The organism is Streptomyces sp. NPDC057253 (genome assembly GCF_042669125.1).
In the GTDB taxonomy this organism is placed as follows: Bacteria; Actinomycetota; Actinomycetes; order Streptomycetales; family Streptomycetaceae; genus Streptomyces.
On sequence record NZ_JBHUXV010000079.1, the window covers coordinates 1 to 46,504 of the forward strand.

General features: G+C 69.9%; 38 protein-coding genes. 22 read left to right on the top strand and 16 right to left on the bottom strand.

Annotated elements, in window-relative coordinates; all coding sequences use genetic code 11:
• Positions 1-33 precede the first annotated feature (33 nt).
• A complete protein-coding gene (locus ACFULQ_RS33095) occupies positions 34-489 on the bottom strand; it encodes an ATP-binding protein (RefSeq protein ID WP_383551091.1) in 456 nt (151 codons plus the stop codon).
• A 274-nt stretch (positions 490-763) separates the two neighbouring features.
• Positions 764-1,765 carry a heavy metal transporter gene (locus ACFULQ_RS33100; protein WP_383551093.1) on the bottom strand — a complete coding sequence of 334 codons (1,002 nt, stop codon included), beginning with the start codon at positions 1,763-1,765 and terminating at the stop codon, positions 764-766.
• Between the two features lie 84 nt (positions 1,766-1,849).
• On the opposite strand from ACFULQ_RS33100, the gene dapE reads away from it, so the two are divergent.
• Together dapE and ACFULQ_RS33110 are read left to right on the top strand one after the other, a co-directional pair.
• Positions 1,850-2,929, top strand: a complete 1,080-nt coding sequence (gene dapE / locus ACFULQ_RS33105; protein WP_383551095.1) for a succinyl-diaminopimelate desuccinylase — start codon at positions 1,850-1,852, stop codon at positions 2,927-2,929.
• Positions 2,930-3,038: 109 nt separating this feature from the next.
• Positions 3,039-3,797 carry a TIGR00730 family Rossman fold protein gene (locus tag ACFULQ_RS33110; protein ID WP_383551097.1) on the top strand — a complete coding sequence of 253 codons (759 nt, stop codon included), beginning with the start codon at positions 3,039-3,041 and terminating at the stop codon, positions 3,795-3,797.
• A 155-nt stretch (positions 3,798-3,952) separates the two neighbouring features.
• On the opposite strand, the gene folP is transcribed toward ACFULQ_RS33110, so the two are convergent.
• Positions 3,953-4,813 carry a dihydropteroate synthase gene (folP, locus tag ACFULQ_RS33115; protein WP_383551099.1) on the bottom strand — a complete coding sequence of 287 codons (861 nt, stop codon included), beginning with the start codon at positions 4,811-4,813 and terminating at the stop codon, positions 3,953-3,955.
• A 152-nt stretch (positions 4,814-4,965) separates the two neighbouring features.
• Between folP and ACFULQ_RS33120 the strand changes: the two genes are divergently transcribed.
• Complete coding sequence (locus ACFULQ_RS33120) at positions 4,966-5,319, top strand: DivIVA domain-containing protein (RefSeq protein ID WP_383551149.1); 354 nt, start codon at positions 4,966-4,968, stop codon at positions 5,317-5,319.
• Positions 5,316-5,888, top strand: coding sequence for a DNA-3-methyladenine glycosylase I (locus tag ACFULQ_RS33125; RefSeq protein ID WP_383551101.1), 573 nt, complete (start codon positions 5,316-5,318; stop codon positions 5,886-5,888). The genes ACFULQ_RS33120 and ACFULQ_RS33125 overlap by 4 nt, the downstream gene beginning before the upstream one ends.
• Before the next feature lie 3 nt (positions 5,889-5,891).
• Here the strand turns inward: ACFULQ_RS33125 and ACFULQ_RS33130 are convergent, their stop codons facing one another.
• A complete protein-coding gene (locus ACFULQ_RS33130; protein ID WP_383551103.1) occupies positions 5,892-6,683 on the bottom strand; it encodes an enoyl-CoA hydratase/isomerase family protein in 792 nt (263 codons plus the stop codon).
• 49 nt (positions 6,684-6,732) lie between these two features.
• Between ACFULQ_RS33130 and ACFULQ_RS33135 the strand changes: the two genes are divergently transcribed.
• Both ACFULQ_RS33135 and ACFULQ_RS33140 read left to right on the top strand, forming a co-directional pair.
• Positions 6,733-6,897 carry a hypothetical protein gene (locus ACFULQ_RS33135; protein ID WP_383551104.1) on the top strand — a complete coding sequence of 55 codons (165 nt, stop codon included), beginning with the start codon at positions 6,733-6,735 and terminating at the stop codon, positions 6,895-6,897.
• A 144-nt stretch (positions 6,898-7,041) separates the two neighbouring features.
• Positions 7,042-7,209, top strand: a complete 168-nt coding sequence (locus tag ACFULQ_RS33140; protein ID WP_003966491.1) for a DUF3117 domain-containing protein — start codon at positions 7,042-7,044, stop codon at positions 7,207-7,209.
• 175 nt (positions 7,210-7,384) lie between these two features.
• Here the strand turns inward: ACFULQ_RS33140 and ACFULQ_RS33145 are convergent, their stop codons facing one another.
• Positions 7,385-8,017 (bottom strand): O-methyltransferase, encoded by a 633-nt coding sequence (locus ACFULQ_RS33145; RefSeq protein ID WP_383551151.1) that lies wholly within the window; start codon positions 8,015-8,017, stop codon positions 7,385-7,387.
• Positions 8,018-8,318: 301 nt separating this feature from the next.
• Here ACFULQ_RS33145 and sigE point away from each other — a divergent pair, with 301 nt between their 5' ends.
• From sigE to ACFULQ_RS33170, 5 genes are all read left to right on the top strand, one after another.
• A complete protein-coding gene (sigE, locus tag ACFULQ_RS33150) occupies positions 8,319-9,017 on the top strand; it encodes an RNA polymerase sigma factor SigE (RefSeq protein WP_020136768.1) in 699 nt (232 codons plus the stop codon).
• Entirely contained in the window at positions 9,014-9,979 is a 966-nt protein-coding gene (locus ACFULQ_RS33155) for an anti-sigma factor family protein (RefSeq protein ID WP_383551107.1), read from the top strand. Before sigE ends, ACFULQ_RS33155 begins: the two co-directional genes overlap by 4 nt.
• A gap of 90 nt (positions 9,980-10,069) precedes the next feature.
• Positions 10,070-12,022, top strand: a complete 1,953-nt coding sequence (locus ACFULQ_RS33160; protein WP_383551108.1) for a trypsin-like peptidase domain-containing protein — start codon at positions 10,070-10,072, stop codon at positions 12,020-12,022.
• Between the two features lie 168 nt (positions 12,023-12,190).
• Positions 12,191-12,628: a sec-independent translocase gene (locus ACFULQ_RS33165; RefSeq protein WP_383551110.1), complete on the top strand. Its 438-nt coding sequence runs from the start codon at positions 12,191-12,193 to the stop codon at positions 12,626-12,628.
• Positions 12,629-12,932: 304 nt separating this feature from the next.
• Entirely contained in the window at positions 12,933-13,598 is a 666-nt protein-coding gene (locus tag ACFULQ_RS33170) for a hypothetical protein (RefSeq protein ID WP_330264602.1), read from the top strand.
• A 59-nt stretch (positions 13,599-13,657) separates the two neighbouring features.
• Here ACFULQ_RS33170 and ACFULQ_RS33175 read toward each other — a convergent pair whose 3' ends face one another.
• Positions 13,658-15,583: a glycosyltransferase family 2 protein gene (locus tag ACFULQ_RS33175; protein ID WP_383551112.1), complete on the bottom strand. Its 1,926-nt coding sequence runs from the start codon at positions 15,581-15,583 to the stop codon at positions 13,658-13,660.
• A gap of 568 nt (positions 15,584-16,151) precedes the next feature.
• Here ACFULQ_RS33175 and ACFULQ_RS33180 point away from each other — a divergent pair.
• The 4 genes from ACFULQ_RS33180 to ACFULQ_RS33195 all read left to right on the top strand — a co-directional run bounded on the left by ACFULQ_RS33180 (position 16,152) and on the right by ACFULQ_RS33195 (position 28,871).
• Entirely contained in the window at positions 16,152-17,636 is a 1,485-nt protein-coding gene (locus ACFULQ_RS33180; RefSeq protein ID WP_383551114.1) for an FG-GAP and VCBS repeat-containing protein, read from the top strand.
• A gap of 32 nt (positions 17,637-17,668) precedes the next feature.
• Positions 17,669-21,286, top strand: coding sequence for a LamG-like jellyroll fold domain-containing protein (locus ACFULQ_RS33185; RefSeq protein WP_383551116.1), 3,618 nt, complete (start codon positions 17,669-17,671; stop codon positions 21,284-21,286).
• A 93-nt stretch (positions 21,287-21,379) separates the two neighbouring features.
• Positions 21,380-28,252 carry a polymorphic toxin-type HINT domain-containing protein gene (locus ACFULQ_RS33190; RefSeq protein WP_383551118.1) on the top strand — a complete coding sequence of 2,291 codons (6,873 nt, stop codon included), beginning with the start codon at positions 21,380-21,382 and terminating at the stop codon, positions 28,250-28,252.
• Entirely contained in the window at positions 28,242-28,871 is a 630-nt protein-coding gene (locus tag ACFULQ_RS33195; RefSeq protein WP_383551120.1) for a hypothetical protein, read from the top strand. Before ACFULQ_RS33190 ends, ACFULQ_RS33195 begins: the two co-directional genes overlap by 11 nt.
• A gap of 309 nt (positions 28,872-29,180) precedes the next feature.
• Here ACFULQ_RS33195 and ACFULQ_RS33200 read toward each other — a convergent pair whose 3' ends face one another.
• The 3 genes from ACFULQ_RS33200 to ACFULQ_RS33210 are packed head-to-tail and all read right to left on the bottom strand — an operon-like array spanning position 29,181 to position 32,221.
• A complete protein-coding gene (locus ACFULQ_RS33200; protein WP_383551122.1) occupies positions 29,181-30,314 on the bottom strand; it encodes an Mrp/NBP35 family ATP-binding protein in 1,134 nt (377 codons plus the stop codon).
• 40 nt (positions 30,315-30,354) lie between these two features.
• Entirely contained in the window at positions 30,355-30,957 is a 603-nt protein-coding gene (locus tag ACFULQ_RS33205) for a DUF1003 domain-containing protein (protein ID WP_383551124.1), read from the bottom strand.
• Entirely contained in the window at positions 30,947-32,221 is a 1,275-nt protein-coding gene (locus ACFULQ_RS33210) for a magnesium transporter MgtE N-terminal domain-containing protein (protein WP_383551126.1), read from the bottom strand. The genes ACFULQ_RS33205 and ACFULQ_RS33210 overlap by 11 nt, the downstream gene beginning before the upstream one ends.
• A gap of 202 nt (positions 32,222-32,423) precedes the next feature.
• Here ACFULQ_RS33210 and ACFULQ_RS33215 point away from each other — a divergent pair, with 202 nt between their 5' ends.
• Entirely contained in the window at positions 32,424-33,170 is a 747-nt protein-coding gene (locus ACFULQ_RS33215; protein WP_383551128.1) for a hypothetical protein, read from the top strand.
• 18 nt (positions 33,171-33,188) lie between these two features.
• Here the strand turns inward: ACFULQ_RS33215 and ACFULQ_RS33220 are convergent, their stop codons facing one another.
• A complete protein-coding gene (locus ACFULQ_RS33220) occupies positions 33,189-33,701 on the bottom strand; it encodes a hypothetical protein (protein WP_383551129.1) in 513 nt (170 codons plus the stop codon).
• Positions 33,702-33,711: 10 nt separating this feature from the next.
• Positions 33,712-34,830 carry a magnesium and cobalt transport protein CorA gene (locus tag ACFULQ_RS33225; RefSeq protein WP_383551131.1) on the bottom strand — a complete coding sequence of 373 codons (1,119 nt, stop codon included), beginning with the start codon at positions 34,828-34,830 and terminating at the stop codon, positions 33,712-33,714.
• Between the two features lie 521 nt (positions 34,831-35,351).
• Here ACFULQ_RS33225 and ACFULQ_RS33230 point away from each other — a divergent pair.
• A complete protein-coding gene (locus tag ACFULQ_RS33230) occupies positions 35,352-35,936 on the top strand; it encodes a suppressor of fused domain protein (RefSeq protein ID WP_383551133.1) in 585 nt (194 codons plus the stop codon).
• 41 nt (positions 35,937-35,977) lie between these two features.
• On the opposite strand, the gene ACFULQ_RS33235 is transcribed toward ACFULQ_RS33230, so the two are convergent.
• Positions 35,978-37,201: an MFS transporter gene (locus tag ACFULQ_RS33235; RefSeq protein ID WP_383551135.1), complete on the bottom strand. Its 1,224-nt coding sequence runs from the start codon at positions 37,199-37,201 to the stop codon at positions 35,978-35,980.
• Positions 37,202-37,351: 150 nt separating this feature from the next.
• Here ACFULQ_RS33235 and ACFULQ_RS33240 point away from each other — a divergent pair, with 150 nt between their 5' ends.
• The 3 genes from ACFULQ_RS33240 (at position 37,352) to ACFULQ_RS33250 (ending at position 39,641) form a co-directional block, all read left to right on the top strand.
• Positions 37,352-37,993 (top strand): DUF6758 family protein, encoded by a 642-nt coding sequence (locus ACFULQ_RS33240; RefSeq protein ID WP_383551137.1) that lies wholly within the window; start codon positions 37,352-37,354, stop codon positions 37,991-37,993.
• A 132-nt stretch (positions 37,994-38,125) separates the two neighbouring features.
• Positions 38,126-38,983, top strand: coding sequence for a PHP domain-containing protein (locus ACFULQ_RS33245; protein WP_383551139.1), 858 nt, complete (start codon positions 38,126-38,128; stop codon positions 38,981-38,983).
• Between the two features lie 52 nt (positions 38,984-39,035).
• Positions 39,036-39,641, top strand: coding sequence for a MarC family protein (locus ACFULQ_RS33250; RefSeq protein WP_383551141.1), 606 nt, complete (start codon positions 39,036-39,038; stop codon positions 39,639-39,641).
• Positions 39,642-39,776: 135 nt separating this feature from the next.
• Here ACFULQ_RS33250 and ACFULQ_RS33255 read toward each other — a convergent pair whose 3' ends face one another.
• Complete coding sequence (locus tag ACFULQ_RS33255) at positions 39,777-39,929, bottom strand: hypothetical protein (protein ID WP_020136747.1); 153 nt, start codon at positions 39,927-39,929, stop codon at positions 39,777-39,779.
• Positions 39,930-40,124: 195 nt separating this feature from the next.
• Between ACFULQ_RS33255 and ACFULQ_RS33260 the strand changes: the two genes are divergently transcribed.
• Positions 40,125-41,018 (top strand): NYN domain-containing protein, encoded by an 894-nt coding sequence (locus ACFULQ_RS33260; protein ID WP_383551143.1) that lies wholly within the window; start codon positions 40,125-40,127, stop codon positions 41,016-41,018.
• A gap of 4 nt (positions 41,019-41,022) precedes the next feature.
• On the opposite strand, the gene ACFULQ_RS33265 is transcribed toward ACFULQ_RS33260, so the two are convergent.
• Positions 41,023-41,901, bottom strand: a complete 879-nt coding sequence (locus ACFULQ_RS33265) for an alpha/beta fold hydrolase (protein WP_383551145.1) — start codon at positions 41,899-41,901, stop codon at positions 41,023-41,025.
• Positions 41,902-42,134: 233 nt separating this feature from the next.
• The gene (locus ACFULQ_RS33270; RefSeq protein WP_383551153.1) at positions 42,135-44,684 is read right to left on the bottom strand and encodes a DEAD/DEAH box helicase; all 2,550 of its coding nucleotides are present in this window, start codon (positions 44,682-44,684) and stop codon (positions 42,135-42,137) included.
• Between the two features lie 495 nt (positions 44,685-45,179).
• On the opposite strand from ACFULQ_RS33270, the gene ACFULQ_RS33275 reads away from it, so the two are divergent.
• Positions 45,180-45,917 (top strand): ferritin-like fold-containing protein, encoded by a 738-nt coding sequence (locus ACFULQ_RS33275; protein WP_383551147.1) that lies wholly within the window; start codon positions 45,180-45,182, stop codon positions 45,915-45,917.
• Between the two features lie 164 nt (positions 45,918-46,081).
• On the opposite strand, the gene ACFULQ_RS33280 is transcribed toward ACFULQ_RS33275, so the two are convergent.
• Positions 46,082-46,348: a hypothetical protein gene (locus tag ACFULQ_RS33280; RefSeq protein WP_383551155.1), complete on the bottom strand. Its 267-nt coding sequence runs from the start codon at positions 46,346-46,348 to the stop codon at positions 46,082-46,084.
• Positions 46,349-46,504: the final 156 nt, after the last annotated feature.

Here is a 46,504-nt window from a genome sequence, read left to right on the forward strand (position 1 = left end):
CTCTCCGGGCCCCTTCCGCGTATGCGCGCGGTACTAGCCGAGCGGGAGGCTCTTCACCGGCAGGGTGTCCGCTGCCGGCAGGCCGCCGCCCTTGGTGAGGGAGTCGGTCGGCAGGCCGCCCTTCGTGGCGGTGGACGTCGTGTCGCCGAGGAGGCCCCCGGCGGAACCGGCGGCCTCGCCCGCCGTCTTCTGCGCGACCGGGGCCGCCTTCTTCACGGCCTTGCCGCCGGTCTTGCCCGCGGACGGCAGGGCCTTCTCGACCGTCTTGCCACCGGTCTTGCCCGCGGTCCCGGCCAGCTTCTGCGCCGCGCCGTCCACCGTGTTGCCGGCGTGCGCCCCGTCCAGAGCGGTCAGCCCGCCGAGGTCGGGGGCGGCCGGCAGCTGCGCGGGGGCCGCACTGGCGGCGCCGGCCGCACCGACCCCGGCTGCCGCTCCCGCAGCGACGAGCAGCGCGGCACGGGCGATCCTGCGGGTCAGGGGGAGGGACATGTTGCTCCTTCGACGGAGGAAACGTTGCTAGGACGCCGTGACTACCGCTCGAAGCCGACGAAGGTTGCGGACGCGCAACGTAAAGAGTTGGCAATGCGTCGCATTATCACCTCCGGATAAAAACGGGCAAAAACCTACCGGTCTGAAAGTCCGCCGAATCGATGGAGCCCTTTGTTCGCAAGGGTTCCGGCGCAGACGGGGGTGAGGTGACGAAAACCTGCGCACACCCGCTCCCGCGACGGGCGGACGTGACCCTTCCAGGTGATCTTCCGAACTACCGTGCCGTGAGTATCCGCACCGACCCCGTGGCGCTCTCGCTGCCCGCCGGGCGCCACTTGCTGTCCGTGTTGCCCGCGGTCCACTGCCGCCCCGCGTACGAGACCCGCTCGATGCGCAGCGCGGAGGCGTTGGCGACGGCCCAGTGCGCGAGCTGCCAGCCGCGTTCGGTGAGGCTGCGGTCGCCGCCCGGGCTGGTGTCCTTGCGCACGGGAAGGGTCACGGTGCGCCCGTCACCCCGGGTGGGCGTCGGGCTCGGCGACGCCTTGCCGCCCACTTCCGCCGCGGTCGTCTCCAACGCGTCCCGCCCGAAGTCCCGTACCAGGGCCGACCGCACCGCGTCCGGGCCCGTCGCGGCCTCCTGGGTGCCCGTGGCGGCGGTCCCGGAGGTGGTGGCGGCGGCCCGGGTGGCCTCCTGGCGGCCGTCACAGGTCAGGGTGGCCGCCGAGGTGCCGGTGAGGGCGGCGGCGAGCACGGCGGCGTCCGGCTCGTGCTTGGCGTACGCCTCCGGATAGCCGCTGCGCTGCACCCGCTGCGCGGCGACGGTCAGCGGGAGCTTCTCGTAGTCGTCCACCTTGACCAGGTGCTTGTAGAACTCGCCCGCCGCGTAGGTCGGGTCGAGGATCTCCCGCGGGGTGCCCCAGCCCTGCGAGGGCCGCTGCTGGAACAGGCCCAGCGAGTCGCGGTCGCCGTGCGAGATGTTGCGCAGCCCCGACTCCTGGAGGGCGGTGGCCAGCGCGATGGTCACGGCCCGCTCGGGCAGCCCGCGCCCGGTGCCGACGGCGGTGATCGTCGCCGCGTTCACCGCCTGCTCCGGCGTGAACTCGTACGACGGCCCGCCCGCCCTGCCCGAGACGACTCGGCAGCCCGGACCGTCCGGGCCTCCGGTGACGTACTGCACCACGAGGTAACCGGCGACCGCGCACAGGACCACGAGGGCCGCCGCGAAACGGAGGAGGCGGCCACGGCGTTTGCGAGTAGGAGGCAACGGCTCTGGCATCCGGACAAGATACTGGAGAGTACTGAGGAGCCCGAGCCGGATGGGGACAGAGAAGCGCGCAGCGGCCGCGTTAGGGTCGACAGCATGGCCGACACCCCTCTTGACCTCTCCCTCGACGCGGCTCAGCTGACCGCGCAGCTCGTCGACTTCCCCTCCGAGAGCGGCACCGAGAAGCCTCTCGCGGACGCGATCGAGACCGCCCTGCGGGCCCTTCCGCACCTCACGGTCGACCGCCACGGCAACAACGTCGTCGCGCGCACGAACCTGGGCCGCCCGGAACGCGTCATCCTCGCCGGCCACATCGACACCGTCCCGATCGCCGGGAACGTCCCCTCCCGCCTCGACGACGAGGGCTACCTGTGGGGCTGCGGCACCTGCGACATGAAGTCCGGGGTCGCGGTCCAGCTGCGCATCGCCGCGACGGTCCCCGAGCCCAACCGCGACCTCACCTTCATCTTCTACGACAACGAAGAGGTCGCCGCCCACCTCAACGGCCTGGGACATGTGGCCGAGGCCCACCCGGAGTGGCTGGAGGGCGATTTCGCGGTCCTGCTGGAGCCCACGGACAACCAGGTCGAGGGCGGCTGCCAGGGAACCCTGCGGGTGCTGCTGACCTTCAAGGGCGAGCGTGCGCACTCCGCGCGCGCGTGGATGGGGTCCAACGCGATCCACAAGGCCGCGCCCGCCCTCGCCAAGCTGGCGGCGTACGAACCCCGCAAGCCGGTCGTCGACGGCCTCGAGTACCACGAGGGCCTCAACGCGGTGGGTGTGACGGGCGGGGTCGCCACCAACGTCATCCCCGACTCCTGCGTCCTGACGGTCAACTTCCGCTACGCGCCCGACCGCAGCGAGGCCGAGGCGGAGGCCTTCGTGCGGGACTTCTTCGCGGACTGCGGGGTCGACGAGTTCACCGTGGACGACCACACGGGCGGCGCCCGCCCCGGACTCAACCACCCCGTCGCCCAGGCCTTCATGGCCGCGGTCGGGGGCGTCGCCCGTCCCAAGTTCGGCTGGACGGACGTCTCCCGCTTCAGCGCGCTCGGCGTGCCCGCGGTGAACTACAGCCCCGGTGAGCCGCTGCTCGCGCACAAGGTGGACGAGCGTGTGAAGGTCTCGCTGATCCCGCAGGCGGAGCAGAAGCTGAGGGCGTGGCTGACGGCCTGAGGGGAGTCGGCGCGGTGGCGCTTCGTGGCGGACACGCGCACGTGCCCCCTCCGTAACCCGCGTAGATCTACGCTGAGATGGAAAGACCAGGCAAGCGGAGGGAGCGCACATGGCTACCGGGAACCCCGAGGGCAAGAAGCAACCGCCGGAGGAGCAGCGCCTGGGACCCGTCCTCCGCAGGCGGGGACAGGTCACGGCGAGCACCACCGACCAGCGTCTGCTGGACGCGGGCGGCCCCTCGGACTGGGTCCACACCGACCCCTGGCGCGTGCTGCGCATCCAGTCGGAGTTCATCGAGGGCTTCGGCACCCTCGCCGAACTCCCGCCCGCGATCAGTGTGTTCGGCTCGGCGCGGACACCGGCGGACTCTCCCGAGTACGAGGCGGGCGTGCGGCTGGGCCGGGGCCTGGTGGAGGCCGGCTTCGCCGTGATCACCGGCGGCGGCCCGGGCGCCATGGAGGCGGCCAACAAGGGCGCCTGCGAGGCCAAGGGCACCTCTGTCGGCCTCGGCATCGAGCTGCCCTTCGAGCAGGGGCTCAACCCCTATGTCGACATCGGCCTCAACTTCCGCTACTTCTTCGTCCGCAAGATGATGTTCGTCAAGTACGCGCAGGGCTTCGTGGTCCTTCCGGGCGGCCTCGGCACCCTGGACGAGCTCTTCGAGGCCCTGACCCTGGTCCAGACCCAGAAGGTCACCCGCTTCCCGATCGTGCTGTTCGGCAGCGAGTACTGGGGCGGCCTGGTCGACTGGCTCAAGAACACCCTGGTCGCCCAGGGCAAGGCAGCGGAGAAGGACCTGATGCTGTTCCACGTGACGGACGACGTGGACGAGGCGGTGGCGTTGGTGTCGAAGGAGGCGGGGCGGTAGTCCGCGCGGGGCGTGAAGGCCGGGGGGACTGAAATTCAGCCCCTCCGGCGTTTGAGGAGCGGGGGCCCGAAGGGCAGCGCCCCCGAATCGGGGGTCGAAGGGGGCAGCGTCCCCTGGGGACGGGGCGGGTAGGGGCGGCGGGGGCGAAAAAGTCCCTACGCCAGCCCCCTCCGGGCAACCGCCGGCGCACGATGCCCCGCGATCGACGCCACCATGTCCAGCACCTGCCGCGTCTCCGCCACCTCGTGCACCCGGTACACCTGCGCCCCCAGCCACGCGGACACCGCCGTCGTCGCCAGCGTCCCCACCACCCGCTCCTTGACCGGCTTGTCCAGGGTCTCGCCCACGAAGTCCTTGTTGGACAGCGACACCAGCACCGGCCACCCGGTGGACACCATCTCCCCGAGCCGCCGCGTCGCCTCCAGACTGTGCCGCGTGTTCTTACCGAAGTCATGCCCGGGATCGATCAGCACGGACTCCCGAGGCACCCCCAGCGCGACCGCCCGCTCGGCGAGCCCCACGGTCACCCGCAGAATGTCGGCCATGACGTCGTCGTACGACACCCGATGCGGCCGCGTACGAGGCTCCGCGCCCCCGGCATGCGTGCACACCAGCCCCACCCCGTACCGCGCGGCGACCTCCGCGAGCCCCGGATCGACCCCGCCCCACGCGTCGTTGAGCAGATCCGCCCCGGCCTCGCAGACGGCCTCGCCCACCGACGCCCGCCAGGTGTCGACGCTGATGATCACGTCGGGGAACCGCCGCCGCACCTCCGCCACGAAGCCCACGGTCCGCCGCGCCTCCTCCTCGGCGGACACCTCCTCGCCCGGACCGGCCTTGACCCCGCCGATGTCGACGATGGCCGCCCCCTCGGCCACCGCGTGCTCCACGCGCGCGAGAGCGGGCTCGTCGAGGAACGTGGCTCCCTGGTCGTAGAAGGAGTCGGGGGTCCGGTTGACGATCGCCATGATCACCGGCTCGTGCGCGTCGAACACGCGCCTGCCCAGCCTGAGCATCCCCTGTGACCTCACTTCCCACGTCTGTGTCTTCGGCTTCCGCGGCCGCCTGCGACCCTAACTGTCAGACTCGCATGGCACGATCGGACCCTGACACATTCGACGCCGGCGGCCGGCCGCCGGCAGGGACCATGGGGACCTCAGCGATGGTTATGTTCTTCTTCCTGGTCATCGCACTCGCGGTCGTGGTCGCCGCGGTGACGCTCGCCGTGGTGGGCGGCGGCGACAGCGACGGCCCGCTGCCGGACGTCGCCCCGGAGCGGCTCCAGGACCCCCTGCCGCCGGACCGCCCGGTGGACCGCGCCGACATCGAGAGCCTGCGCTTCCCGCTCGCCGCCCGCGGCTACCGCATGGCCGACGTGGACGACGCCCTCAGCCGCCTCGGCGCCGAGCTCGCCGAGCGGGACGCCCGGATCGCCGACCTGGAGTCGGCGCTGGCCGGCGCGCAGGCCTCCGCGCACGTCTCCATGCGCAAGCCGGAGCACGGCCACGGGGAGCAGCAGTGAGCGCCGCCCTGCCCGGCGCGGACGGCGCCCCGCGCTGCCCCTGGGCCCTGTCCACCCCGGACTACGTGGCGTACCACGACGAGGAGTGGGGCCGCCCGGTCCACGGCGACGACGCCCTGTACGAACGCCTCAGCCTGGAGGCCTTCCAGTCCGGCCTGTCCTGGATCACGATCCTGCGCCGCCGCGGGACCTTCCGGGCCGCCTTCGCGGGCTTCGAGATCGCCAAGGTGGCCACCTTCGACGAGACCGACCGCGAGCGCCTGCTCCTGGACCCCGGGATCATCCGCAACCGCGCCAAGGTCGACGCGACACTGGCCAACGCGCGCGTGCTGGCGGAGTGGACCCCGGGGGAGCTGGACGAGCTGATCTGGTCCCATGCGCCCGCCTCGCACCCGGTCCCCAGGACTCTGGGCGACATCCCGGCGGTCACCCCGGAGTCCACGGCCCTGTCCAAGGCCCTGAAGAAGCGGGGCCTGCGCTTCGTCGGCCCCACCACGGCGTACGCCCTGATGCAGGCGTGCGGACTGGTCAACGACCACCTGGAGACCTGCGTCGCGAGAAGCGGCTGAGCCCTAGCGGCCCAGGTACTCGGGCGCCTGCTTGTTCACGAACGCCCGTACGGCGATCGCGTGGTCCTCGGAGGCCCCGGCCCGGGTCTGGAGCTCGTCCTCCTTGTCCAGGGTCTCCGACAGGGTGTGCGTCGCCGCGTACGCCAGCGACTCCTTGATCGCCGCGTAGGCCACCGTCGGCCCCGAGGCCAGCGCCCGCGCCACCTTCTCCGCCTCCGCGGGCAGGTCGGTGGACGGCACCAGACGGTTCACGATCCCGAGGTCGTGCGCGTCCCGGGCCGACATGGTCCGGGGAAAGAGCAGCAGGTCGGCGGCGCGCCCCGGCCCCACCACCCGCGGCAGGGTCCACGAGATGCCGGAGTCCGCGGTCAGCGCCACCCCCGCGAACGAGGTGTTGAAGGCGGCGGTGTCCGCCGCCACCCGGTAGTCGGCCGCGAGCGCGATCCCGAAGCCGGCTCCCGCCGCGACCCCGTTCACCCCCGCCACCACCGGCTTGGGCATCTCCGTCAGGGCGCGCACGACCGGGTTGTAGTGCTCCTGGACCGTGCTCATGACCTTCGTGGAGCCCTCGGCCAGCAGCCCGATGTGCTCCTTGAGGTCCTGGCCCACGCAGAACGCCCGCTCCCCGGCGGCGGTCAGCAGCACGGCCCGTACGGCGTCGTCCTGCGCCGCCGACTCGACCGCCTCCCGCAGCGCGACCTTCGTGGCGATGTTCAGCGCGTTCATCGCCTCGGGGCGGTTCAGCGTGATCGTCGCGAGTCCGTCGCTCACCTCGTAGAGCACGGTGTCGGTCATGGCGTATCCCCTCCGCAGTGTCCGATGGACCCGATGTCCGAAGGACAGCATGGCGGAGATCGTCGTCCCTCGGCCGGACCGGACGTGTGACCTGCGTCAAAGAATCCTGGAGCGTATTCGGGCGCCCTGGATCCTCGCGGTGGCGGAGTATCGCAGCCACATCGCCGAATTGGGTGGTTTTGCTCGCGCGCGTTGCCCAAGCGATGCCGACTGATGTTGGTCATCGGGTCCTGAGATGCGGGATAATGGCTTGGAAGCAATGTGTTCGATGCCGGTGTCGCGTGTCCCACTTCGACGCGCGTGCCCTCCCAGGGCCGTCGGCTTTGACGATGAGCTGGTTTCAGGAAGGGGAACGAGCATGGCGGCCATGAAGCCGCGGACGGGCGATGGCCCGCTCGAGGTGACCAAGGAGGGGCGGGGCATCGTCATGCGCGTTCCGCTCGAAGGCGGCGGTCGGCTCGTCGTCGAGCTGACCCCTGACGAGGCCGACGCGCTCGGCGACGCCCTCAAGAAGGTCGTCGGCTGACGCGGAACGCGACCATACCCTTTCGGCTGCCCCGGCATCTCCTGAGGTGCCGGGGCAGCGCTCTGCCCGGCCGGACCCACGAATGGCCGTACGGCCCCTGCCCGTCTTCAGAGGCCTGCTTCGAGCCCCGCTTCAGAGCCCTGCTTCAGAGGCCCGCTTCAGAGGCCCGCGGGGCTCAGCGCTTGACCGCGCACAGCAGCCCGTCGCCCACCGGCAGCAGTGACGGCACCAGGTCCTGGGTCTCGCGTACGGCCCGCAGCAGTTCCCTCAGGCGCACCACTTCCGTGGGCTGCGGTCCCGAATCCACCGTGCGGCCGTTGGCGAAGACGCCCTCGAAGACCACGAGGCCACCTGGACGCAGCAGGCGCAACGATTCAGCGAGGTAGTCCATGACCTCCTGCCGGTCGCCGTCGCAGAACACCAGGTCGTAGCCGGCGTCGGCGAGGCGGGGCAGGACGTCCAGCGCGCGGCCCGGGATGAAACGGGCCCGGTTGCTGGCGAAACCGCAGGCACGGAAGGCCTGGCGGGCGAACTGCTGGTGCTCCGGCTCGGGGTCCACGGTGGTCAGCACCCCGTCGGGGCGCATGCCGTGCAGCAGATGGATGCCGGAGACACCGGTGCCGGTGCCGATCTCGGCGACCGCCTTGGCGTCGACGGAGGCCGCCAGCAACCGCAGCGCCGCGCCCGTGCCGGGCGACACCGAGCGCAGCCCCGCCTCACGGGCCCGGTCCCGGGCCCAGAGCAGCACTTCGTCCTCGGCGACGTAGGCGTCGGCGAACGCCCAGCTCGTCTGCCGGTTGCCGGTAATGGCCCTCTCCTTGCCCCGTGGTTGCCTGGGCGTGACTGTATCCGTTGGTGCCGGGAACCCGCAGATGGGACCGGGCGTTTAGAGGGGTGGAGACGCACCCGGGGGGACACAGTTGGATCACGACGCCGAGCAGGCCCTCGAGCAACTGCTGACGCAGGGGACCGAGTGGTATCAGCCCAGATCAAATTCTCGTAAAACCGCTTATCCGGAGCTAACGGGCGAGGTGGCTATGGTAGGGGCTCCACTGGAGACAACCAGAGCCGACAGGGGAGGTGCGGCCGCGCCTGGAGATCGTGGGGGAGTGCTGCGGCGCTTCCTCGGATCGGCGGGCAGGCCGAAATCCGTGAACGACACCGCTGACCACAGCCACGCCGGCGACTACGCCCAGACCGCGACCTTCGCCACCGACGCGGATGGGCAGGCGTGGACTCCGCCCACCTGGGAGGAGATCGTCAGCACGCACAGCGGCCGCGTCTACCGCCTCGCGTACCGCCTCACCGGCAACCAGCACGACGCCGAGGACCTCACCCAGGAGGTCTTCGTCCGCGTCTTCCGCTCGCTGTCCACCTACACACCGGGGACCTTCGAGGGCTGGCTGCACCGCATCACCACCAACCTCTTCCTGGACATGGTCCGCCGCAAGCAGCGCATCCGCTTCGACGCCCTCGGCGAGGACGCGGCCGAGCGACTGCCCAGCCGCGAGCCCTCACCCCAGCAGGTCTTCAACGACGCCCACTTCGACGCGGACGTCCAGCAGGCCCTCGACACCCTCGCCCCGGAGTTCCGCGCCGCGGTCGTCCTGTGCGACATCGAGGGGCTGTCGTACGAGGAGATCGCCGCGACCCTGGGCGTCAAGCTGGGCACCGTGCGCTCGCGGATCCACCGTGGCCGTTCCCAGCTGCGCAAGGCCCTCGCACACCGCTCCCCGGAGGCACGCGCCGAGCGCCGCTCCTTCATGGCCCGGGTCCCCGCGCTGGGGGGAGGGGGCGCGACCGCGTGAGTGGATCACTGCCCAAACCCGGCGAGGGAAGCCTCGCGGAACAGCATCTGGGAGACCGACTCGCCGCCCTGGTGGACGGCGAGCTCGGTCATGCCACGCGCGAGCGTGTCCTCGCGCATCTCGCCACCTGCCCGAAGTGCAAGGCGGAGGCGGACGCCCAGCGCCGCCTGAAGAACGTCTTCGCGGAGGCCGCCCCGCCCCCGCCCTCCGAGAGCTTCCTGGCCCGCCTCCAGGGGCTGCCCGGAGGTGATCCGGAGGACGGCGACAGCTCGCCCTTCGGCGGGGGAGGACTCGGGGGAGGACTGTCGGGACGACCCGGCGCCGGGGTCTTCGGGGTGAGACGCGGCGAGCGCTTCGAGTTCGACTACGTCCCCGCGGGCCCGCACGCCGGCGTGGTTACGCCGTCCGCCGGCCGGGGTTTCCGCATCCATGACGTCAGCCGCCACGACGCCGAGCGCTCCGCCTCGCGCGGTATGCGGTTCGCTTTCGTCGCCGCCGGGGCGGTGTCGCTGGCCGCGATCGCGCTGGGCGGCGTCACCACGGGTGCGCCCGGCGACACCGACGCCCGCGGAGCCGGCAGCAATGTCACTCCGGCGCGCACGTCGGGCACGGGAGCGGCGGTGCCGGAGAACCAGCGCCGGCGCGGTGTGGGTCCGCTGCTCGCGCAGGAACAGGGAGAGCGGGCGCTCGGCAAGACCCCGGTCGCCCCGACCGAGGTCTCCGCTCCGCTGCTGCCCGGTATCCCGGCCCAGGTCCAGGAGGCGGCGCTGCACACCCTCACGGCTCCCGTGGTCGCGGGTGCCGCCGCCATGTCCCCTCTCATACGACCGCTCAGCACCACCCCGCCGCTCACCCTGACGTCCCTCTCCGCCACGCCGGACCTCACCACCTCCGGCGGCCTCCTCGCCGCACCCGTCCCCCACACCACGTCAGCGCCGACGCCCCCCGCCACCGCCCGCTGACCGGCGCCCTGCTCCGGGGCGCGTGAACCTGGTTGAATCCACCCAGAGGTCGACGCGCCGCACATGCGGCCGGTCAGCTGCGGGGAGAGCATGGACGAGGGCAAGCCCACGAAGCCGAAATGGTGGAGCAGACCTCGGGCGCGGGAGGGTTTCGGGCCGGGGGAGTGGGAGGCGCAGAGCAACGCGACCAGGCCCGACTCGGCGGCGCCTTCCGGTGGGGACTTCGAACTGATGGCGCCGGGGGAGATCTCCAGCGCGGGCGTGGGTGAGCCGCCATCCGAGGGCGACTTCGAACTTGCGCCTCCGACGGGTGCGCCAAGGGCCGAGGGCGACGCCGGGCCTGAAGGGCCGCGGGGCGGGGCTGGTGCGGAGGGGGACTTCGTGTTGGTGGCTCCGGTGGGTGGGGGTGGCTCTGAAGAGGACCACGAGCTCACGGCTCCGCGAGGGACGACGGCTGACCTGGACGGGGACTTCGAGTTGGCGCGGCCTGAGTCGGGTGCTGCCTTGCCGACGGAGGAGTCGTCGGACCGTCCTGAGCCTCCGCGTGACTCCGCCGCCGACTCCACCAGCACCCCGCCGTACGGCGTACCGGGCCCCTGGGCCCCCGCCCCACCGGTCCAGCACCCGGCGACGACCTCCACACACGGCACGGTCACGCCGCCGCCTCCGATTCCGCCCTCGGGACCACTCACCTTCGCCCCGCCCGGGCCTTCCGGCGGCTCACCGATCGCTTCCTCACTCCCGGTGGACGTGCCGGACCCGGCCTCGGAGGGCGACGTGCAGCCCCCGGCTCCGCCCTCGCCAGATGACACGGCCACCCCGGTTGCAGCTTCCGCAGGCGACGCCCCCGCCCCAGGCCCCTGGCAGAACTACAACCCCTGGGCCCCCGCCCCCTTCCAACAAACCGGCGCCGCTGTCCCCGGCAAGGGCCGGCGGAGTCGGCAGGGGCTGTTGATCGGGGCCCTGTTGCTCGCGCTCGTGGCCGGTGGGGTCGGGGGCGTCGTAGGGGCGTATCTGGAGCGGAACGGGGTCGGGGGTGACGTCGTGGAGTTGCCGCAGGCCGGGAGGGAGTCCGGGGAGCGTGCGCCCGGGACGGTCGCCGGGATCGCCGCGAGGGCTCTGCCCAGTGTCGTGACCCTGCATGTCAGCGGCGCGACGGAGTCCGGCACCGGAACCGGCTTCGTGCTGGACGGTCTCGGGCACATCCTCACCAACAACCACGTCGTGGAGCCCGCCGGAGCCGACGGCGAGATATCGGTGACCTTCCAGAGCGGCGACACCGCCAAGGCCACCGTCGTGGGGCGGGACAGCGGGTACGACCTCGCCGTCGTCAAGGTGAGCGGGGTCGGAGGGCTGCGGCCGCTGCCCCTCGGCAACTCCGACAACGTCCGGGTCGGCGACCCCGTCGTCGCCATCGGCGCCCCCTTCGACCTGGAGGGCACCGTCACCTCCGGCATCATCAGCGCGAAGGAACGGCCCATCACCGCAGGCGGCGAGCGCGGGGACGGCAGCGACGTGTCCTACGTGGACGCCCTCCAGACCGACGCCCCCATCAACCCCGGCAACTCCGGCGGCCCCCTCCTCGACTCCCGTGCCCGCGTCATCGGCATCAACTCCGCCATCCGTTCCGCCGACGACGGCTCCGGCTCCGACAGCGGCCAGGCCGGCTCCATAGGCCTCGGTTTCGCCATCCCCGTCAACCAGGCCAAGCGCGTCGCGGAAGAGCTGATCGACACCGGCAGGGCGACCCACCCGGTCATCGGCGTCACGCTCGACATGGACTACACCGGCGACGGCGCCCGCATCGGGACCAAGGGCAGCGGCGGCGGGCCGGCCGTGAGCGAGGGCGGCCCGGGCGACAAGGCCGGGCTGGAATCCGGAGACGTGATCACCGCGGTCGACGGCCGCCGCATCCACTCCGGCGACGAACTCATCGTCAAGACCCGCGCCCACCGCCCCGGCGACCGCCTCCGCCTCACGCTGGAGCGGGACGGCAAGGAGGTCACGCTCACGCTGACCCTCGGTTCCTCGGACGGCGGCTGACGCCCACCGATTGACACAAACCCCACAGGGACGACGGCGGATCCCACGCCACAAGGCAAACAACCCGGAAAACCGTTCACCGACCCGCGCCCGGAGCCCTCGGGACAGTACCGGTCATACGGGAACGGCAGGTACCGTGGTCCTGGCCCGGACCCCAAGGAGCTTCAGGTGTTCAATGACATAGGACCGCTCGAGCTGATCACGCTCGTTGTCCTCGCCGTGCTCGTCTTCGGTCCGGACAAGCTTCCGAAGGTCATCCAGGACGTCATGCGGACCATCCGCAAGATCCGCGAGTTCTCGGAGAGCGCCAAGCAGGACATCCGCTCGGAGCTGGGCCCGGAGTTCAAGGACTTCGAGTTCGAGGACCTCAACCCCAAGACGTTCATCCGCAAGCAGCTGGACAATGACGAGCTGGGGCTCAAGGAGATCCGCAACGGCTTCGACCTGAAGAAGGAGATGGCCGAGGTCACCGACGCCGTGCACAGCACGGACAGCTCGTCGTCCGCCTCCTCGTCGTCCTCGTCCGGTGGCCGGATCGACATGACCAAGAAGCCCGAGGAGAACGGCAAGGACGACCGCCCGCCCTTCGACGCGGACGCCACCTGAGCCGTACGCCAGTACGCCACCCGAGCCCTACGCCCCACCAGCAGGCGCCTGCCGAGCAGTTCAGCTCGCGGGCGCCTTTCGCTGTCGTACGCCTGCCACGTGACGCGTTTCATAGCGGACCCGCACGTCGGAAGGCCTGAACCAGCCCCCCGTACGCCTCGCGCGCCGGGCGGTTTCCCGGCAGCTCGGAGCGGTGTGGATATGCTGCCGAGTTGTTGCGCGGGCCGTACGCGAACCAGCGACGCCGCCCGAAGGGGGGCGGGCCGGTGCGGTCCGACGAGAGCTAGTAGGAGGCGTCCGGCACATGGAGACGACGAGCGGGACGGTCGCGCAGGCGCCGGCCGCGGAGGGTGCACAGCAGGTCCCCTCCGCCCGGCGCACGGTCGACGGCTACCTTCAGGCGCCCTTTCCCTGGTACGGCCTCGACGAGGCCTTCACGGGGCCGCGCTGGCTGATGCAGGTCGGCACCTCGGCCGACGGGGCCGTCGAGCACGGGTCGATCGGACACGGTGACGAGCCCTCCGTGAAGAACGAGGCGGGCTCCACGGGGGAGCCGAAGGAGAAGTTCGCGGTCGTGGTGACCGTCGCCGCGAACCCGTCCCGCAGGAGCGCGGACGGCACCGGGCTGCTGGAGGCCACGTCGGTCTCCTCCGCCGCCTGGCTGGCCGGGGTGGGCCTGCTGTCGTTCACCTGGCCCGGGCAGATGGACCACTCCCTGCGCGACGACTGGCTGGACCAGCAGACCGAGACGGCCTGGGTCCTGGCGGACGACCTGGAGGGATCCGACTGGTCGACCCTGTCGCTGCCGGTGGACGGCGTGCCCACGCCCTTCCACTACCGGGAGTCGGAGTTCGGCTGGGTCCTCGCGGGCTCCACCCAGGAGGGGGTGCACGTGGGGGCGTACGGGAGAGGCATGAGCGCGTACGGCCTCGGGTTCGCGATGATCAAGGACATCTCGGCGTACGCCTAGAACGGCGAAGGGGCACCGCGAACCCGGGCGGTGCCCCACATCTGTCCTGACCCGCTGTCCTAGCGGCCCAGTCGCCGCCGTACCCGCCGGACCTGGCGGTTGTCGGCGACCGCGTCGAGCAGCCGGCGTCCGGTGCCGGCCTCGTGGGCCGGGCCCTCCAGCCGCAGCAGGGTGCCGTCACGGACGACGGCGTGGGCGACCGGGGCGTCGGTCTTCGGGAGCTTGACGGGATGGCGTCCGGTCGGGAGCTTCAGCCGGGCGGGAAGCCGGAGCAGAGCCGTCGTCGCCTCACCGATCAGCTCGGCGTCCACCGTCAGGGCGGACACGGTGACCTTGAGGCGCGCCGGGGCCCCGCCGGGGGTGGCCGCCACGTACGGCAACGGCAACGACCGCTCACCGCGCGCGGTGTTCGCCGCGGCGGCAGCGGCGGTGTCGGAACCCAGTCTCCGCTGACGCTGGTCCACGTCGAGGGCGAGCTGACCGCTGCCGGTCCAGTACGGCAGCGCGAGCCGCCCGCCGGTCAGCGCGGGGCCCGCGGCGGGGGCACCGGGGGTGCCGTCGCCGGTCAGGCGGACCATGCGGTCGATGCCCAGCAGCTGGACGTACGCCCACACGTCGTGCACACCGCGCTCCAACGGCCGCCCGCCCGCGAGCCGTTCGGGGTCGAGCAGGAGCCGCCCGGACGCGACGAGCCGCGACCGCCCCTCGCCGGCCGGCTCAAGTCGCACCTCCAGGTCACCCTCGGGATACCACCAGTCCTCCCGGTCCCGGTCCTTGACGACCAGTTCGGCGTACGCCAGCCGGAACGGATCGCGGACCTCCCAGCCGTCCTCGGTCCCCGGCACCCCGGCCAGCAGCTCCGGGTCCAGCCACCGCTTCCCGTCCCGCTCGACCAGGACCAGCGGCTCGCCGTCCCCGCGCAGCAGCTCCAGCGTGACATCGGCGACCAGCCGCCCGTCCGCCCAGCGCAACTCACCCACAGTGCTGCGGGCCTTGACCTCACGAACCCGCTCGGCGAGCGCGAGGGCCCCGTCGAAGTCCCCGGCCTCCAGCAGCTCGGCCCGCAGCCGCGACACGACGGGCAGCCCCTCCCGTACGGCCGCGGGGAACTCCTCGACGGCCAGCCGCCGCGCCGCCTCGAACCGCTCGCGCTGCTGGACGGGGTCCTCGCGGAGGATCTCGGGCTCGCGGGTCCGGGAGAGGACCTCGACGTGGTAGAGCCGGTGCAGGAGGCGGTTCTGGAGCGCGTCGACGTCGTCGGACGCGCTTGTGCCGTCCTTGATCTGGCGCACGATGGTGCGGCAGTTGTCCCAGAAGCCGTGGCGCGGATTGAACCGATGCTGGGTGTTGTTGCCGCCGTCGTCCCGCTTCATCCAGTAGTAGCAGGGGTAGTCGGCGAGGATCGAGATGCGCTCGGCCTTCAGATAGGCGGCGCTGACGAAGGCCAGGTCCTCCAGGATCCAGGGGCCCTCGGGGAACGTGAGGCCGTGCTCCTCGACGAAGGCCCGCCGGAACATCTTGTGCGGGGACATGCTCTGCATGAGCTCGTCGTTCTCGATCGTGCAGGCGCCGACCGTGTGCCGGAACAGCCGCCGGGGCCGCACCATCGTGCTGGACATCTTGCCGAGCACCACGTCGGCGTCATTGCTCCTGGCGTGCTCGTACAACCGCTCCAGGGCCTCGGGCCCGAGCATGTCGTCGTGGTCGACGAACTGGATGTACTCGCCCTTGGCGTGCCGCATGCCGAGATTGCGGGGCGCGCCCGGCCAGCCGGAGTTGGGCCGGGTGTGCACCTGGACGTTGGGATGTGCGGACGCGATCTTCTGGAGCCGACCCAGTGTGTCGTCCGTCGACCCGTCGTCGACGTAGATGACCTCGTACTCGTCGGCGGGCAGACTCTGCCCGAGCAGCGACGGCGCGCACTCGTCGACGTACTTCCCGGTGTTGTAGACGGGGACGATGACGCTGACTTTGACTCTCGGCATTCCACGGACCCTACCTGCCGTCCGGGCTCCGGTGGGTCGTTCGTGAGTGGAAGCGCGATCCGAAACCCCGAAATCGCCACCCAGGACCATGACGGCGCGCATTTCAAAAAGAGGTGCGCACAAATGGGTGATCGTGGATAGGGCGAAATCCCGATCCCTGTTTCCGGGGGTTTCGTCTGCTCCTGTGGAGCTTGCTTGAGTCATGAACGTATCACGACCTCCCTGCGTCTGGTGGATGGGTATTCGGTGAAGGAGTGGCTGGATGTCGACGGTTGAGGCACCTGAATGCGGCTTTTGTGTCGCTTAGAAGTCAACAATCCGCTTCCAGTTGGTTGCAGTGCGTAAATCAAAGATGTCATATCCTGCGCAATTGCGTGGGTGCTCTTTTCCCGTGAAGCCTTGACGCTCTTTATTTTTCTCGTATTTAGTTTCTTCTTACGTCATTCATAGGGTGGCCTTACGTGGGTGCACCAAAAGGGGAAACAAGGGGTGGAGTGTGCGCACGCGTACACAGTTGGCCGGGGGGTTGGCCGTATCGGTCGGCTTGTTCCTGGCCGTTACGGGGGGCGTGACGTTGACCTCGTCACAGGCGGCGGCGGCCACGTGCACGGCGGGAACGTCGAGCGACTTCAACGGGGACGGCGTGGCCGACACGGCGATCGCGGATCCCGAGGCCACAGTGAGCGGGGCCAAGATGGCCGGGCTCGTGCGCGTCGCGTACGGGGGTGGCAAGGGGGTCTCGGAGATCTCGCAGGCCACTACCGGCATGCCTGCGTCTCCCGAGGCCGGTGACGGCTTCGGCGTCTCCATCGCCGCCTACGACGTCGACAGTGACGGATGCAGCGACCTGGTGGTGGGAACGCCGTACGAGGACGTCGTGAAAGACGGCGTCAATATCGTCAACGCAGGCGCGATCTATGTCATCCACGGCTCGCCCAACGGCATCGGGGCGGGCTCCCTGATTCAGGGGTACACCCAGGCGGGTCTCGATCCCGCTACCTCGACCGAGGCCTCCGACTGGTTCGGGTTCGCGGTGAAGGCGGGTGCGACCGCGAGTGGCTCGCCGTACCTGATCGTGGGTGTCCCGGGTGAGAACGTGACCGTGGACGGCAAGAGCTACGCCGACGCCGGCTGCATCGAATACGTACAGGGCACCACCACGAAGGCCCTCAGTGAGAACGATCCCGGGGTGCCCGGCGCCGTCGAGGCCAACGACCGCTTCGGTTACTCGCTCGCCGGGACCAACCGCTACTTCGCGGTCGGAAGCCCGGGAGAGGCCGTCGGTGACGCGGAGTTCGCGGGAGGGGTGGCGGTCTTCAACCACACCCTCGCCGGTGGCATGCCCACGCCGATAGCAGGGATCGACCAGGACAGCGCCGGCATCGCAGGCGTGCCGGAAGCCGGCGACGGATTCGGCACCTCGATCTCCATGACCGGCTACCGGCCAAGCGACCAGACATACAACTCGGACGTCCTGCTCGCCATCGGAATGCCCGGCGAGGATGTCGGCACGGTGGCGGACGCAGGCGGTGTCTCCGTCGTGCGCGTCCAGCCCTCTGGCACATTCACCCAGGTCACGGCAATGGATGCCACGACACCGGACGTCGAGGGCGACGCGGTCGCCGGTGACGCCATGGGGCAACGCGTGGCCATCGCCAACACCGACTCCAGCGTCGTGACCAGCGCCGCCACGGTCCGTCTGGCCGTCGGAGAGCCCGGCAAGGACACGGCGACCGTGAAGGACACGGGCGCGATCCACATCTTCCGGCCGCTCGATTCCGCCATCGGCACGGCCGACAAGCTCCTCACCCGCGGGTCCGGGCTCCCCGGCACGGCGACGGCCCGGGACTACACCGGCATGGCACTCACGGCCGGCAGCACCAACCTCTATGTGGGAGTCCCGTACAGCAAGGCGGCGGGCACCACCAAGGGTGTCCTCTATGTCATGCCGTGGACGGACGTCGACGGCGCCACGAACACGGGCACCACCACCTACCAGCCCGGCTCGGGCGGCCTGCCCGACGCGGGGGCGGCTTTCGGGGCGATGCGATGAACGCGGGACCGAGGAGAACAAGACACAGCGCCATGAAGAACCGAAAGAGACGCCCCTTCATCGCCGCCGCCACCATCGCGGCGCTCCTCACCCCCGGCCTCGGCATCCTCCCCGCCCCCGCCGTCGAGCAGACCGCCGCCGACGCGAGCGCGGCCACGGGAAGCGGCGCGTCCCTCTCCCCGTCCGACGCCCAGGCCAAGGCCAAGAAGTCCGGCAAGGCCGTCGAGATCCAGACGCTGCGTGACGAACGCAGCACCACCGTTGCCAACCCCGACGGCACCTTCACCACCAAGCAGTACGTCCAGCCCGTCCGCACTCGCAAGGACGGCAAGTGGACGGACATCGACACGACGCTGGTCAAGCAGAAGAACGGCACCCTCGCGCCGAAGGCCGCGACCACCGCGATGTCCTTCTCCGGCGGCGGTGACACGTCCTTCGCGCAGATCGAGAAGGACGGCCACGGGCTCTCCCTCGACTGGCCGACGAAGCTGCCCGAGCCGAAGATCGACGGCTCGACCGCCACCTACGCCGACGTCCTGGACGGCGTCGACCTCAAGGTCACCGCCAGTGCCGAGGGGTTCTCGCACGTCCTGGTCGTCAAGAACGCCGAGGCGGCCGCCAACCCGGAGCTGGCCGAGCTCGAACTCCCCGTCGACACCGACTCCGTGGACCTCACCGAGGACACGGACGGCGGCCTCACCGCCACCGACCCCGGTGCCGGGGGAGCCGTCTTCGAGGCGCCGCAGCCGCTGATGTGGGATTCCGCCCAGGAGGGCGACTCAGCGGAGGACACGGACGGGACCGCTGACACCGAGTCCGTCACCCCTCCCGACGGCGCCCAGGTCGCCGACGTGGGTCTCGACGTCTCCGGAGACACGGTCACCCTCACCCCGGACCAGAACCTGCTCACCGACAAGGACACCGTCTACCCGGTCTACATCGACCCGGTCGTCAAGACCGCCAGCCGCACCGGCTGGACGATGGTGTCCTCGTACTGGTCGCAGAACTCGTACTGGAAGTTCGACGACGACGAAGGCGTGGGCCGCTGCCCCACCGACGTCTCGGTCCGCTGCGCCAGCTCCACCGACGTCAAGCGCCAGTTCTTCGCCCTGCCCACCGGGTCCTTCGAGGGCAAGGACATCGTCAGCGCCGAGTTCGCGGTCACCCTGGTCTTCACCTACAACTCGTCCGCCCGTGAGGTGCAGCTGGCCCGGGTGAACAGCACCGGTGCCAGCGCGATCAGCTCGAAGACGAACTGGGCCAACCAGCCGGGCTCCAAGGCCACCGTCGACACCAAGTCGCCCACGGCCAACGCGGGTTCGTGCACCTCCACCAACCAGAACGCCGTGTTCAACGCCAAGAGCGCCGTGCAGACCGCGGCCGACAAGGGCTGGGACACCACCACGTTCCGGCTCAAGGCCGGCAGCGAGTCCGACACCTCGTACTGGAAGCGGTTCTGCGGAAACGCCTTCCTGTCGGTGAAGTACAACCGCCCGCCGCTGGAGCCCGCCCAGTCCGACCTCAACATGAAGCCCGGCGGCAGCTGCGAGTACGGCAGCGCGACCGAGCACTACGTCACCAGGGCACCGCGCGTCTCCGCCGTGGTCCGGGACTACGACCACGGTGACACCGGCGCCAACTCCGAGACGCTGCAAGCCCAGTTCAAGGTCTGGTGGACCTCGGGCAGCACCACGGTCACGCACTATGCGACGACCGCCAAGAAGACCACGGTGGACTCCAGTTGGAGCGACCAGACCGGCGTGGCCACCTTCTTCTACACCATCGGGGAAGACATCTCGGGCGACGGCGAGGCCGGATTCAGCATTCCGCCGGACGTCACCGTCGCCTGGGCGGTCCGCGGTTACGACCAGGAGTCGTACGGTGCCTGGTCGACGGAGGGGAACCAGACCCGCTGCGAGTTCATCTACGACAGCACCAAGCCCGGGGCGGCGGTGATCACCTCGGCCGAGTACCCGGACGACGACGCCTGGCACGCGGGAGTCGGCGACTACGGCAACTTCACCATGGACTCGCCGGCCAACGACGTGACGCAGTACCGCTACTACTTCACCGGGCCGAACGCCGACAGCGCTCAGAAGACGGCGGCGGCCGCATCCGCCGGCGGCCCCGCGACCATTCGCTGGATGCCGCCGAGCGAGGGACCGTACACCCTGCACGTGACATCGGTGGACGGTGCCGGTCGTGCACAGCAGACACCGACCGTCCACGTCTTCCAGGTCAGCGACGGCCGGGCACCGGTCGCCGCCTGGACCCTCGGTGACGTCAGGGGCTCCACCAAGGCGGCCGGCAGCGGAAGCACTTCCGATGCGACTGCCGGTTCCGGAGTGACCTTCGGAGACACGGGCCCTCTCGGCTCCACCGACACCGCGGCCACCTTCGACGGCACCGACAAGGCTTACCTGGACGCGGGCGCGCCCGCGGTCGACACCGGCTCCACCTTCTCCGTGAGCGCCTGGGTGAAGCTGCCGGCGATCCCCACCGAGAACATGACCGTGGTGAGCCAGGACGGCACCGCCAAGCCCGGCTTCGAACTCGGCTACGACGTGGACAGCGCCTCCTGGACCTTCCGCATCCCGATCAGCGACATGGAGTCCCTCGGCAGCTGGAAGGTGTCCGGCGCCACCGCCGTCGTCGGCAGCTGGACGCACCTCATCGGGGTGTACGACGACGAACTCGGCAAGCTGATGCTCTACGTCAACGGCGTCCTCGTCGCCGACGACGTCCAGGCCCGGCACACCGTCTGGAGCTCCTCCGGCGCCGTGCAGATCGGACGCAGGCTGGACCTCGACGGCTACACGGCCGCGCTCAAGGGCAGCGTCGCCGACGTCAAACTCCACGACCGGGTGGTCCCGCCCGCAGAAGGCCAGGAACTCGGCGGCATCCAGCCGCACCAGCTCGCCTACTGGCAACTGGACTCGGCCACGGGCGGTGTCTCTCCGGAGACCTCGGGCGGCACTGGGCTGACCCTTGGGGGTGGCGCCTCGATCTACACCATCCCGGACGACTCCTGCGACCCCGAGGCCGACCCCGACTGCAAGCCGCCCACCGAGCCGTTGTGGGGCGACGGGCACCTGGCTCTCGACGGTGTCGCCGGGTATGCCACCCGCGCGGCCGCAGGACCGCTCTCCGCGCAGGACAGCTTCACCCTCACCACGCGCGCCCGGCTCGCCGCGGCGAACCCGACGACGGACCAGACGGTGCTCTCGCTGTCCGGTGCCAATGGCACCGCCATCAAGGTCAAGTACTCGGTGGCCGACACCCGTTGGCAGCTCGTGGTGACCAACGGCGACACTGCCGCTCCGGTGACCACCACCGCGCTCGACAAGGGCAAGGCGCCGAACGCCACGGGTACCGGCGATCACCTCGCGCTGGTCTACAACGCCGTCTTCGGTGACGTCCTCCTCTACGTCAACGGCGTCGCCGCGGTGGACGTCTCCTGGGACAACTCCTGGAACTTCAGCACCACGAACCTCCAGGTCGGCCGTGCCCTGACCGGAAAGACGGCGGGCGAGTACTTCTCCGGTGCCGTGGACGAGGTGCGGATGTACCAGGGGCCGCTGGACGCCTCACTGGTGTCACTCGTGGCCGGTCTGCCCGGCGGCTCCAGCATCGAGGAGAACGCGGCGTAACCAACCCTCGGTGTGGGCGGGCGGCTTCGATGCCGCCCGCCCGTCCCGACGTCTGTCTTCATCCCTCATTCCCCTCACCATCTAGGAGAGTTGATGTCCTCGCCTCCCTGGTTCCGGTCCCCGAGACCGGCCTGGCGAAGCGGTCGCAGACGGGCCGCCATGGTCCTCGGCCTCGCGCTGTCCATAGGGCTGCTCCCGCAGTACGCCCCCACCGCCACCGCGGACAGCGGCCTGACCCGCCCCAAGTCGCAGACCGACCTCGACGACCCGGTGCGCGGCAAGAACGCCACTCCCGAGACCTTCAAGAAGACGGACCAGGCCGAGAAGGCCGCGGTCAGGAAGACCGAGAAGGCGGACTGGCCGGGAGCCGGCAGCGCCGAGGTCCAGCTCAGCGGCAAGGCGGTCAAGGCCAAGGGCCTGCCCCTCACCGCGAAGGCGGCAGGCGGCACCAAGGGTGCCGACTCCGTCCGTCTGGAAGTGCTCGGCCGTAAGGCCACCGAGGCGGCGGGGGTGGACGGCGTCCTGTTCACCGTCGCCCGCACCGACGCCGGCGCCACCGCTGGACCGGCCCAAGTCAGCCTGGACTACTCGGACTTCGCCGACGCTTTCGGCGGTTCCTACGGCTCCCGGCTTCGCCTGGCCACCTATCCGTCCTGTGTCCTGACCACGCCGGAGAAGAAGGCCTGCTCGACACCGACGTATCTGAAGACGTCGAACGACGAGGCCAAGCAGACGCTCACCGCGACCGTGCAGGCGGCCGGTGACAGCTCCGGCCCCTCCGCTCAGCTTCTCGAAGCCGGTTCGGCCGCTTCCTCGGCGACCATGGTGGCTGCCACCGCGGGCAGCAGCGGCGACGGCGGCTCCTACAAGGCCACCAGCCTGGCGCAGTCCTCGCAGTGGGGCGTCGACACCAGCTCCGGTGCCTTCACCTGGTCGTACCCGATGACCACCCCGCCGGTCCCCGGCGGCCTCCAGCCGACCGTCGGCCTGAGCTACAACTCCCAGTCCATCGACGGCCAGACGGCGACCACCAACAACCAGGGCTCGTGGATCGGCCAGGGCTTCTCCTACGAGCCCGGCTACATCGAGCGCAGCTACAAGTCCTGCGCCGACGACGGTCACGCCGACACCAACGGCGACGAATGCTGGGCGTTCGACAACGCCACGCTCTCGCTCACCGGTGGCAGTTCCGGGCGGCTCGTCAAGGACAAGAGCGGCGAGTGGCGGATCAGCTCCGACGACAACTCCAAGGTCGAGCACCTGACCGGCGCCACCAACGGTGACGACAACGGCGAGTACTGGAAGATCACCACCGCCGACGGCACCCAGTACTGGTTCGGCCTCAACCGGCTGACCGGCTACGCGAGCGGCAACGAGGAGACCGGCTCCACCTGGACCGTTCCCGTCTACGGCGACGACAGCGGCGAACCCTGCTACAACGCGACCTTCGCCAACGCGTACTGCACCCAGGCCTGGCGCTGGAACCTCGACTACGTCGTGGACCCGCACGGCAATGCCCTGTCGTACTTCTACGGCACGGAGACCAACTACTACACGCAGGGCCTGAAGACCACGGAGAACGGCAAGGCCTACATCCGGGGCGGCTACCTCAAGCGCATCGACTACGGTCAGCGCGACAAGCAGGTGTACTCCACCAAGCCGGCCGCCCAGGTCGTCTTCACCACGGCCGAGCGCTGCGTGGGCTCTCTGACGGACTGCTCCGCGGGGGCGCTCACCGACACCACGGCCGGCGACTGGCCGGACGTCCCCTGGGACCAGAACTGCAAGGCGAACACCAAGTGCCCAGGCCAGAACTCGCCGACCTTCTGGACCCGCAAGAAGCTCACCAAGATCACCACGCAGATCCGCACCGGCGACTCGGCCTACACCCCGGTCGACGAGTGGAGACTCAGCCACATCTTCACCGACAACGGTGACGCCTCGAAGTCCCTGTGGCTGAACAAGATCGACCACACGGGCAAGGTCGGCACCGACGCCTCGGTCCCCTCCGTGGAGCTGTACGGCACCCAACTCCCCAACCGTGTCGACGAGTCCGGCGACAACCTGCTGCCCTTCTACCGGTACCGGCTGTCGGGCGTCCTCAACGAGAGCGGTGGCGCGCTCAGCGTCAACTACGCCGCCAACCAGTGCACGACGAGCAACGTCCCGGCGGAGGACTCCTCCGTCAAGCGCTGCTTCCCGGTGAAGTGGAACCCGCCGGGTGTCACCGACCCGATCACCGACTGGTTCCACAAGTACGTCGTCCAGTCCGTCGTCCAGACCGACCTGACCGGCGACAACCCCGACCAGGTCACCTCCTACACCTACGTCGGCGACGCGGGCTGGCGGAAGACCCCGGCCGACGGCATCTCCAAGGCCGAGTACCGCACCTGGAGCGACTGGCGCGGCTACGGCAAGGTCCAGGTCGTCACGTCGGCCGGCACCAACTCCGCGTCCAACACCAAGTCGGAGCACGTGTTCTTCCGCGGCCTCGACGGTGACGTCAACAAGGCCGGCGCCACCCGGTCCGTCAAGGTCAGCGACTCCACCGGCGGTTCCTACGACGACTCCGACTGGAAGGCCGGCCAGGAGCTGGAGACGATCACCTACAACGGTGACGTCGTCACCGAGAAGTCGGTGACCGTTCCCTGGACGGCGGTGACGGCGACCGAGGTCCGGGACTGGGCCACCTACCAGGCCCGTTATGTGGCGACCGGTTCGGTGGACACGTACACGGCCCTCGCGGCGGGCGGTTGGCGACACCTCAAGTCGTCCACGACGTACGACGGTTCGACCGGACGCGCGACCATGGTCGACGACGACGGCGAGGTCGGCGTCGCCGACAACCAGTGCACCCGCACGGAGTACGCCGACAGCGCGAGCGCGCACATCTACTCGCTCGCCTCCCGGGTGGAGAAGGTGGGCGTCGACTGCGCCTCGACCCCGAACCGCGCCAAGGACGTCATCTCCGACGAACTGACGTACTACGACGGTTCGTCGACGCTGGGCGCGGCCCCGACCAAGGGCGATCCGACGACGACCAAGCGGCTGCAGTCGCACAACGGCACCACGGCGACGTACCAGACGACGGCGGTGACCAACTACGACGACTACGGGCGTCCGAAGGTGGTGAAGGACGCGGAGACGGCGTCGTCGCCGACGCAGTACACGTCCTCGACCGTGTACACCGACACCTACGGCCTGGCGACGAAGGCCGTCGTCACCAACGTCGACGGCTGGACGACCTCGACCGAGTACGCCCCGGCCTGGGGTCAGCCGACGGCCAAGGTGGACCAGAACGGCCTGCGCTCCGACCTCGCCTACGACGGCCTCGGCCGCCTGGTGTCCGTGTGGATGCCGGACCGCCCCAAGGGGAACAACTTCACCCCGTCCATCAAGTACGAATACCTGATCCGCGGCGACGACGGCCCGGCCGCCGTCCACACTCAGAAGATCGAGAACGACGGGACGTCGTACGGCAGTGAATGGTCGCTGTACGACGGCTGGTTGAGGCCCAGGCAGGAGCAGACCGAGGGCGAGGGCGGCCGTATGGTTGCCGACACGCTCTACGACGGCTCGGGTCGCGTGGCACAGGTGAACGACACCTACTTCACCACCAAGGCCCCGTCCTCCGACCTCTTCGATCCGGTCGACGCCGACCTGCACGCCCAGACGGTGACGACGTACGACGGCGCGAGCCGTACCACGGCCTCCATCTTCAATGTCCAGGGCACGGAGAAGTACCGCACGACGTACACGTACGGCGGCGACCGCGTCACGACCACCCCGCCGAAGGGCGGGGTCAGGACGACGGTGGTGAAGGACGGCCGGGACCGCACGACGACCCAGATCCAGTACCCGACGGACGGCGCGGCCGTCACCACGTCCTACGGATACAACGCGGCCGGTCTGCTCACCAGGGTGACCGACGACAAGGGCAACAACTGGGGCTACACATACGACCAGTTGGGCCGGAAGGAGACTGCCTCCGACCCCGACGCGGGCTCGTCCTCGTACACCTACGACCTGCTGGACCGTCAGACGTCGGTCACGGTCAACGGTGACAAGACATCGACGCTCTACGACGAGTTGGGCCGGGTGGCCTCCACCTGGCAGGGCGAGCCGACCACCGGCACAAAACTGTCGGTGTCGAAGTACGACACGGTCTACAAGGGCGAGTTGTACGGCGTCTACACGTACAAGGACGGCGCGGTCTACTCGTCGGTGACCTACCCGACCCTCGACGTCAACAACGACTACCTGCCCCTGTCGACCAAGTACTACCTCTCCAAGACGGCCGAGCCGCAGCTGGGCGGGACGTACGAGTTCGGGGCCGGGTACAACACCGACGGCACGGTCAACTACCAGACCCTGCCTGCGGTTGCCGATCTCGCCGGTGAGTCGGTGACGAACGTCTACGACGGCCTTCGGCGTCCCGTGGGCCTCAACACCTCACTCGGCGGCCTGAGATACGTCACGGACGCGTCGTACTCCCCGACGTCGAACCTGGAGACCCTGGAGCTTCACACAGGTGAGTCGACGGCGAAGAAGACCTGGATCAACAACTACTACGAGGCGGGCACGAACCGCCTGACCAACTCCTCGGTCCGGGTCGAGGGCGCGTCGGCGGTCGCCTACGACGCCGACTACACCTACGACGCCGCCGGAGACATCCTCTCGATCGCGGACACGCCGTCGAGCGGTACGAGTGACGTGCAGTGCTTCTCGTACGACGGTCTCGGCCGGGTCTCCTCGGCGTGGACGTCGTCCGTGGCGTCGAACGGCGCGAAGGGCACGGGCGGTACGGACGCGTCCTGCGCGTCGGGCGCCTCGGCGTCGACCGTCGGGGGAGTCTCCCCGTACTGGACGGACTACAGCTACGACACGCTCGGCAACCGCACCGGCGAGGTACGGCACGGCCTGAACGGCACGGCGACGTCGACCCGCAGCTACAAGTACGGCGAGACGGGCTCGGGCCCGAACGGCGCCGCGTCCGGCCCGCACACGGTGTCGTCGGTGACGCAGCAGACCGCTGCGACGAGCACGACCCCGCAGGTGACGTCCCGGGACAGCTACGTCTACGACGCCTCGGGCAACACCACCAAGCGCGTCCTGGACGGCGACACCCAGTCGCTGGCCTGGGACAAGCAGGGCGAGCTGACGCAGGTCACCAACGCGGACGCGTCGGTGACGACGTACAAGTACGACGCGCAGGGCTCCCGGATCCTCCGTGACACCCCGACGGAGAAGACGTTCTACCTCCCCGGCACGGAACTCCACTACGACAAGGCCACCGCCAAGGTCACGGCCACCCGCTACTACACCTTCGCCGGCACGACGGTCGCGATGCGGGAGGCGGACGGCGTCCACTTCCTCGCCTCGGACCACCAGGGCACGGCGGAACTGGCGGTCGACGCGAAGACGGGCACCATCACCCGCCGTCGCATGGACGCCTTCGGCAACGCGCGCGACGAGTCGACGTCCTCGGCGTCCGGCTGGGTCAACGACAAGGGCTTTGTGGGCGGCACGGTCCAGAAGTCCACAGGCCTGACGACCCTCGGCGCCCGCGAGTACGACTCCGACACCGGCCGCTTCATCTCCGCCGACCCGATCATCGACTACACCGACCCTCAGCAGATCAACGGTTACGCCTACGCCAACAACAGCCCGGTCTCCAACAGCGATGCCTCGGGCCTGCGTCTGGCCGAATGCGTGGGCGGCTGGAACCAGTGCGGCCCGGGTCCGAAGAAGCACTCGGGCGCGGTAGACAGCGACGGCGACGGCAGGGCGGACCCGAGCGCCGGCAACAGCACCTACACGGAAGCCCAGGCCAGGGCCGACATCGCCCGCGACGCGGAGGACTCCGCGAAGCAGAAGGCGATAGCGATCGCCAAGGAACTCGGCAAGATCGCGGCCGACGAACTGGGCATCACTGACGCCCTGGACTGCTTCACGACAGGCAACCTCGCAGCCTGCGGCAACACCGCCCTCAACGTGGTGTCGTCCTTCCTGGGCGGCGGCCCGCTGGCAAAGCTGGCGAAGAAGTACCTGCTCCGCTGGGACAAGGCCGCGGCCTTGGGGAAGCGGATCTGGGGTCTGGGCAAGGACCTGTTGAGCACCTTTAAAGACTGGAGAGAGAGCAGAAAGGCGGCGAAGGCAGCCGAGGGAGCAGCCAAGCAGTGCAATAGCTTCACGCCTGAGACCAGCGTGTTGATGGCTGACGGCTCGTCAAAGAAGATCGCTGACGTCCGCGTCGGAGACGAGGTCCTAGCCACGGACCCGGCTACAGGCGAGACCAAGGCCGAAGGCGTGACCGCCGAGATCAAGGGCACTGGTCTGAAGCATCTCGTCAAGGTCACTGTTGACACTGATGGCACTAGCGGAGGCAAGACAGCCTCGATCACTGCCACTGAGGGGCACCCGTTCTGGGTCGCAGCGCTGGGCAAGTGGATCAACGCCACGGATCTCAAGCCTGGCGAGTGGCTTAGGACAAGCGCTGGCACTCATGTACAGATCACTGCGGTCAGGAGGTGGGCCGCTCCGTCGACCGCTCACAACCTCACGGTCGCGAATCTGCACACCTACTACGCCCTGGTCGGCAGGACCCCCGTCCTTGTGCACAACGATCCGGTGGACGTGTGTATTCTGCCCTCTCACGGCATTGACGCGACGAAGTACCCGCAAACGGCTCAGCACGTCTCGGATGCCCAGGCTGACGGCCACGCCTCTCTGCTGACGATCCGTCGCGTCGGAGCCAAGCAGAACCGTAAGGACTCGCTGCGTGGAGTTAAGACGCAGAAGGGTAAGGATCGCGACGAATACCCGCCGGCCATGTTCGAGGAAGGCGGTACAGGGGCGAGTGTTCGCCATATCGATCCGGGTGACAACCGGGGAGCTGGTTCAACAATGGGTAACGCCCTTGGGCAATATCCGGACGGTACGAAGGTCGTAGTCTATGTCAGATGAGGACATTTCAGGAGCGCTTAAGTCCCCTGTTGATCGACTCTTGGAGATTTCGTCTCCAGCGCTGGCTGATGAAGAGGGAAGCGGTACTGGAGAGCTAGGGGAGTTGTTGCGACGCCGAAATGGCTTCTATGCATTCCTAGGGGCGCTCCATGTATTCCCTACTGTCGCCAGCGGTGAGGAAATTTCGCAAGCTGAGTGGAATGCGGATGCTCTCTGGAAGGGCTCGTATCCCAACCTTGGTGCCGAATACACAGCCTTTGCGGAAGACGTATTCGGTGGGCAGTTCCTTCACTCGGAATCAGGTGTTTTTCAGCTGGAACCTGAGACGGGGGAGCTGGAGAGGATCTCAGCAGACATTCCTGACTGGTGCGCTGCCCTCCTGGAGGAACCAGAGGTTCTGACGGGATACCCGTTGGCAGAAGAGTGGCAGGAGCGTCACGGCAGACTGCCGATCGGGAAGAGATTGATCCCCCGGACCCCCTTCGTTCTGGGTGGCGATTTTGCGTGCGAAAACCTGATGCTAGTGGATTCGGCAGAGAGTCTAAGGTGGCGAGCGGAGCTTGCCGCGCAGATCCGTGACGTTCCGGATGGCGGGAAAATTGTCCTTCGGTATGGGTAGCTCGATGAGCAAGCGGTGTGATTGACCCGGAAGAGCCCCACAGTGTGAAAGTGGGGCTCTTCTCTATCTTGCTGTTTTCTGCTCGTCAGGTTTAAGGTCGCAGTAAAAGGCTTCTTTTACTGCGATGGCGAAACCGTCATGACCTCAGGATCGGTCATTTGCTGTTCATAGACGTTAGGGTCAGGTATGGGCCGCATTGCTGGTAGATGCGGCCGGACTGGCAAGCCCGATGAGGATTCTTTTCCTTGCCGAACAGCCTGACCGGCTCTAGGGAGGCTCCAGGTTCGCCCTGTGGAGGCTCGTCCTCTCTCAGAACTTGTTCCTAGGCGTGATCCCCAGCGACAACCCCGAAAGCCCCCGCTGCCGTCCCCCCAGCTTCCCCGCGATCCCCCGCAGCGCGGCCCCCGCCGGGGAGTCCGGGTCGCTCAACACCACCGGTTTGCCCTCGTCGCCGCCCTCGCGGAGGCGGACGTCGATCGGGATCGAGCCCAGGACCGGGACCGTGGCGCCGGTCGTGCGCGTCAGGCCGTCCGCGACCGTCTGGCCGCCGCCCGTGCCGAAGACGTCGACCATCTCGCCGCAGTGCGGGCAGGGGAGGCCGGACATGTTCTCGACCACGCCGACGATCTTCTGGTGGGTCTGGACCGCGATGGAGCCGGCCCGTTCCGCGACCTCCGCCGCCGCCTGCTGCGGGGTCGTCACGACCAGGATCTCGGCGTTGGGGACCAGCTGGGCCACCGAGATCGCGATGTCGCCCGTGCCCGGGGGCAGGTCGAGCAGCAGGACGTCCAGGTCGCCCCAGTAGACGTCCGCCAGGAACTGCTGCAGAGCCCTGTGCAGCATCGGGCCGCGCCACACCACCGGCGCGTTGCCCGGGGTGAACATGCCGATCGAGATGACCTTCACGCCGTGCGCCGACGGCGGCATGATCATGTTCTCGACCTGCGTCGGACTGCCGTCCGCGCCCAGCATCCGCGGCACCGAGTGGCCGTAGATGTCGGCGTCCACGACCCCGACCTTCAGGCCGTCGGCCGCCATCGCCGCCGCCAGGTTGACCGTCACCGAGGACTTGCCGACACCGCCCTTGCCGGAGGCGACCGCGTACACGCGCGTGAGCGAGCCCGGCTTGGCGAAGGGGACCTCGCGCTCGGTCTGGCCGCCGCGCAGGGCCGTCGCCAGCTCCTTGCGCTGCTCGTCGCTCATCACGTCCAGCGTGACGTCGACGCGCGTGACACCCTCGACGGCCGCGACCGCGTCCGTCACGCGCTGCGTGATCGTCTCGCGCATCGGACAGCCGGAGACCGTCAGGTACACGGTGACCGCGACCGCCCCGTCCGCACCGATGTCGACCGACTTGACCATCCCGAGCTCGGTGATGGGGCGGTTGATCTCGGGGTCGTTCACCGTCGCCAGTGCCTCGCGCACCGCGTCTTCGCTAGCCATACAGACGATGGTACGGCGCCCCGCAGCGCCCCCCGCACGGTCAGGAACGGTCGTCTACGTCACGTCCCGACGGCCGATCCGACCGTTCTGCCGGGAATAGGGCATGCCCGTCGTGCTGCCGTGCCTCCAGCTCCTTCATCAGGTCCTGGAGCTCCGAGCGGATCCAGTCACGGGTCGCCACCTCCCCGAGACCGATCCTGAGCGCGGCGATCTCCCGGGTCAGGTACTCCGTGTCCGCGATCGACCGCTCGTTCTGCTTGCGGTCCTGCTCCAGGTTGACCCGGTCCCGGTCGTCCTGCCGGTTCTGCGCGAGCAGGATCAGCGGGGCGGCGTAGGAGGCCTGGAGGGACAGCATCAGCGTCAGGAAGATGAAGGGGTAGTTGTCGAAGCGCAGGTCGCCGGGCGCGAAGACGTTCCACAGCACCCACGCGATGATCACGACCGTCATCCAGACGATGAACCGGCCGGTGCCGAGGAAGCGGGCGATCCGCTCCGACAGGCGTCCGAAGGCCTCCGGGTCCCACTCGGGCAGCAGCCTGCGCCGCGGCGGACGCGGCTGGTCCAGGCGGGCCCGGGTGCGGGTGGTGGCCGTGGCGCCGGACGGCGTGCGCTCGCGGTTCGGGGTCTCGCGCTCAGGCGTCATGGTGGGCCCCCTCCGCGTCGAACTCCGTCTCCCGCCAGTCCTCGGGCAGCATGTGGTCGAGTACGTCGTCCACGGTGACCGCACCGAGCAGCGAACCCGAGTCGTCGACCACGGGCGCCGCGACCATGTCGTACGTCGCGAAGAACCCGGCGATGACCGGCAGCGTCGCGTCCGGGTCGAGGGCCTGGAGGTCGTCGTCGACGAGCGAGCTGACGAGGGTGTACGGGGGATCGCGCAGCAGCCGCTGGAAGTGGACCGTGCCCAGGTACTTGCCGGTCGGGGTCTCGTCCGGCGCCCGGCACACGTACACCTGGGCGGCGAGCGCGGGGGACAGGTCGGGGTTGCGGACGCGGGCGAGCGCGTCGGCGACGGTCGCGTCCGGCCGTAGGACGATCGGCTCGGTCGTCATCAGACCGCCCGCCGTGTGCTCCTCGTAGGCCATCAGGCGCCGCATGTCGGCCGCGTCGCCGGGCTGCATCAGGCTCAGCAGCCGCTCCTGCTCCTCCGTGGGGAGCTCGGCGAGCAGGTCGGCCGCGTCGTCCGGGTCCATGGCCTCCAGGACGTCGGCGGCCCGCTCCTCCTTCAGCTTGCCGAGGATCTCGATCTGGTCGTCCTCGGGGAGCTCCTCCAGTACGTCGGCCAGGCGGTCGTCGTCGAGAGCCGCGGCCACCTCCGCGCGGCGCTTGGCGGAGAGGTGGTGCAGGACGTTGGCGAGGTCGGCCGCGCGCAGCTGCTCGAAGGTGGCCAGCAGGCTCTCGGCGCCCTGGCCCTGCTCCTCCAGCGTGAAGCCGGTGACCGCGGACCACTCGACGGTCAGCGCCTCGCCCCTGCGCCGGAACGCCCCGCCCTTGCCGCCCTTGCGCACGAAGACCCGGTCGATCTCCCAGTCCCGGCGGGCCGGCAGCTGCTGCACCGAGATGTCGAGGACGGTGACCTGCTCGCCGCTCTCCACGAGCGTGACCCGACGGTCCAGCAGCTCCCCGAAGACCAGGCGCTCGGTGGGCCGTTGCTCGAAGCGCCGGACGTTGAGCACCCCGGTGGTGATGACCTGGCCGGACTCGATGCTCGTCACCCGGGTCATGGGCAGGAAGATGCGGCGCCGGGTGGACAGTTCGACGACCAGGCCGAGCACCCGGGGCGGCTTGCGCCCGACGCGCAGCACGACGACCAGATCGCGGACGCGGCCCACCTGGTCGCCGTTGGGGTCGAAGACGGCGACACCGGCGAGGTGCGAGACGAAGATCCGGGGGGCTCCCGCTGCCATGGCTGTGCTTCCTTTGCAAACAGGGTGATTCGTTCGTCGTTCGTTGTCCGGATTGCCCCCTCGGGAGGGCTTAAGGCTAGCCCGTACCGATCGGATACGCCCTGGTGAGGGGTCCGGACGGTCTGGCTCCGACCGGCGTTCCGGGCCCCGGTACGCTGCCGTACCACGCTGAAGGACCGTCGTCGGAAAGGCAGCCCCACCTGTGACCGCGATTCCCCCGGACCGTACCCGCAGGGCCGCACTGGTGGGCGCGGTGTGCGCCCTGGTGGTGACGGGCACGGCGCTCACGGGGTGCAGTGAGGACCCGGACGCGGGCACCAACGGGGTCGGCAAACTGTCCGCCGAGGAGATCCAGGCCAAGACGCGGGCGGCGGCCGGGTCCGCCGAGGCGCTGCGCCTGTCGGGGAACGTGGTCACCAGCGGCCGTACGTACAAGCTCGACATGCGGCTGAGCGCCGACGGCGGCTCCGGGTCGGTCACCGCCGAGGGAACCACCTTCCAGCTGCTGCGCATCGGCAAGGAGCTGTATCTGAAGGCCGGCGCGGGCTTCTGGGCCCAGGAGGACGGCAAGGGCGAGGACACCGACGCGGCCGCCGACAAGCTCGACGGCAAGTACGTCAAGGTGCCCTCGGGCGACCCGGCGTACAAGAAGTTCAGCGGTTTCACGGACAAGGACGTTCTCCTCGACGGGCTTTTGACCCTGCACGGCACCCTGGACACGGACGGTCATCACGAACAGGCGGGTACCCGCACGATCCGGATCACCGGTGACAAGGGCGACGGAGGCACGCTGGACGTCTCCTTGGAGGGGCAGCCGTACCCGCTGCGCCTGGCCCGTGCGGGCGGCGCGGGCACGCTGACCTTCTCGGCCTGGGGCAAGGACTTCGCCCTGACCGAGCCGGAGAAGGACGAGACGGTGGACTACGGCAAGCAGCTGCCGACGTCCTAGCCGCGCGGGACGACCCCGCTATCCGCGTTTGCGGCGCCTCAGCAGCAGCCGGGGCAGCCCGGCCGGGATCGGTCCACGCGTGGTCGCCGGTGTCGGCAGCGGCGGTTCGGCCAGGTCGCCGTCGGGCAGCGCGCCCAAAGCCCCGGTCGGCTCCAGGCGCAGCACCCGGCACTCACGCGCCCAACGGTCCGTCATCGCCTCGCCGTCGGGCGCGTTCAGCCGCTTGCCCTTCAGCTCGCCGACCGCCGCCTGCCACGCCTCGGACCCGGGCGCCAGTTCCACGACCCGCGCCGCCCAGGAGACCAGCCGGCCCCCCTTGTCCTTGCTGCGGACGGTCACCTCGGCGCCGGCCCCGTCGGCGAGCCCCGGCAGCGGCTGCTCCCCGGGCCCGTCACCGACCAGGCACGCGGCACCCTCGTGCCAGACGTGCCACAGCGCACGGGCCGGAGTTCCGGGCCCCTTGACCCAGACCAGGCCCGACTTCTTGGTGGCCTCTTCCACAAGGGCGCGGTCGAGCAGCTCGCTGGTCATGGCGTCCACTCTAGAGCCAGCCGTTGCGCTTGAGGGTGCGGTGGATGCCCAGGCAGATGACACCGGTGATCGCCATGATCACGGGGTAGCCGAGCTTCCAGTGCGTCTCGGGCATGTAGTCGAAGTTCATGCCGTAGACCCCGCACACCATCGTCGGTACGGCGATGATGGCGGCCCAGGACGTGATCTTGCGCATGTCCTCGTTCTGGGCGACGGAGGCCTGGGCGAGGTTGGCCTGGAGGATCGAGTTGAGGAGCTCGTCGAAGCCGAGGACCTGCTCCTGGACCCGGGCGAGGTGGTCGGCGACATCGCGGAAGTACTTCTGGATGTCGGGGTCCACCAGCCGCATCGGGCGCTCGCTGAGCAGCTGCATGGGCCGCAGCAGCGGGGCGACCGCGCGCTTGAACTCCAGCACCTCGCGCTTGAGCTGGTAGATCCGCGCCGAGTCGACACCGCGCGAGACCTTGCCGCCGCGCCCCGGGGTGAACACCTCGGTCTCGACCTCGTCGATGTCGTCCTGGACCGCGTCGGCGACCGCGACATAGCCGTCGACGACATGGTCGGCGATGGAGTGCAGCACCGCGGAGGGGCCCTTGGCGAGCAGCTCGGGGTCGTCCTGGAGGCGGTGGCGGAGCGCCCTGAGGGAGCCCTGGCCGCCGTGCCGGACGGTGATGAAGAAGTCCCGGCCGGTGAAGCACATGACCTCGCCGGTCTCGACGATCTCGCTGTTGGCGGTGAGTTCGTCGTGCTCGACGTAGTGGATGGTCTTGAACACGGTGAACAGGGAGTCGTCGTAGCGCTCCAGCTTGGGCCGCTGGTGGGCCTGGACGGCGTCCTCGACGGCGAGCGGGTGGAGCCCGAACTCGCCCGCGATACCGGAGAATTCGGCCTCGCTCGGCTCGTGCAGACCGATCCAGACGAACCCGCCGTCGCGGCGCACCTGGCGCATCGCCTCGTGCGGGCTCAGCTGGCAGTCGGTCTCCACGCGCCGGCCGTCGCGGTAGACGGCGCAGTCGACGACGGCGGAGGGCGTCGAGGGGTCGCGCGTCGCGTCGTACGCGCCGGTGTCCTTGCGCAGCGAGGGACGCGACGGGCGTACGGCGGCACGCAGGTCACGGATCATCGACATGGCAGGCTCCTTCGTGACGGGCAACAAAGGGCCCCGGCGACGGGTGGAACTACCCGGAATGAGGACGTCCTGCAAGGGGTGTCCCCGCCCTTGAGGCAGGGGAAGGGTGTTTGGCACGTCCACAAAGCGGGGAGCACCGCACCATCGCGGTGGCGGACTTCGTTACTGACTCAGCTACTGCTGGCGATCAGAGTGATCAGATTGATCAGGCAAAACGAACGAAGTGCTCTTCCGCACGAAGACGCGAACGTGAGAGGCGGCGGTTGCCGAACGTCACAGAGCTGCATCAGCGGCCGGAAGAACGAGTGGTACTACCAGGTCGACTTCGATCCATGACAGCCCCACCTCCTCCGGCCGGTCCCTCGTAAGGGACGATCCATTCCCGTTAGGGAGTCTCACTGGCGTCGCGACTCGATAAGCGACGCTTCTGCGTGCTGCCCCGACGACCGGGCCAGACTAGCAGCAGCCCGAAGTGTCAAGGCGCTGCTTTGCCCGGTACTGACGAGTTCTATGCTCGCCGCATGGCAGATGTTCTTCCTCTGGTCGAGGCCCGGTTGCGCAGCGCGCTGGGCGAGCCGGACGCCCGCGCGGCGGTCACCTTCCTGGGTACGGACCGCATCGAGGTGCTCCGTTTCACCGAGGGCGACATCGTCCGCTACGCCACGCTCGGCATGTCCGCGCAGCCGATGAGCGACCCCACCGCGGTGCTCGCCGACCCGGTCAAGGGCCCGCGCGCCGAACTGGTCGTCTCCGTACGGGCAGGGCTCGCCGACACCGACAAGGTGCTCCGCCCGCTCGCCGTGCTCGCCGCGTCCCCGCAGGTCGAGGGCGTGGTCGTGGCTCCGGGCGCCTCCCTCGACGTGGGCGAACCCCTGTGGCCCGGCGCCTCGTTCACCTCGGTCCTGGTCGCCGAGCCGGGCGGACTGGTGGAGGACCTGGAGCTCGACGAGCCCCTCAACCCGGTGCGCTTCCTGCCGCTGCTCCCGATGACCCCCAACGAGGCCGCCTGGAAGCGCGTGCACGGCGCCGAGGCGCTCCAGGAGCGGTGGCTGACGAACGGGACGGATCTCAGGGATCCGTCCCGCAAGTCCGTCCCGCTGGAGTGAGCCGCGCGTGAGCAAGCTCACCAAGTGGTGGCCGGATGCCGTCAGTTGGCGAACACGGTGACGCTGTCCTCGACGGCGTGCCGCGGCTCCAGCTCCTCTGCCTCGTGCGTGAGGGCCTTCCGCCGTACGACGACCACCAGCGCGCCCAGCATCGCGGTCACCGCCGCCACCACGAACGGCATGTGGACGTCGGTCCACTCCTCGATCTTCGGCGCGAAGAACGGCGCCGCGGCCGCCGCGAACCAGCGCACGAAGTTGTAGCCGGCGCTCGCCACGGGCCGCGGGGCGTCGGACACGCCGAGCGCCAGCTCCGTGTAGACCGTGTTGTTCGCGCCGATGAAGGCGCCGGACAGGATCGTGCAGACGACGGCCGCGGTGTGGTTGCCGTAGCCGAGGACCAGTACGTCGAGCGCGAGCAGGACGAGCGAGCCGCCGAGCACCTTCAGCGAGCCGAACCGCTCCTGGAGGCGCGGCGCGGCGAACACCGAGAACACGGCGAGCAGCACACCCCAGGCGAAGAACACGGCGCCCGACTTGTAGGGGGTCATGTCCAGCACGAACGGGGTGAAGGCCAGCACGGTGAAGAACGTGTAGTTGTAGAAGAAGGAGGAGATCGCCGCCGAGGCGAGTCCGCCGTGGCCGAGCGCCTTGAGCGGGTCGAGCAGTGACGTCTTGCGGGCCGGCTTGGGCTGCTCCTTCAGGAACACCGTGACGCACAGGAAGCCGACGGCCATCAGGAAGGCCGTACCGAAGAACGGGTAGCGCCAGCTGGCGTCGCCGAGCAGGGCGCCGAGCAGCGGGCCGCACGCCATGCCGAGGCCGAGGGCGGACTCGTACAGCAGGATCGCCGCCGCGCTGCCGCCGGCCGCGGCGCCCACGATGACGGCGAGGGCCGTCGAGACGAACAGGGCGTTGCCGAGGCCCCAGCCGGCCCGGAAGCCGACCAGTTCGCCGACCGAGCCCGAGGTGCCGGCGAGGCCCGCGAAGACCACGACGAGGGCGAGGCCGAGCAGCAGGGTCTTCTTGCCGCCGATGCGGCTGGAGACGAAGCCGGTGACCAGCATCGCGATCGCGGTGATCAGGAAGTACGAGGTGAACAGGAGGGAGACCTGGCTCGCCGTGGCGTCCAGGCCCTTGGCGATCGACGGCAGGATGGGGTCCACGAGTCCGATGCCCATGAAGGCGACGACGGACGCACCCGCGGTCGCCCAGACCGCCTTGGGCTGACGAAGGATGCCGCCGGCTCCCGCGTCGAAGGTGTCCATGGTGTCTCACGCTCCTCGCGAAGATGGTTGCTATATACACATAGTAAGTTAGAGGAGCTAATAAATGCAACATGCATGCAGTCTGCTGTTGCCGTCCGGTCGGGTGATCGTCCTTGACGTGGGAGTGCGAGGGTAGGACCGTGGGGCCCTATGAGGGGCGAACCCAGTTGCCCGAAGTGTGGTGGCCGGGTCAGGGCTCCCGGACTCTTCGCCGATTCCTGGCAGTGCGATGTGCACGGGACCGTGCATCCGCTGCAGCCCGTGATCCCGCCCAGCGTCGAGGCCCTCGGTGTCGTGGTGCATCGCACGCAGGTACCGGTGTGGATGCCGTGGCCGCTGCCGGTGGGCTGGCTGTTCACGGGCGTGGCCTGCGCGGGTGACGACCGCAGCGGAGGTCGCGCGACGGCTGTGGCGTGTACCGGTCCGGGGCCGCTCGGGGGTGTCGGCGAGCTGATTCTCGTGGCGGAGGAGCTCGGGGTCGGGCTCGGGGCGCGGTACGCGGGGATCGACGGGCCGGACCCGGGGCCGTACATGAGCGTCGAGAAGCCGCCGCAGGCGAAGGTGCTGGCTGCGGGGCGGCCGACTCCGCTGTGGCATGTTGCCGGTGCGCCGGACGACCGGGCCGTGTTCGCGGGGGAGGCGCTCGGGATGTGGCTGTGGGCCGTGGTCTGGCCCGAGCAGTCCGGACTGCTGATGTACGACGAGCTGGTGCTGACGGATCTGCGGGATGCGGGGGCGGAGGTCGAGCTGGTGCCTTGCGGGGCGTTGTCGCCGCGCTTGCTGAAGCCGTAGCGCCTATGGGGGTGGGGCTTCTGTCGCCGGGCGGCTGCGGGTTCGTGGTGGCTGGTCGCGCAGTTCCCCGCGCCCCTGGGTTGGATACCCTTGGGTGTCCTTTCCTGTTTCAGTCCGTTGGAGTCCCCCCTCGTGCGTATCGATCTGCACTGTCACTCCACGGCCTCCGACGGGACCGACACGCCCGCTGAGCTGGTGCGCAATGCCGCCGCTGCCGGGCTGGACGTCGTCGCCATCACCGATCACGACACGACCCGTGGGTACGGCGAGGCTCTTGCCGCGCTGCCCGCCGGGCTGACCCTTGTCACCGGTGCCGAGTTGTCCTGTCGGATCGACGGGATCTCGCTGCACATGCTGGCCTATCTCTTCGATCCCGAGGAGCCCGCGCTGCTCGCCGAGCGGGAGCTGGTGCGGGACGACCGGGTGCCGCGGGCGCGGGCGATGGTGGCGCAGCTCCAGGAGCTGGGTGTGCCGGTCACCTGGGAGCAGGTCGCGCGGATCGCCGGGGACGGGTCGGTGGGGCGGCCGCACGTGGCCACCGCACTCGTGGAGCTCGGCGTGGTGGCGAGTGTGGACGAGGCCTTCACGACCGACTGGCTCGCCGACGGCGGCCGGGCCCATGTGGCGAAGCACGAGACCGACCCCTTCGAGGCGATACGGCTGGTCAAGGCGGCCGGTGGAGTCACCGTGTTCGCCCACCCGGGCGCGAGCAAGCGCGGTCGCACCGTCCCGGAGTCCGCGATCGCCGACATGGCCGCCGCCGGGCTCGACGGCATCGAGGTCGACCACATGGACCACGACACGGACACCCGTGAGCGGCTGCGGGGGCTCGCCAAGGAACTGGGACTGCTGACCACCGGGTCCAGCGACTACCACGGCAGCCGTAAGACGGTCGCTCTCGGCGCGTACACCACGGACCCCGAGATCTACGGCGAGATCACCCGGCGGGCGACGGGGGCGTTCCCGGTGCCGGGGGCCGGCGGAGTCTGACGCCCGCTCCCGCTCCCGTGTTCACCCCTCTTCCAGCAAGGCCTGTTCCGTCATGTTCGACGTCGCCGTCTTCGGCTCGCTCTTCCTCACCCTGTTCGTCATCATGGATCCCCCCGGGATCACCCCGATCTTCCTCGCCCTGACCGCCGGCCGGCCCGGCAAGGTGCAGAAGCGGATGGCCTTCCAGGCCGTCTGTGTGGCGGGCGGTGTCATCGCCGTCTTCGGGCTCCTCGGCCACCAGATCCTGAACTACCTGCATGTCTCCGTGCCCGCGCTGATGATCGCGGGCGGGCTGCTGCTCCTGCTGATCGCCCTGGACCTGCTCACCGGCAAGACCGACGAGCCGAAGCAGACCAAGGACGTGAACGTGGCGCTCGTACCCCTGGGCATGCCGCTGCTGGCCGGTCCCGGGGCGATCGTCTCCGTGATCCTCGCCGTGCAGAAGGCCGACACCGTCGCCACCCAGGTCGCGGTGTGGGTCGCCATTCTCGCCATCCATGTCGTGCTGTGGCTGGTCATGCGGTACTCGCTGCTGATCATCCGGGTCATCAAGGACGGCGGGGTGGTGCTGGTGACCCGGCTCGCGGGCATGATGCTCTCCGCGATCGCCGTGCAGCAGATCATCAACGGGGTGACCCAGGTGATCCAGAGCAGCTGAAACGCTTCCGCGGATGCGCAGAGCCCCCGCCCGGCGTCGGTGCCAGGGCGGGGGCTCTGAAGCTTCTGTGATCCGCGTACGAGTCGTCCGCGGTGAGGCCTGTGGTGAGGTCTCCGGTGAGGTCTGCGGTGAGTGTTATGAGGCCGTGGTGTCGGCCGGACGGATCCACAGCCGCTGTCCTATGGCGGCGGCCTGCTGAACGATCCGGTTGACGGAGGCGGCGTCCACGACGGTGCTGTCCACGGGCGTGCCGTCGACGTCGTCGAGTCGCATGATTTCGAAGCGCACAGGCTTCTCCCTTCGTCTGGTCATCCTCCTGCGGAGAATTGCTGCGTACGTAGGTAGTCAACGGGGTGCGTGTTACAAACATTCCCTACGCTAAAGAAATTTTTCGAACGACTAACTACTGACCGGTAAGTGAGTCTTCGGAGACTCCTTGGGACCAGTTGTGTTCGCAGCGTGACCGCCGGAACAATGGAGGCGATGAACGACGACCTCGCGCCCCTGAGCGCCCGCATCGACCGCACGAACGAGCTGCTCCAGCGCATGCTCGCCGAGGTGGCGAAGACCCCCTCGACGCATGCGATCTTCGTCGACGCGGGATACCTCTACGCGGCCGCGGGACGACTCGTCGCCGGCACCGAGGACCGCCGCGCCTTCGACCTCGACGCCGAGGGCCTGATCGAGGCCCTCATCGACCGGGCCCGCACCATCTTCGCGGACAGCAGACTGCTGCGCGTGTACTGGTACGACGGCGCGAGACGCCGTATCCACACCGCCGAGCAGCAGTCCATCGCCGAACTCCCGGACGTGAAGGTCCGGTTGGGCAATCTCAACGCCAACAACCAGCAGAAGGGCGTCGACTCGCTGATCCGCACCGACCTGGAGTCCCTGGCCCGCCACCGCGCCATCAGCGACGCGGCGCTCCTCGGCGGCGACGAGGACCTGGTCTCGGCGGTCGAGGCGGCCCAGGGCTACGGCGCCCGCGTCCACCTGTGGGGCATCGAGGCCCCGGAGGGCCGCAACCAGGCGGAGCCGCTGCTCTGGGAGGTCGACAGCCAGCGCACCCTCGACCTCGACTTCTTCAAGCCGTACGTCTCCCGGCGCACGGCGGCCGCGTACGAGGCCACGGCCACCCGGCCCACCCGCGACGCCGTCCGTTTCGTGGGCGCGCAGATCGCGGCGAAGTGGCTCGCGGAGCGGGGCCGGGCGGCGCTCCAGGAACTACTGCCCGGCCATCCGTATCTGCCGGGCTCGGTGGACCAGGACCTGCTGGTGGAGGCGGAGGGGCTGCTCCAGTACTCGCTGCGCGGCCAGTCGGATCTGCGGCGGGCCCTGCGGGACGGGTTCTGGGAGCACCTCCAGGGGCAGTACTGACGTTTCAGTCGTCGCCCGGGGTGAGGCTGTCCCAGAAGTCGGCCAGGGCGCGGGCCGTGGGGAGCGGCTCGTCGGCGTTGGGGGAGTGGTCGGCGCCCGGGATCACCGTGCGGCGGGCGTGGAGCCGTACGGCCATGTCGTCCAGGAGCGGGACGGGCCAGGCGTCGTCCTGGGAGCCGGACAGGACGTGGAACGGCAGCGGGATGGCGGCCAGTTCGGCGACCCGGTCCGGCTCCGTGCACAACTGACGTCCCCCGGCCAGGAGTTGGGCGGGCTTGTTGCCGAGCCAGCGGCGGCGGAGCTGCACGACGTCCCCGATGCCCTGCGCGGGGCCGCCGACCTCCTCCGGCGGGCCCATGGCCATGATCACGTCCCACACCTCGGCCATCGTCATCACACCGAGCGCGTCCCGCAGCAGCTTCACGCGCTGCTGCTGGGAGTCGGAGATCTGCGCCGGGCCCGAGGAGACGAGGGTGAAGGACAGGAAGGGGGAGTGGTCGAGGAGGACGGCCGCGCGGGAGACCTGGCCGCCCATGGAGTGTCCGACCAGGTGCAGGGGCGTCCCCACGGCGGCGGCCTGGGCGAGCACGTCTCGCGCCAACTCGTCCTGTGCGTAAGCGGATTCGTCGGTCTCCGGCCCGTCCGACTCGAACTGTCCCCGCCCGTCCACGGCCACGATGCGGTACCCGCGTGCCGTCAACGGCTGGTGCAGCAGGGTGAAGTCCTCTTTGCTCCCGGTGAATCCCGGCACGAACAGAGCGGTGCCCTTCCTGACGACACCGGCGGGCACGTCGGAGTCCACGACCGCGAAGTCGCCGCGGGGGGTGTGGAGGGGGTAGGTGCGGGCGCCGGGGGGCGGGGCGAAGACGGCTCGGGTGCTCACGGGGTGAGGGTAGCGGGCGGGGGTGAGGTGGGGTGGGCTGCGGGTGCGTGGTCGGGTGCGGGTGCCTGGGGGCTGGTCGCGCAGTTCCCCGCGCCCCTGGTTGGGTGTGGTGGGCGTTGGTTACGCGGGTCTCGGCGTTTGCTGTGTGGGTGCGGTTGAGGTCGGCCGAATGGTTCTCCGTGAACGCCGACGGCCCGGCCCCTGTGAGGTGGGCCGGGCCGTTCGGTGTGGGGTCAGCTGTCCGCGGGTTCCGTGGCAGCCGTCTTGCGGGTGCGGCGCCGCGGGGCGGCCGGCTCCTGGTCGGCCTGAGCCGGGATCTCGGCGGTCACCGCGGGCTCGGCGGCCTTGCGGGTGGTGCGCCGACGCGGCTTGGCCTCGGCGGCCTCGGCCGTGGCCGTCTCTGCCGGGGCTGCCGCCGTGGTCTTGCGGGTGCGGCGCGGCTTGGTGGCCGTGCCTTCCGCGGTGTCCACGGCCGTCTCGGCGGCCTTGGTCGCGGCCGTCTTCCGGGTCCGTCGCGGCTTGGTCTCCGCGACCTCGGCCACCTCGGGCTCCTGGACCGTCTGGACCGGGATCTCGGCGGCCACGGCGGGCTCGGCGGCCTTGCGGGTGGTACGGCGGCGCGGCTTGGCCTCCGTGGCCTCGGCCGTGTCGACCGCGGCCTCGGCGGCCTTCGTCGCGGCCGTCTTGCGCGTACGGCGCGGCTTGGCCTCCACGACCTCGGCGGCCTCGGCCGTGGCGGTCTCTGCCGGGGCTGCCGCTGTGGTCTTGCGGGTGCGGCGCGGCTTGGTGGCCGTGCCTTCCGCGGTGTCCACGGCCGTCTCGGCGGCCTTCGTCGCGGCCGTCTTGCGGGTACGCCGCGGCTTGGCCTCCGCGCCCTCCGTCACGTCCGCGACCTGCGGAGTCTCCACCGTCTCCACCGCGGCTACGGCGGGCTCGGCGGCCTTGCGAGTGGTACGGCGGCGCGGCTTGGCCTCCGTCGCCTCGACCGTGTCCACGACAGCCTCGGCGGCCTCCGCGGCCGGAGCCACGGCGGCGCTCTTGCGCGTACGGCGCGGCTTGGCGGCCGGCGCCTCCGCGGCGACCTCCGTGACCGGCGCGGTCTCGACGACCGGAGCCTGGGTCTCCGCGACCGGGGCCTGGGTCTCCACGGCCGACGCTTCCGCGGACTTGCGGGTCCGGCGGCGGCGCGGCTTGGCCGGGGCCTCGGTGTCGAGGGACGGGCCCTCCGCCGTCGTCACCGCGGACTCGGCGGCCTCGGACACGGTCGGCTCGACCGTCACCGCTGCCGTCGACGCCGTGGCCGGCGCGGAGTCGGCCGCTCCGCCGCGGGTGCGGCGACGGCGGCGCGGGGTGCGGGTCCCGGTGGTGTCCTCGGCCGAGGTGGTCGAGGTGGTCGGCGTGATCGCGCTCGTCTCCGACGGGGCGACCGCCTCGGCGGGGGCCGTCGCGTCCAGCGCGGTACCGCCGCGGGTACGGCGGCGACGGCGCGGCGTACGCTCCGACCGCTCGCGGTCCGCGGAGCGGGACTCGTCCCGGCCGCCCCGGCCGCGACCCCGGTCCCGGTCGCCGCGGCCACGCGCACCGCGTCCGCCCGGCTCGCCCAGGTCCTCGAGCTCCTCCGCGTCGAGCCCGGCGCGGGTGCGCTCGGCGCGCGGCAGGATGCCCTTGGTGCCCGCGGGGATGTTCAGCTCCTCGTAGAAGTGCGGGGAGGTGGAGTACGTCTCCGGCGGGTCGTTGAAGTTGAGCTCCAGCGCCTTGTTGATGAGCTGCCAGCGCGGGATGTCGTCCCAGTCGACGAGGGTGATCGCGATGCCCTTGGCGCCCGCGCGGCCGGTGCGGCCGATGCGGTGCAGGTACGTCTTCTCCTCTTCGGGCGACTGGTAGTTGATGACGTGGGTGACACCCTCGACGTCGATGCCGCGGGCGGCCACGTCGGTGCAGACGAGGACGTCCACCTTGCCGTTGCGGAAGGCGCGCAGCGCCTGCTCGCGGGCGCCCTGGCCGAGGTCGCCGTGGACCGCGCCGGCCGCGAAGCCGCGCTGCTTGAGCTGGTCGGCGAGGTCGGCCGCGGTGCGCTTGGTACGGCAGAAGACCATGGCCAGGCCCCGGCCGTCGGACTGCAGTATCCGCGCGACCATCTCGGGCTTGTCCATGTTGTGCGCGCGGTAGACGAACTGCGCGGTGTTCGCGACCGTCTTGCCCTCGTCGTCCGGCGCGGTGGCGCGGATGTGGGTGGGCTGGGACATGTAGCGGCGCGCGAGTCCGATGACCGCGCCCGGCATGGTCGCCGAGAACAGCATGGTCTGGCGGCGGGCCGGCAACAGGTTGATGATCTTCTCGACGTCGGGCAGGAAGCCCAGGTCGAGCATCTCGTCGGCCTCGTCGAGAACGAGCGCCTTGATGTGGCCGAGGTTGAGCTTCTTCTGGCCCGCGAGGTCCAGGAGCCGGCCCGGGGTGCCGACGACGACGTCGACGCCCTTCTTGAGGGCCTCGACCTGGGGCTCGTAGGCGCGGCCGCCGTAGATCGCGAGAACGCGGACGTTGCGCACCTTGCCCGCGGTCAGGAGGTCGTTGGTGACCTGCGTGCACAGCTCGCGGGTGGGGACGACGACGAGCGCCTGCGGGGCGTCGGTGAGGTCCTCGGGCCGCGCGCGGCCGGCCTCGACGTCGGCGGGGACGGTGACGCGCTCGAGGAGCGGGAGACCGAAGCCGAGCGTCTTGCCGGTGCCGGTCTTTGCCTGGCCGATGACGTCGGTGCCCGAGAGGGCGACCGGGAGCGTCATCTCCTGGATGGGGAAGGGGTTGATGATGCCGACGGCTTCGAGGGCCTCGGCCGTCTCGGTGAGAATCCCGAGATCGCGGAAAGTCGTAGTCAGGGTGCTGCCTCTTCTGTGTGCGCGGTGCGAGGCGAGCGCGGGGGTCGTCATAACCGTGCTGGGGACGTCGGCTGCCTTACGGTCTAGCCGTAATGGCACGGGACCACTGCCGACGCTCTAGCGCTCGTACCGCTGAGGGTCCCCCTCCGAACTCCGTACGCACAGTGCCGTACGGGCGAGGAGGGCTGTCGGGTCGGAGCCGATCGGGCCACCGACCGGGCATCCTCATACGTGCGGCCTGTCGAGGTATGGCGCACTAGAGAAGTGCCCTCGTACCAGCAGGCGCATTACCACCATACCCCGGAATCGCGCACATGTGATGGCCGATTTGGTCACGTAGTCGTCGTCACACTGATTGACCAGGGACTTCCGAGGGGCGGCGAGCGGACTATTGTGCGCTTCATGACGACGCCTGACAACACCTCTGACGCCCCCGCCGAACGCACCGGAGTGGCCGCCCAGGACTGGGCCCAGGCCGCCGGGGAACCGCAGTACCGGGCCGCGGTCGTCGATCTCCTCGGCGCGCTCGCGTACGGCGAGCTCGCGGCCTTCGAGCGGCTCGCGGAGGACGCCAAGCTGGCGCCGACCCTCGCGGACAAGGCGGAGCTGGCGAAGATGGCGTCGGCCGAGTTCCACCACTACGAGAAGCTGCGGGACCGGCTGACCGAGATCGGCGAGGAGCCGACGCTCGCCATGGAGCCGTTCGTCGCCGCGCTGGACGGCTTCCACCGGCAGACGGCGCCCTCGGACTGGCTGGAAGGGCTCGTCAAGGCCTACGTCGGCGACTCGATCGCCAGCGACTTCTACCGCGAGGTCGCGGCCCGGCTCGACACGGACACGCGCGAGCTGGTGCTGGCCGTGCTCGACGACACCGGGCACGCCGGGTTCGCCGTCGAGAAGGTGCGGGCGGCGATCGACGCGGAGCCCCGGGTGGGTGGTCGACTCGCCCTGTGGGCACGGCGGTTGATGGGCGAGGCGCTGTCGCAGTCGCAGCGGGTGGTCGCGGACCGGGACGCCCTGTCGACGATGCTCGTGGGCGGGGTCGCCGACGGCTTCGATCTCGCCGAGGTGGGGCGGATGTTCTCCCGGATCACCGAGGCGCACACCAAGCGGATGGCGGCGCTGGGACTGGCCGCGTAACGCCTAAGGGCCCGGGGGGCCCTGCTGCTCGGGCGGCCGCGGCCGGTGGTGGCCGGTCGCGCCCGCGCGGCGGGGCCGTGCACCGACCCGGCCCCGGGCCTGTGGCCGGGTGTCGCCTGTGCCGTCGCCGAGCGGGTCGTCCAAGCCGTCGCTGAGCGTGTCGTCTAAGCCGTCGCCGAGCGACGGAGTCTTCCCGACGGGCGCAGCAGGAGCGACAGCGACGCCACGGAGACGACCGCCGCGCCCAGGAAGATCAGCAGGACATTGCCCGGATCCAGGGCGGTGTGGGTGACGAAGGCGCCGAAGAGGGCTCCCGCGGGGCCCGTCGCGAGCACCAGGGAGCGGGCGGGCAGGCGGTGCGAGAGGCGGTGCACCGCGACCCCCGCGAGCACCAGACCGAGCAGAGCGGAGCCGAGAGCTTCGAACAACATCATGGGGTCCCTCCCACACGGCCACACTGCGCGTCACGGTCGTAGCCCGTCATACCCGTGACCTGCGGAATGCAATCCTCCTCCGGGCGCGACTTGTGCTCCATATGCGGAGGGGGAATTCCGCAGACGAGACGTGGCGGGGCCCGGCGACAAACG

Excerpts from the sequence above, each read along its gene's own strand:
- ACFULQ_RS33095 (WP_383551091.1), bottom strand. The coding sequence starts at position 489 with ATGTCCCTCCCCCTGACCCGCAGGATCGCCCGTGCCGCGCTGCTCGTC.
- ACFULQ_RS33100 (WP_383551093.1), bottom strand. The coding sequence starts at position 1,765 with ATGCCAGAGCCGTTGCCTCCTACTCGCAAACGCCGTGGCCGCCTCCTC.
- dapE (WP_383551095.1), top strand. The coding sequence starts at position 1,850 with ATGGCCGACACCCCTCTTGACCTCTCCCTCGACGCGGCTCAGCTGACC.
- ACFULQ_RS33110 (WP_383551097.1), top strand. The coding sequence starts at position 3,039 with ATGGCTACCGGGAACCCCGAGGGCAAGAAGCAACCGCCGGAGGAGCAG.
- folP (WP_383551099.1), bottom strand. The coding sequence starts at position 4,813 with ATGCTCAGGCTGGGCAGGCGCGTGTTCGACGCGCACGAGCCGGTGATC.
- ACFULQ_RS33120 (WP_383551149.1), top strand. The coding sequence starts at position 4,966 with ATGTTCTTCTTCCTGGTCATCGCACTCGCGGTCGTGGTCGCCGCGGTG.
- ACFULQ_RS33130 (WP_383551103.1), bottom strand. The coding sequence starts at position 6,683 with ATGACCGACACCGTGCTCTACGAGGTGAGCGACGGACTCGCGACGATC.
- ACFULQ_RS33135 (WP_383551104.1), top strand. The coding sequence starts at position 6,733 with ATGGCGGAGATCGTCGTCCCTCGGCCGGACCGGACGTGTGACCTGCGT.
- ACFULQ_RS33140 (WP_003966491.1), top strand. The coding sequence starts at position 7,042 with ATGGCGGCCATGAAGCCGCGGACGGGCGATGGCCCGCTCGAGGTGACC.
- ACFULQ_RS33160 (WP_383551108.1), top strand. The coding sequence starts at position 10,070 with ATGGACGAGGGCAAGCCCACGAAGCCGAAATGGTGGAGCAGACCTCGG.
- ACFULQ_RS33170 (WP_330264602.1), top strand. The coding sequence starts at position 12,933 with ATGGAGACGACGAGCGGGACGGTCGCGCAGGCGCCGGCCGCGGAGGGT.
- ACFULQ_RS33175 (WP_383551112.1), bottom strand. The coding sequence starts at position 15,583 with ATGCCGAGAGTCAAAGTCAGCGTCATCGTCCCCGTCTACAACACCGGG.
- ACFULQ_RS33185 (WP_383551116.1), top strand. The coding sequence starts at position 17,669 with ATGAAGAACCGAAAGAGACGCCCCTTCATCGCCGCCGCCACCATCGCG.
- ACFULQ_RS33190 (WP_383551118.1), top strand. The coding sequence starts at position 21,380 with ATGTCCTCGCCTCCCTGGTTCCGGTCCCCGAGACCGGCCTGGCGAAGC.
- ACFULQ_RS33195 (WP_383551120.1), top strand. The coding sequence starts at position 28,242 with ATGTCAGATGAGGACATTTCAGGAGCGCTTAAGTCCCCTGTTGATCGA.
- ACFULQ_RS33200 (WP_383551122.1), bottom strand. The coding sequence starts at position 30,314 with ATGGCTAGCGAAGACGCGGTGCGCGAGGCACTGGCGACGGTGAACGAC.
- ACFULQ_RS33205 (WP_383551124.1), bottom strand. The coding sequence starts at position 30,957 with ATGACGCCTGAGCGCGAGACCCCGAACCGCGAGCGCACGCCGTCCGGC.
- ACFULQ_RS33210 (WP_383551126.1), bottom strand. The coding sequence starts at position 32,221 with ATGGCAGCGGGAGCCCCCCGGATCTTCGTCTCGCACCTCGCCGGTGTC.
- ACFULQ_RS33220 (WP_383551129.1), bottom strand. The coding sequence starts at position 33,701 with ATGACCAGCGAGCTGCTCGACCGCGCCCTTGTGGAAGAGGCCACCAAG.
- ACFULQ_RS33225 (WP_383551131.1), bottom strand. The coding sequence starts at position 34,830 with ATGTCGATGATCCGTGACCTGCGTGCCGCCGTACGCCCGTCGCGTCCC.
- ACFULQ_RS33230 (WP_383551133.1), top strand. The coding sequence starts at position 35,352 with ATGGCAGATGTTCTTCCTCTGGTCGAGGCCCGGTTGCGCAGCGCGCTG.
- ACFULQ_RS33235 (WP_383551135.1), bottom strand. The coding sequence starts at position 37,201 with ATGGACACCTTCGACGCGGGAGCCGGCGGCATCCTTCGTCAGCCCAAG.
- ACFULQ_RS33240 (WP_383551137.1), top strand. The coding sequence starts at position 37,352 with ATGAGGGGCGAACCCAGTTGCCCGAAGTGTGGTGGCCGGGTCAGGGCT.
- ACFULQ_RS33250 (WP_383551141.1), top strand. The coding sequence starts at position 39,036 with ATGTTCGACGTCGCCGTCTTCGGCTCGCTCTTCCTCACCCTGTTCGTC.
- ACFULQ_RS33260 (WP_383551143.1), top strand. The coding sequence starts at position 40,125 with ATGAACGACGACCTCGCGCCCCTGAGCGCCCGCATCGACCGCACGAAC.
- ACFULQ_RS33270 (WP_383551153.1), bottom strand. The coding sequence starts at position 44,684 with ATGACGCTCCCGGTCGCCCTCTCGGGCACCGACGTCATCGGCCAGGCA.
- ACFULQ_RS33275 (WP_383551147.1), top strand. The coding sequence starts at position 45,180 with ATGACGACGCCTGACAACACCTCTGACGCCCCCGCCGAACGCACCGGA.
- ACFULQ_RS33280 (WP_383551155.1), bottom strand. The coding sequence starts at position 46,348 with ATGTTGTTCGAAGCTCTCGGCTCCGCTCTGCTCGGTCTGGTGCTCGCG.